70 protein-coding genes, 1 tRNA gene and 1 pseudogene (2 of these 72 running past the window's edge) are annotated in these 55,331 nt (G+C 61.5%); 34 read left to right on the forward strand and 38 right to left on the reverse strand.

Translation table 11 applies throughout. The features are described 5' to 3' along the window. The 4 genes from ACFK0J_RS32985 to ACFK0J_RS33000 form a co-directional block, all read right to left on the reverse strand. Positions 1-507, reverse strand: the 5' portion of a protein-coding gene (locus ACFK0J_RS32985) for a phosphoribosyltransferase (protein WP_378733613.1). The gene continues 117 nt to the left of window position 1, outside the view; only the first 507 of its 624 coding nucleotides appear in the window; it begins with the start codon at positions 505-507; the stop codon falls past the left edge of the window. A gap of 264 nt (positions 508-771) precedes the next feature. Beyond that, the gene (locus tag ACFK0J_RS32990; RefSeq protein ID WP_378733614.1) at positions 772-1,620 is read right to left on the reverse strand and encodes a carbon-nitrogen hydrolase family protein; all 849 of its coding nucleotides are present in this window, start codon (positions 1,618-1,620) and stop codon (positions 772-774) included. Between the two features lie 134 nt (positions 1,621-1,754). Next, complete coding sequence (locus tag ACFK0J_RS32995) at positions 1,755-3,011, reverse strand: tyrosine-type recombinase/integrase (protein WP_378733615.1); 1,257 nt, start codon at positions 3,009-3,011, stop codon at positions 1,755-1,757. A gap of 26 nt (positions 3,012-3,037) precedes the next feature. Continuing rightward, positions 3,038-3,223 (reverse strand): helix-turn-helix domain-containing protein, encoded by a 186-nt coding sequence (locus tag ACFK0J_RS33000; protein WP_378743214.1) that lies wholly within the window; start codon positions 3,221-3,223, stop codon positions 3,038-3,040. Between the two features lie 215 nt (positions 3,224-3,438). Here ACFK0J_RS33000 and ACFK0J_RS33005 point away from each other — a divergent pair, with 215 nt between their 5' ends. Further along, complete coding sequence (locus ACFK0J_RS33005; RefSeq protein WP_378733616.1) at positions 3,439-3,906, forward strand: DUF2637 domain-containing protein; 468 nt, start codon at positions 3,439-3,441, stop codon at positions 3,904-3,906. A gap of 220 nt (positions 3,907-4,126) precedes the next feature. On the opposite strand, the gene ACFK0J_RS33010 is transcribed toward ACFK0J_RS33005, so the two are convergent. From ACFK0J_RS33010 to ACFK0J_RS33145, 28 genes and pseudogenes are all read right to left on the reverse strand, one after another. Continuing rightward, positions 4,127-5,392, reverse strand: coding sequence for an RNA ligase family protein (locus ACFK0J_RS33010; RefSeq protein WP_378733617.1), 1,266 nt, complete (start codon positions 5,390-5,392; stop codon positions 4,127-4,129). A gap of 1 nt (position 5,393) precedes the next feature. Then, positions 5,394-6,308: an AAA family ATPase gene (locus ACFK0J_RS33015; protein ID WP_378733618.1), complete on the reverse strand. Its 915-nt coding sequence runs from the start codon at positions 6,306-6,308 to the stop codon at positions 5,394-5,396. Continuing rightward, positions 6,305-7,030, reverse strand: coding sequence for a cutinase family protein (locus ACFK0J_RS33020; protein WP_378733619.1), 726 nt, complete (start codon positions 7,028-7,030; stop codon positions 6,305-6,307). Before ACFK0J_RS33020 ends, ACFK0J_RS33015 begins: the two co-directional genes overlap by 4 nt. 154 nt (positions 7,031-7,184) lie before the next feature. Continuing rightward, positions 7,185-7,520 (reverse strand): hypothetical protein, encoded by a 336-nt coding sequence (locus ACFK0J_RS33025; protein ID WP_378733620.1) that lies wholly within the window; start codon positions 7,518-7,520, stop codon positions 7,185-7,187. Between the two features lie 195 nt (positions 7,521-7,715). Further along, positions 7,716-9,530 carry a DNA polymerase gene (locus tag ACFK0J_RS33030; protein ID WP_378733621.1) on the reverse strand — a complete coding sequence of 605 codons (1,815 nt, stop codon included), beginning with the start codon at positions 9,528-9,530 and terminating at the stop codon, positions 7,716-7,718. Next, on the reverse strand, positions 9,527-9,766 hold the full coding sequence (locus tag ACFK0J_RS33035; protein ID WP_218474007.1) for a hypothetical protein: 240 nt from the start codon (positions 9,764-9,766) through the stop codon (positions 9,527-9,529). The genes ACFK0J_RS33030 and ACFK0J_RS33035 overlap by 4 nt, the downstream gene beginning before the upstream one ends. 91 nt (positions 9,767-9,857) lie before the next feature. Continuing rightward, a complete protein-coding gene (locus tag ACFK0J_RS33040) occupies positions 9,858-10,337 on the reverse strand; it encodes a hypothetical protein (RefSeq protein ID WP_378733623.1) in 480 nt (159 codons plus the stop codon). After that, positions 10,334-10,495, reverse strand: coding sequence for a hypothetical protein (locus ACFK0J_RS33045; RefSeq protein ID WP_378733624.1), 162 nt, complete (start codon positions 10,493-10,495; stop codon positions 10,334-10,336). The genes ACFK0J_RS33040 and ACFK0J_RS33045 overlap by 4 nt, the downstream gene beginning before the upstream one ends. Next, positions 10,492-11,061 (reverse strand): hypothetical protein, encoded by a 570-nt coding sequence (locus tag ACFK0J_RS33050; protein WP_378733625.1) that lies wholly within the window; start codon positions 11,059-11,061, stop codon positions 10,492-10,494. Before ACFK0J_RS33050 ends, ACFK0J_RS33045 begins: the two co-directional genes overlap by 4 nt. Then, a complete protein-coding gene (locus ACFK0J_RS33055) occupies positions 11,058-11,822 on the reverse strand; it encodes a metallophosphoesterase (RefSeq protein WP_378733626.1) in 765 nt (254 codons plus the stop codon). The genes ACFK0J_RS33050 and ACFK0J_RS33055 overlap by 4 nt, the downstream gene beginning before the upstream one ends. Continuing rightward, positions 11,819-12,208 carry a hypothetical protein gene (locus ACFK0J_RS33060; protein WP_378733627.1) on the reverse strand — a complete coding sequence of 130 codons (390 nt, stop codon included), beginning with the start codon at positions 12,206-12,208 and terminating at the stop codon, positions 11,819-11,821. The genes ACFK0J_RS33055 and ACFK0J_RS33060 overlap by 4 nt, the downstream gene beginning before the upstream one ends. A 148-nt stretch (positions 12,209-12,356) precedes the next feature. Next, complete coding sequence (locus ACFK0J_RS33065; protein ID WP_378733628.1) at positions 12,357-12,599, reverse strand: glutaredoxin family protein; 243 nt, start codon at positions 12,597-12,599, stop codon at positions 12,357-12,359. Between the two features lie 7 nt (positions 12,600-12,606). Further along, positions 12,607-13,278: a toprim domain-containing protein gene (locus tag ACFK0J_RS33070; RefSeq protein ID WP_218473998.1), complete on the reverse strand. Its 672-nt coding sequence runs from the start codon at positions 13,276-13,278 to the stop codon at positions 12,607-12,609. Between the two features lie 34 nt (positions 13,279-13,312). Next, positions 13,313-13,492: pseudogene (locus ACFK0J_RS33075) on the reverse strand (CHC2 zinc finger domain-containing protein); the annotation flags it as partial. After that, entirely contained in the window at positions 13,492-13,851 is a 360-nt protein-coding gene (locus tag ACFK0J_RS33080) for a hypothetical protein (protein ID WP_218473996.1), read from the reverse strand. The pseudogene ACFK0J_RS33075 and the gene ACFK0J_RS33080, both read right to left, overlap by 1 nt. Before the next feature lie 4 nt (positions 13,852-13,855). Further along, a complete protein-coding gene (locus ACFK0J_RS33085; RefSeq protein WP_378733629.1) occupies positions 13,856-14,293 on the reverse strand; it encodes an endonuclease VII domain-containing protein in 438 nt (145 codons plus the stop codon). Further along, complete coding sequence (locus ACFK0J_RS33090; RefSeq protein ID WP_378743216.1) at positions 14,283-15,077, reverse strand: AAA family ATPase; 795 nt, start codon at positions 15,075-15,077, stop codon at positions 14,283-14,285. The genes ACFK0J_RS33085 and ACFK0J_RS33090 overlap by 11 nt, the downstream gene beginning before the upstream one ends. 79 nt (positions 15,078-15,156) lie before the next feature. After that, positions 15,157-15,978, reverse strand: a complete 822-nt coding sequence (locus ACFK0J_RS33095) for a RecB family exonuclease (protein WP_378733630.1) — start codon at positions 15,976-15,978, stop codon at positions 15,157-15,159. Positions 15,979-16,008: 30 nt separating this feature from the next. Beyond that, the gene (locus ACFK0J_RS33100) at positions 16,009-16,287 is read right to left on the reverse strand and encodes a hypothetical protein (protein ID WP_378733631.1); all 279 of its coding nucleotides are present in this window, start codon (positions 16,285-16,287) and stop codon (positions 16,009-16,011) included. 19 nt (positions 16,288-16,306) lie between these two features. Beyond that, entirely contained in the window at positions 16,307-16,816 is a 510-nt protein-coding gene (locus ACFK0J_RS33105; protein WP_378733632.1) for an XRE family transcriptional regulator, read from the reverse strand. A gap of 1,171 nt (positions 16,817-17,987) precedes the next feature. Next, positions 17,988-19,118 carry a DUF932 domain-containing protein gene (locus ACFK0J_RS33110; protein WP_378733633.1) on the reverse strand — a complete coding sequence of 377 codons (1,131 nt, stop codon included), beginning with the start codon at positions 19,116-19,118 and terminating at the stop codon, positions 17,988-17,990. 21 nt (positions 19,119-19,139) lie between these two features. Further along, positions 19,140-19,646 (reverse strand): hypothetical protein, encoded by a 507-nt coding sequence (locus ACFK0J_RS33115; RefSeq protein WP_378733634.1) that lies wholly within the window; start codon positions 19,644-19,646, stop codon positions 19,140-19,142. Positions 19,647-20,253: 607 nt separating this feature from the next. Then, a complete protein-coding gene (locus tag ACFK0J_RS33120) occupies positions 20,254-20,487 on the reverse strand; it encodes a hypothetical protein (protein ID WP_378733635.1) in 234 nt (77 codons plus the stop codon). Next, positions 20,472-20,768, reverse strand: coding sequence for a hypothetical protein (locus ACFK0J_RS33125; protein WP_378733636.1), 297 nt, complete (start codon positions 20,766-20,768; stop codon positions 20,472-20,474). The genes ACFK0J_RS33120 and ACFK0J_RS33125 overlap by 16 nt, the downstream gene beginning before the upstream one ends. 97 nt (positions 20,769-20,865) lie before the next feature. Beyond that, entirely contained in the window at positions 20,866-21,216 is a 351-nt protein-coding gene (locus ACFK0J_RS33130) for a hypothetical protein (RefSeq protein ID WP_378733637.1), read from the reverse strand. A gap of 849 nt (positions 21,217-22,065) precedes the next feature. Then, the gene (locus tag ACFK0J_RS33135) at positions 22,066-22,296 is read right to left on the reverse strand and encodes a hypothetical protein (RefSeq protein WP_378733638.1); all 231 of its coding nucleotides are present in this window, start codon (positions 22,294-22,296) and stop codon (positions 22,066-22,068) included. A 209-nt stretch (positions 22,297-22,505) separates the two neighbouring features. Continuing rightward, the gene (locus tag ACFK0J_RS33140) at positions 22,506-22,943 is read right to left on the reverse strand and encodes a hypothetical protein (RefSeq protein ID WP_378733639.1); all 438 of its coding nucleotides are present in this window, start codon (positions 22,941-22,943) and stop codon (positions 22,506-22,508) included. Between the two features lie 58 nt (positions 22,944-23,001). Continuing rightward, entirely contained in the window at positions 23,002-23,190 is a 189-nt protein-coding gene (locus ACFK0J_RS33145; protein WP_218473973.1) for a hypothetical protein, read from the reverse strand. A gap of 763 nt (positions 23,191-23,953) precedes the next feature. On the opposite strand from ACFK0J_RS33145, the gene ACFK0J_RS33150 reads away from it, so the two are divergent. From ACFK0J_RS33150 to ACFK0J_RS33285, 28 genes are all read left to right on the forward strand, one after another. Then, positions 23,954-24,196: an HNH endonuclease gene (locus ACFK0J_RS33150; protein ID WP_378733640.1), complete on the forward strand. Its 243-nt coding sequence runs from the start codon at positions 23,954-23,956 to the stop codon at positions 24,194-24,196. 121 nt (positions 24,197-24,317) lie between these two features. After that, on the forward strand, positions 24,318-24,653 hold the full coding sequence (locus tag ACFK0J_RS33155) for a hypothetical protein (protein ID WP_246634358.1): 336 nt from the start codon (positions 24,318-24,320) through the stop codon (positions 24,651-24,653). An 86-nt stretch (positions 24,654-24,739) separates the two neighbouring features. Beyond that, positions 24,740-24,812 (forward strand) — tRNA-Asn (locus ACFK0J_RS33160). Between the two features lie 221 nt (positions 24,813-25,033). Then, a complete protein-coding gene (locus ACFK0J_RS33165) occupies positions 25,034-25,801 on the forward strand; it encodes an N-acetylmuramoyl-L-alanine amidase (RefSeq protein WP_378733641.1) in 768 nt (255 codons plus the stop codon). Continuing rightward, on the forward strand, positions 25,798-26,208 hold the full coding sequence (locus ACFK0J_RS33170) for a hypothetical protein (RefSeq protein ID WP_218473970.1): 411 nt from the start codon (positions 25,798-25,800) through the stop codon (positions 26,206-26,208). The genes ACFK0J_RS33165 and ACFK0J_RS33170 overlap by 4 nt, the downstream gene beginning before the upstream one ends. Positions 26,209-26,216: 8 nt before the next feature. Continuing rightward, the gene (locus ACFK0J_RS33175) at positions 26,217-26,651 is read left to right on the forward strand and encodes a hypothetical protein (RefSeq protein WP_378733642.1); all 435 of its coding nucleotides are present in this window, start codon (positions 26,217-26,219) and stop codon (positions 26,649-26,651) included. 423 nt (positions 26,652-27,074) lie between these two features. Then, on the forward strand, positions 27,075-27,299 hold the full coding sequence (locus ACFK0J_RS33180; RefSeq protein WP_378733643.1) for a hypothetical protein: 225 nt from the start codon (positions 27,075-27,077) through the stop codon (positions 27,297-27,299). 9 nt (positions 27,300-27,308) lie between these two features. Beyond that, positions 27,309-28,562, forward strand: coding sequence for an SGNH/GDSL hydrolase family protein (locus ACFK0J_RS33185; protein ID WP_378743218.1), 1,254 nt, complete (start codon positions 27,309-27,311; stop codon positions 28,560-28,562). A gap of 17 nt (positions 28,563-28,579) precedes the next feature. Beyond that, a complete protein-coding gene (locus tag ACFK0J_RS33190; RefSeq protein ID WP_378733644.1) occupies positions 28,580-30,256 on the forward strand; it encodes a hypothetical protein in 1,677 nt (558 codons plus the stop codon). 113 nt (positions 30,257-30,369) lie between these two features. Then, on the forward strand, positions 30,370-31,671 hold the full coding sequence (locus tag ACFK0J_RS33195; RefSeq protein ID WP_378733645.1) for a phage portal protein: 1,302 nt from the start codon (positions 30,370-30,372) through the stop codon (positions 31,669-31,671). Further along, positions 31,668-32,600: a hypothetical protein gene (locus ACFK0J_RS33200; RefSeq protein WP_378733646.1), complete on the forward strand. Its 933-nt coding sequence runs from the start codon at positions 31,668-31,670 to the stop codon at positions 32,598-32,600. Before ACFK0J_RS33195 ends, ACFK0J_RS33200 begins: the two co-directional genes overlap by 4 nt. Before the next feature lie 55 nt (positions 32,601-32,655). Further along, entirely contained in the window at positions 32,656-33,159 is a 504-nt protein-coding gene (locus ACFK0J_RS33205; RefSeq protein WP_218473962.1) for a hypothetical protein, read from the forward strand. Positions 33,160-33,174: 15 nt separating this feature from the next. After that, entirely contained in the window at positions 33,175-34,173 is a 999-nt protein-coding gene (locus ACFK0J_RS33210) for a phage major capsid protein (RefSeq protein ID WP_218473961.1), read from the forward strand. Positions 34,174-34,320: 147 nt separating this feature from the next. Further along, entirely contained in the window at positions 34,321-34,731 is a 411-nt protein-coding gene (locus tag ACFK0J_RS33215) for a Gp19/Gp15/Gp42 family protein (RefSeq protein WP_218473959.1), read from the forward strand. Further along, a complete protein-coding gene (locus ACFK0J_RS33220) occupies positions 34,728-35,087 on the forward strand; it encodes a hypothetical protein (RefSeq protein ID WP_218473958.1) in 360 nt (119 codons plus the stop codon). Before ACFK0J_RS33215 ends, ACFK0J_RS33220 begins: the two co-directional genes overlap by 4 nt. Further along, the gene (locus ACFK0J_RS33225) at positions 35,087-35,413 is read left to right on the forward strand and encodes a DUF5403 family protein (RefSeq protein ID WP_218473956.1); all 327 of its coding nucleotides are present in this window, start codon (positions 35,087-35,089) and stop codon (positions 35,411-35,413) included. Before ACFK0J_RS33220 ends, ACFK0J_RS33225 begins: the two co-directional genes overlap by 1 nt. Further along, positions 35,410-35,829 carry a hypothetical protein gene (locus ACFK0J_RS33230; protein ID WP_378733648.1) on the forward strand — a complete coding sequence of 140 codons (420 nt, stop codon included), beginning with the start codon at positions 35,410-35,412 and terminating at the stop codon, positions 35,827-35,829. The genes ACFK0J_RS33225 and ACFK0J_RS33230 overlap by 4 nt, the downstream gene beginning before the upstream one ends. A 12-nt stretch (positions 35,830-35,841) precedes the next feature. After that, entirely contained in the window at positions 35,842-36,732 is an 891-nt protein-coding gene (locus ACFK0J_RS33235; RefSeq protein ID WP_378733650.1) for a phage tail protein, read from the forward strand. Positions 36,733-36,826: 94 nt separating this feature from the next. After that, positions 36,827-37,186, forward strand: a complete 360-nt coding sequence (locus ACFK0J_RS33240; RefSeq protein WP_378733651.1) for a phage tail assembly protein — start codon at positions 36,827-36,829, stop codon at positions 37,184-37,186. Then, positions 37,138-37,566, forward strand: a complete 429-nt coding sequence (locus ACFK0J_RS33245) for a hypothetical protein (RefSeq protein ID WP_378733653.1) — start codon at positions 37,138-37,140, stop codon at positions 37,564-37,566. Before ACFK0J_RS33240 ends, ACFK0J_RS33245 begins: the two co-directional genes overlap by 49 nt. Before the next feature lie 8 nt (positions 37,567-37,574). Next, the gene (locus ACFK0J_RS33250; protein ID WP_378733654.1) at positions 37,575-40,940 is read left to right on the forward strand and encodes a hypothetical protein; all 3,366 of its coding nucleotides are present in this window, start codon (positions 37,575-37,577) and stop codon (positions 40,938-40,940) included. Positions 40,941-41,062: 122 nt separating this feature from the next. Further along, positions 41,063-41,854 (forward strand): phage tail protein, encoded by a 792-nt coding sequence (locus tag ACFK0J_RS33255; RefSeq protein ID WP_378733655.1) that lies wholly within the window; start codon positions 41,063-41,065, stop codon positions 41,852-41,854. Then, positions 41,839-43,494, forward strand: a complete 1,656-nt coding sequence (locus tag ACFK0J_RS33260) for a phage tail protein (protein WP_378733657.1) — start codon at positions 41,839-41,841, stop codon at positions 43,492-43,494. The genes ACFK0J_RS33255 and ACFK0J_RS33260 overlap by 16 nt, the downstream gene beginning before the upstream one ends. Next, positions 43,491-43,892, forward strand: coding sequence for a DUF2744 domain-containing protein (locus ACFK0J_RS33265; protein WP_378733658.1), 402 nt, complete (start codon positions 43,491-43,493; stop codon positions 43,890-43,892). Before ACFK0J_RS33260 ends, ACFK0J_RS33265 begins: the two co-directional genes overlap by 4 nt. A gap of 7 nt (positions 43,893-43,899) precedes the next feature. Then, positions 43,900-44,103, forward strand: coding sequence for a hypothetical protein (locus ACFK0J_RS33270; protein ID WP_218473947.1), 204 nt, complete (start codon positions 43,900-43,902; stop codon positions 44,101-44,103). After that, positions 44,100-44,468 (forward strand): hypothetical protein, encoded by a 369-nt coding sequence (locus ACFK0J_RS33275; protein WP_378733659.1) that lies wholly within the window; start codon positions 44,100-44,102, stop codon positions 44,466-44,468. The genes ACFK0J_RS33270 and ACFK0J_RS33275 overlap by 4 nt, the downstream gene beginning before the upstream one ends. Positions 44,469-44,479: 11 nt before the next feature. Continuing rightward, the gene (locus tag ACFK0J_RS33280) at positions 44,480-45,214 is read left to right on the forward strand and encodes a hypothetical protein (RefSeq protein WP_378733661.1); all 735 of its coding nucleotides are present in this window, start codon (positions 44,480-44,482) and stop codon (positions 45,212-45,214) included. Next, positions 45,211-46,077: a hypothetical protein gene (locus tag ACFK0J_RS33285; RefSeq protein WP_378733663.1), complete on the forward strand. Its 867-nt coding sequence runs from the start codon at positions 45,211-45,213 to the stop codon at positions 46,075-46,077. Before ACFK0J_RS33280 ends, ACFK0J_RS33285 begins: the two co-directional genes overlap by 4 nt. Here the strand turns inward: ACFK0J_RS33285 and ACFK0J_RS33290 are convergent. Beyond that, positions 46,055-46,306: a DUF6374 family protein gene (locus ACFK0J_RS33290; RefSeq protein ID WP_378733665.1), complete on the reverse strand. Its 252-nt coding sequence runs from the start codon at positions 46,304-46,306 to the stop codon at positions 46,055-46,057. The genes ACFK0J_RS33285 and ACFK0J_RS33290 overlap by 23 nt on opposite strands. Before the next feature lie 2,025 nt (positions 46,307-48,331). Here ACFK0J_RS33290 and ACFK0J_RS33295 point away from each other — a divergent pair. Then, a complete protein-coding gene (locus ACFK0J_RS33295) occupies positions 48,332-48,613 on the forward strand; it encodes a hypothetical protein (RefSeq protein WP_378733666.1) in 282 nt (93 codons plus the stop codon). Positions 48,614-48,691: 78 nt separating this feature from the next. Here the strand turns inward: ACFK0J_RS33295 and ACFK0J_RS33300 are convergent, their stop codons facing one another. The 5 genes from ACFK0J_RS33300 to ACFK0J_RS33320 form a co-directional block, all read right to left on the reverse strand. Continuing rightward, positions 48,692-49,954: a hypothetical protein gene (locus ACFK0J_RS33300; protein ID WP_378733667.1), complete on the reverse strand. Its 1,263-nt coding sequence runs from the start codon at positions 49,952-49,954 to the stop codon at positions 48,692-48,694. Between the two features lie 70 nt (positions 49,955-50,024). Further along, entirely contained in the window at positions 50,025-50,546 is a 522-nt protein-coding gene (locus tag ACFK0J_RS33305) for a hypothetical protein (protein WP_378733668.1), read from the reverse strand. Positions 50,547-50,624: 78 nt separating this feature from the next. Then, positions 50,625-50,978, reverse strand: a complete 354-nt coding sequence (locus ACFK0J_RS33310) for a hypothetical protein (RefSeq protein WP_378733670.1) — start codon at positions 50,976-50,978, stop codon at positions 50,625-50,627. A gap of 481 nt (positions 50,979-51,459) precedes the next feature. Continuing rightward, entirely contained in the window at positions 51,460-51,852 is a 393-nt protein-coding gene (locus ACFK0J_RS33315; RefSeq protein WP_378733671.1) for a hypothetical protein, read from the reverse strand. Between the two features lie 14 nt (positions 51,853-51,866). After that, a complete protein-coding gene (locus tag ACFK0J_RS33320; protein WP_378733672.1) occupies positions 51,867-52,097 on the reverse strand; it encodes a hypothetical protein in 231 nt (76 codons plus the stop codon). A gap of 153 nt (positions 52,098-52,250) precedes the next feature. Between ACFK0J_RS33320 and ACFK0J_RS33325 the strand changes: the two genes are divergently transcribed. The 4 genes from ACFK0J_RS33325 to ACFK0J_RS33340 form a co-directional block, all read left to right on the forward strand. Beyond that, on the forward strand, positions 52,251-53,090 hold the full coding sequence (locus tag ACFK0J_RS33325) for a sigma-70 family RNA polymerase sigma factor (RefSeq protein WP_378733673.1): 840 nt from the start codon (positions 52,251-52,253) through the stop codon (positions 53,088-53,090). After that, a complete protein-coding gene (locus ACFK0J_RS33330; protein WP_378733675.1) occupies positions 53,087-53,881 on the forward strand; it encodes a hypothetical protein in 795 nt (264 codons plus the stop codon). The genes ACFK0J_RS33325 and ACFK0J_RS33330 overlap by 4 nt, the downstream gene beginning before the upstream one ends. Continuing rightward, a complete protein-coding gene (locus ACFK0J_RS33335; protein WP_378733677.1) occupies positions 53,878-54,156 on the forward strand; it encodes a recombinase family protein in 279 nt (92 codons plus the stop codon). Before ACFK0J_RS33330 ends, ACFK0J_RS33335 begins: the two co-directional genes overlap by 4 nt. Before the next feature lie 451 nt (positions 54,157-54,607). Then, positions 54,608-55,331 carry the 5' portion of a DEAD/DEAH box helicase gene (locus tag ACFK0J_RS33340; protein ID WP_378733679.1) on the forward strand. The gene runs 1,070 nt beyond the window's last position, so 724 of the gene's 1,794 nt are visible here — the first part of the coding sequence; the start codon lies at positions 54,608-54,610; the stop codon falls past the right edge of the window.

Consider the following 55,331-nt stretch of genomic DNA (forward strand, 5'->3'; position numbering starts at 1 on the left):
GGCAACCCTGCGCAATGCCTCGGCCGAGGAAACGGGCACCGCGACCACGATCCGCGCCGGCTGGTGCAGCCGCGCGACGCGGCAGGCGACCACGACGGTCGCGCCGGTCGCCATGCCGTCATCGATGATCACCACGGTGCGCCCGTCCAACGGGATCGGTTTCGCGTCACCGCGCCACACCGCCCGGCGCCGATCCAGCTCCACCCGCTCGGCGGACTCGATCTCGGCGAACTCCTGCGGGGTTATCCCGATGTGCGCCAACACATCCTGGTTGAGCACTCGCACCCCGTCCTCGCCGATGGCGCCCATCGCCAGCTCCGGCTGCCACGGCACGCCGAGCTTGCGGACGAGCAGGATGTCGAGGTCGCCGCCGATGATCTCGCGCACCGCCGCGGCCACCGGCACCCCGCCGCGCGGCAGCCCGAGCAGCAGGGGTTGCGCCGCGCGTAGGTCCGCCAACTGCTTGCCGAGCGCGCGACCGGCCACTGTCCGATCGGAGTAGATCATCGACCAAAACGCTACGCCCACCCGTCACCCGACCACCACCCCTCATTGGATCGCTCCGCGATACTGCGCCCACCCGTCACCCGACCACCACCCCTCATCGGATCGCTCCGCGATACTGCGCCCACCCGTCACCCGACCACCACCCCTCATCGGATCGCTCCGCGATACTGCGCCCACCCGTCACCCGACCACCACCCCTCATCGCATCGCTCCGCGATACTGCGCTGAACCGTCACCCGACCACCACGCCTTCGCGCTACTCCGTCAGCTGCGTTCGGTGATCGCGAATCGACGCAAGGCGAGGCTCGGGTTGGTGGTGCGGACCTCGGCCAGGCGGGCGAGATCGATTCCGGCGGTGCGCACGCCGGGTTCGTCGCCGAGTTCGGCCAGCACGGCACCGGTCGGATCGATGAGCATCGATGCGCCCGCGCCGCGCGGTGCGGCCTGGTCGGCAGCGGCCACGTAGACAGTGTTCTCGATGGCGCGAGCCCGCAGTAGCGTCGTCCACTGATCGACCTTCGCCGGGCCGGGAATCCACTGGGCGGGCAGCACCAGCACGTGCGCGCCCGCGGCGGCAACTCGGCGGCTGCCCTCCGGGAAGCGCAGATCGAAACAGGTCTGCAAGCCAAATGTCACGTCCGCCACAGTGAAAGTGGTCGGCGGCTCGATCGGGCCCGCCTCGACCACCTCCGATTCCAGGAATCCGAAGGCGTCGTAGAGGTGCACCTTCCGATACACGGTGACAAGGGTCGCGTCCGGTCCGAGGACGACGAGCGTGTTGTGGATCCGGCTGCCGCCCGGCGCGATCTGCTCCGCCATTCCGGCGATCAGATACACGCCGAATTCCCGGGCGATCGCGCCGAGCCCGGTGACGAACGGCCCGGTCAGCGGTTCGGCGACGGCGACGACGCGCTCATCGAGCCGACTGACGGCAAACATCGAGTATTCCGGCGCGACGACGACTCGCGCGCCCCGATCGTGCGCGGCGCGCACGTGCTCGCGCAGCGCCGAAAGGTTGGCCGACGGATCGGTGCCGGGGGCGAACTGGACGACCGCCACGTCCAGCTGGTTCGGTGCCTGGCCTTGATTCGTATCGGAGCTATCCAGTTGCATACGTCTCACCGTATTGGGGCGGTGGCCGGGCGGACCACCGCAAGGCAGTAAACTCCTGGATTAGATCCAGCGAGCCCCTGACCAGCATTGAGCTGCCAAAATCCCGCTCGCCCTACGATTCCTCTACGAATTCCCTAGACAACCCGCAGGTTGAGGCGCTGTTTGCGCTGTTCGCGCCGGCCGCGCTGAAGCTCCTCCCCCAGGGTGAACTGCCCCCGTGGCTGATTCAGCAGATGGGCGTACACGCCGTAGGTCACATCCGGCTTGGAGTGCCGCACCCTTTTGCACAGCTCCACCACGTCCAACCCGCCTGCGATCATCGTGGACACATACCAGTGCCGTAGCGAGTGGAAATGGAAGCCCTCGCGCCCGGTCGGCAAGCCCGCCCGCTCGGCTGCCGCCGTGATACGGCGATGGAAGGTCGAGTAAGTCATGGGCTTGCCGTTCTCTTGGAGCATCAGGCCCTTGGTACGGCCTTTAAGAGCCTCAATGAGGCTCTGGGCTGCATACGGGTCGACGGGGAACCTTCGCCGAGAGCCCCGGCTCTTTGGGAGCTCATACGGCTTCTCAGGGTCCTTCCGGTCTCGCTTCTGCATCCACTGTTGGGTCAGTTTGTAATCCGGGTTCGGCTTGTCCCATCGACCGGTTTCGATGAGTGCCCCGCACGCTTCCTTGGCCCGCAAGCCCATCCCCGCGCCCTGCCAGAAGGCAACGCGCAGATCTTCGCTCAGCTCGTCGTAGAAGGCCCAGATCTGCTCTGTGTCGGGCACCCACACGTCGGACTCGTCGTCTTCGTCGTCCAGGTCCTCGATGTCTGCTTCGTCGTCTTTCAACAGCACGGGTCGAGCCTTCTTCGTGCACGGTTGCCGCACTCGTAGTTCTGCCTCGATGGCTGCATCCATGATCCGTTTGAGCTGTTTGAAGATGTCCAAGCGAGTGCTGTGCTTCATGCCCTCCGCTTTCAGCTGGAGCATGAACCGCTGCACATGATGTTCGAGGATGAGCGAGACGCACTGGTCGGCGATATCGAATCGGGCAATGATGTTGTTGATCGACCGGTAGGTATTCTGGCTGGATTTCGCCACGTCTTGCAGGCTCAACCATTCCGGCATGTATTCGCGAAGAGTAACTTTCGCCTTGTCACGGGTGACATGCAGACCTGTGGAGCGGATCGCCGAGACCTGGATCTGTGCCCAACCGTCGGCATCGGCCTTGAGGGTAAAACTCTTGGTGTGCGGCTGATGACGCAAACCGTCCTGGTACGCGCCGCGCCACTGCTTACCCTTGCCGTAGCTCTTGGATCTTACGAGCCTTCCTTGGGCGTCCTTCTTGGCGAGATGCCATGTGTCATAGGGACGTAGCGCTCTCAGCGGGGGAATCAGCTTGGTCATGCGTCGGGGTATCTCCTGCGCTGTGGTCAGTCTCCGAACTGCTCGTCCTCCCACGCGATTACGTCCGCGAGCCGGTAACGGCAATGTCCACCTTCGGGTTTGGCGAATCGTGGACCGCGGCCTTCCCACGCCCAGTTGGCAAGCGTCTGAGGGGCGACTTTTAGTCGTGCGGCGACTTCGGCTCGGGTGAGCCATTCAGTGTTGTCGGACAGTTTGGAACCTTCCGTGAGGGTTTCAGTGGTTGTCCATGGCCGGGCCGTTTGCTATTCGTTAGCTGGCTCGGGATGCCTTCTCGCGGCTGAATATTCGTGCGTTGACGCCGGAGCCTGAGCTCCATACGTTCGAGTCCGACAGACAAACAAGAGCCCCCCACCGGACTGGTACTCCGATGAGGGGCGATACACCAAGTTGAGGTTGGTGCAACACGATGCTATCTCGTGCATTCTCACGCGTCTCCGAGGTGACCCCGGTCCAGGCAGCGACGGCCGGAACCGTCGCGGTCGGCGGGTTCTCGTTCCTGGTCTCCTACACCGAGTTGTCTTGGCTCGCAGCGCATTACCACACCCCGCACCCGTGGTCGCTTCCGTTGATCGTTGATGGTCTGGTGATCGTGTCCACGATCGCGGCTACCGCGATGCGGCGACATGCCTGGTACGCGTGGGTGCTGCTCGGTGTCGGTGCACTCCTGTCGGTCGTAGGCAACGGGCTGGCCGCCTACCTGTCGGCCGGCTCGTGGGTCGCGGTCGGTATTTCTGCTGTGCCTCCGCTCGTGCTGCTCGCGGTAACCCACCTGACGATGGTGATGCGCGACCAGGCCGACGCGCCCGGGGTCGAAGCGGTTGACCAGTCGGCCGCGGAGTTCGATATCTCCGAGCTGGAGCTTGTTCCGGCTTAGCTGCGCCCGGCCGGTACCCCCTGGACGACCTCCCGAGAGCTGAGCTCTCCGGGGGTTACCGGTCGTGCGGTGATATCTTCGATTTCGTCGCTGTCTCATTCACACGTCGCAGCGGCCGACGTCGGGAGCTTCGGCTCCCGGCACTTTTTCGAGACTGAGAGTCGTCTCGGATACGTGGTTGCGGGGGTCCGGCACGACGGCCCCCCGCATTCCGCTTCTTCTACGCCGCTGCGGCTTGCGTCGATTCCATATCCGCGATTCCCTGGTTGTTCATATCGGTCTCATGTTCGTAGAACCGGGGTGCCTTGGCCTTGTAGAGGTCTGGTGTCAGCCCTTCGACGCGGACCACCACGCCCTCATCGACCGTCGTACCGGGGTCGAGCGGGACCGCGTTTGGATGCCCCTCGTCGTAGTATCGGCGGTCCATCCAATCATCGACCTGGAAATTCTCGGCATATCCAGCCCATAGCAGCGGTGCGGGGTTGAGTCCGAGGCTGTGGCAGAACTCTTCGAGTTGCGGCCACGCGAGATCGGTCATCCGCCCTTCTGGGTTCACCATCGCGACGCGATAGACGTAAAGCCTGGCGTGTCCCTTCGGGATGTCGTAGGTGTATCCCTTCTGGATGGGAGAGAGGTCAGAAGTCCAGCCGATTAGTTCGCCATAGATCACGTACCCGGCTGGGATCAGGCCGTCGAGCTTCTTGCCCTCGGTGGTCCAGATGTCCATGCCGTAGTGGTGGATCTGGTCGGGGTCATTGATATCTTTGATGACCCGCCGCGATCCGTAGATGTTGTCGTAGGCGGTCTGCTGAACCGTGACGCCGAGGCGCTTAGCGAGCCGTTCTCTCCAGGGGAGCTTGCGCTCAACGAGGGTCCGCCCAACTCTGATTGACGTGCCGTGAAGCTTCTGCGTGACGTAGACGAAGTCATCGGGTTCGATCGCGTGTTGGTGTCGCCAGTACTGGTTGGTGTCGAGATGTTGCGGAAAGTACTTGTCGGCAACGCGTCGTGGCTTCGGCGCCAGGTTGCCTTTGGTGCTCGCGGTCCGTGGTGGCCTCACCTCGTACTTGCGGCAGATTTCGACGTTGTTCAGCGTGTCGAAGGTGTCGCCCTCGCGAAGCTCGTCCGGGTCGATGCCGGTGAATGCCAGGCTTGTCAATGGCATGAACATGGCGTCGCTTCGGTGCCCGCCGAACTTCAACGCCTTGACCCTGCGGTTGTCTTCGAGGTATCCGGTGGGTGTCGGATCCTCGTTGAGATCGGCGTTGCGATACAGGTTGTTCGCTGAGGCGTAGGCGTGGCTCAGCTGTGTTTCGGCGGGAAAGAACACGCCGAGATCGCCTACCTGCCAGCCTTTTTGGGCGATGGCCTGGTGCCCATAGAGGGGCAGGCCGACGATCCGGTCCTTGCCCTTCAACGAAAGGACCGCCTTCACCGAAGTGACCACGGCCGAGTAGTTCTCGTTCTTGGGGGTGTCGAAACGCAAACTAGAAGTTCCCTTCCTGGACCTGAAATGTCTTGAGCCCCAGCCGTCGCCACATAGCGACAACGGAGTTGCGGTCGTCAAAGACACCGAGCACGTTGTAGTTGTGCCGGATGTGGTTGTTGAAGATTTCGAGCTTCACGATGTGGTCGGGCCGGTTGTCGTCGTCGGCTCTCATGAGGGTCAGATCGGAGTAGATCCGCTGACGATGCAGCCACGCCAGCGAGGCGTCCATGCAGACGGCCTTGCGGCCTGACACGATGATCATGACAGGAGAACCTGACGGCGTTTCGTCTGTGGAAAGCATCGCGTAGACGTGACGGACGGTGTGGTCGACCGCGTCTTCTCCAACCCGGCTGAAATCGTAGGGATCGCGTCCGTGCATGTGGGCGAGCGTGCCGTCCAAATCGAAAATCCACGCTTCGGGCTTCGTGATGTCCGGTACGTACAGTTCGAGATCGGCCACCGTCCGCGGTGTGACCGGCTGCCACTGGGCGACTGGAAACCGTTTGGCTATATCGAGGATTCGCCCGTGCGGAACGCAGCGTTGCCCGGCTCGTTGCCGCGCCCGGTTTCGCTCGATACAGGTCCCGGCATCGATCCGGAAATCGACACATCGGAAGTCGGCTCCGTACTCGCGCGCCAGATCCGCCCAGTTTCGGGCGACTCGCAGGCGCAGGTTGGTGTCGTCAACGATGACCGAGGTTCCCCGGTCGAGCAGGCTTGCCGCCATGGCCTTTTGCGCCACGGTAACGGCGCACTCTTGTGCGTCGGTGAGGATGCCTTCGCCGTTGAACAGCATCTTGCGGAGGTCGTCACGATTGACCCGCGCTCGGTTCGATTGTTCTGCAATCCAGTTGAGCGCATAGGTGGTCTTCCCGCTGCCTGGATAGCCGCGAGTGATTACTAGTTCGGTCAATAGCCGAACTCCTCGTTCAGGGCTTCGGCCAGTCGCCGGGCGTGGCCCTCGAACACGTATGCGTCGGTGTGGCGGCCGTCGAACAGGTACGCCCGTGCTTGGCGAGCTGCGCCGAACCAGGTCCGATGGTTTTCGATTGACCACCACCGCTGGAGCTGCCTACTGCTCGCGGTCTCGATGAGAGATTGGCCCCATCGGATGAATCCGTCCAGACTCGCCATGTTCCAGTACGCGGACAGGTCCGCGATCGAACGCAGCGCCGACCCTTCCGGTAGCGCGGTGATCGGGTCACCTTCGGCGGCGACGTGCCAGGCTGGAATGCCGGTGATGTGCCGTTGTCCGGTGATGCCGTAACCGCCCGGGTCCAGGCCGACCAGGTCCATCCCCGCCGGCCGGGCCGGGTCCGCGATCAACGCGACACCGAGCACTTCCAGGTCGGTGTGCATTCCGCGGCCGATCTCGTCGGCCACGTCTCCGGCGATGCCCGCGCCTTGGCTGTAGCCAGCGAGAACGACGAGATTCGGTGTAGCCCTGATGGCGTTGATGAGCGCTTCACGTCCGGCGCGGACGGAGTCAGCGTAGGTGACCCGGCTGCCGTAGTCAGCGGGATAGTCGATCCAGCGCGCCCGGAACTTGGCCGGGTCCAGGTGGGACGCGAATGCGTTAGTGACGCCCTCCCCGTTCGGGTTCCAGGTGCCGCCCATGATCAGGACATCGATCATTCGCCGCTCCCGCAGTGGCTAGCGGTGGCGGAGGAGTCACACGGGGAGGGCGATGCACCCGACTCGTAGGCTGTCGTCGCGGTTGCGACCTCGTTGTTGGATGAACCCGCGGTGCTGGTTCCGTAGGAGGTCCGCTTCTTCTTATTGCGGTAGGTCAATGCAGTCCCTTCGAGTTCTCAAGTGCCAGTTCGGTATCGGCGAGCTGACCGGTAAGAGCGTCCTTCTCGATGTCGAGTCGTTCGGCTTCGTCTAGGGCTTCACGGAACCGGCGAATCAACGCTGGGAGTCCGGAGTGGACGACGGCTATGAATTCGGCGTCGGCTTGGTTGGCGAATGACACGATGGGTGACTTCTGGTCCTGGCCTTCGACAGACCAGACCTCCCAGACACCGAGTCCTTCGTCTTCGGAGGCCGCCCATGCGGCCTGGCCAGCATCGGTGGTCTTGGCCCACGCTTGATAGAGCCGGTCCAGGAACTCGTCATCGTCCACTGTGCTGCCAATCGCAATCGAGCGCCGCTGACTTCGCGCTGGTGTTGGCGGCGACTACACAGAAGACCGTCCTGCCGTCCTGGAGCCGGACGGTTCGTACCTCTGTTCCGACCGTGCCCGCCCTGGAGGGATCGCACGCGGACAAAACCAGAACGCCGAAGGCCAGAAGGCCAACAGCCACGATCTTTTTCATAGTCAAGCTGCTTTCGTCATGTATCCGTGTCCCCACGAGGGGCCGTAAACGTCGGCGTCGGTGTCGATCAGGACGCCTTCGAGTTCCATCCGTAGATGGCGTGCGATCTCCCGTGCCCCGTACTCAGCGTGCTCGGCCGGCACCGAGGCGATTACCTCGTCATGCACGGGTAACCGCAGGTAGGGCGTGAATCCGGCGTTGTCCAACGCGAGAAGACCGCGGCAGGTCACATCTCGGCTGGTGCTCTGGATCATGTAGTTGAGCGCCGAGTATGGGCGTGAGCGGTCGACCGGCAGGCGCCGACCTGTTCGGGTGGTGATGTATCCCTGTTGGACAGCGATTTTCGATAGTCGCTTCGCGAAGACAGCCACCTGTGGATAGGTTCGGGCGAAGGCCGCGAACACCTGCTTGGCAGTCGCCATATCGATATCGGCTTTTTCGGCGAGGGTTGAAGCACCGCCGCCGTAGACCTGCAAGAAATTGGTTGTCTTGCCGACCTGGCGGACGACACCTGCCGCCTCGGCGGTGAGTTGGTGAAGGTCCGCGCCTTCAGCGAATGCCTGCCGCATAGTCGGATCACCAGACAGGGCGGCGAGTACCCGAAGTTCCTGTGCCGCGTAGTCAACGCTGACGATCGAGCGGCCCGGCTCGGCGATAAAGCACCGCCGGATCGTCGGGTCTCCGGAGGGCAACGTTTGAGCCGGGATGGTTGAGATCGACATTCGAGCGGTGCGGGCGCGTAGCGGATGGATCGAGGGATGTACCCGGTCTCCGGGATCGCGGCCTTCCAGGAACGATTGCAGCCAGGTCTTTCGCCACTTCCGCGCCTTCTTGGCCTCAGTAACTGCGGCGACCAGATGCCCGACGCTGCCCAACTCGGGGACATCCTCGGCAAGCTTGCCCAACAGAACCTTGTCGACTTTCCGCTTGCCTGTCGGTGTCCGTTCGGGGATCTGGACCCCGAGTTCCCAGAGCACTTCGGCTACCTCCTCGGTGGCGTTCACCGAGTGGATTCCGAAGAACGCCAACGCGTGAAGCGTCGCCTCTTCCTCTTGTGCCCTCAGCTCGTCGGCGAGCTGTTCTGTGTAGGTGACATCGAGCAAGAACCCGGTTCGCTCCATCGCGGAGCACACCCGGGCTACCTCGTGTTCGTAGGCGATCAGGTGTCGAGATTCGCCGGGCACCAAGGGCTCTACCGCGCTGTGGAGCCGCATCGTGAATACGGGGTCCATCCCGGCGTAGAGCAGATATTCGGGGTCGTCTACGACCTCGGGGACGGCCCATATCTTGTCTTTGCTGGTCTTGTACCGCGTCGCTAGTTTGGCGGGTAGACCCTTGACCTCCTCGCCTGCGTTGGGGTCGACGTAGCGCTTCACCAACGCCTCGAGCGAGTGGCCGGTGCCGCCTTCCTCTTCGCCGCGCGGGTCCACCAGGTGGGCGAGGATCCGCGTATCGGTCACCCTGGGCCACAGTTGCACCGATGGCACCGCGAGGTGGTGTTCGAGCACCTGGATATCGAAACTGGCGTTCTGAATGATCGGGTTGAGGAGGCTGAGGACGGCTTTTCGTGCGACCTCGAGGAACCGGGGGCCGTTCTCCACGAGCAGCACCCAGCCTTCGCGTTCGGTGCCGAATTGCACTGTGCGGAGCCGGTATCCGGCGCTGTAGATGTCTAGGCCGGTGGTTTCGGTGTCGAGCCCGATCCGGCGTCGATTGTTGGCGTCGATCCAGTCAGAGAACTGAGTGAGGTCGGCGTCTGTCTCAGGGATTCGGATAGAGACGGCTTCGCCGCAGAGCCGGTAGTGAAGTTCTCTCATGCCACCTCGGGGTAATAGATGCGCCGGACGATGCGGCTGATGTTGGGTTCGCCGACGCCGTACATCTCCGCCAGCTCCGCGTGACTGAGCTTGGCGTTGTCTGCCAGACGACGGATCCATCGGACATCGTTGTGCGACAACTTTTTCCGGTTGTCGTACTTGGCCTTCAGTGCTTCGTTCTCGGTCTCCAGCTCCTCGATCCGGCGATACAAGAAGGCGGTATCAGCAGTGGCCATAGTGGGGTGCTCCCGTTCTCGGTTTCGGTTCCAGGACGAAAAGGGGCGGCTCCCAATACGAGAGCCGCGCCCGGTTTGTTGTTAGGTCAGATCAGCGAAGCCACTGCTTTTCGCACTGGTCGGGTGTGCCGGCCGGAGCGGGGCACATGAATGCCGACCACGGCTTACCGTCCTTCTTGGCTACGCCGGACTTGAAGACCATCTCGCCGTGCTTGCACTGGCGGCCTTCGCCGCCGGGGGCCTGCTGATGAGCGGGTTTGGCCGCCGGAGCGGGATGTGCAGCTGGCTGTGTGCCCTGTGGCGCGGGCTTGCCGGGTGCGAGGCCAGCGAAATGTGCTGCCGCTTCCTGTGACAGCTTCATCAGGGCTCGGGAATCCCTCACCAGCTGTTCGGCTTCGGCGACACTGTCGGCGTGGTGCACGATCCACGGAGCATCGAAGTCTCGGCCGCCCTTGAGCGTGACGACCACCTTGCCGTCACGGCGAGTCGGGCCGGGCTTGGCCGCGGCCGTACTCTCAGGTTCGGCCGGGGCGTCAGCGGTCGTTGCATTGTCAAACGGGTCGTTGGTCAAGCTTCACTCCTCTTTCCGCAGTACATTTCGATGTCGTCGTCGGACCAGTTGTCCAGCAGCGCCGGTTTCTGGTCGAAATGGATGTCCGGATGCGCCCAGCCCCGGTACATCTCGATGGATCCGTTGCCGTTCAGCGCGGGGTCCAGGATGTCTTTCACTCGTTGCCCTTCGATGCGGTCTGCGCCGCTGCGTTGGAGACCACGCGCCGAGCGCCTGGTCCGTCGCCGTACTCGGCTCGTTTCACTCGTGCCTGGCGGTTCATTTCTTCGGTGACTGCGATGACGCCGCGCTTGACGGCGTTGTAGTCGACGCCTTTTTGCTTCTCGCCGAACCGCTTTCGGATCGCGTCGGCGTACTGGGGGTTCCTCGCGCGGATCACTTCCATTGCGGCAGTGAGGTCATCGAGTAGTTCGGCCCACCGCAATTGGCCGTCGAGCGCTTTCCGCACGTCGTCGGTTGAGTACTGCACGTTGGTCGCGAATCGGACGTTCTTCTCGGCCTCAGCTGAGGCGATCTTGTGCCCGTGCTGCACGAACAGCCGATAGGACAGGTAGTCGTCGGATCCGACGATTTTGGTTTGAACTGATTTGCTGGTCAGGATCCACAGCCACAGTTCTTGTCCGAGGTCTTCGGCGTCGATGACGCCGGGCCATTCACGTACTACCGCGCTCGCGGCGCGACCGATGAGGTTTTGAACCTTCTTCGTATCGAGCAATTCCCTCATACCTGCCACACCCGGCCGTCGACCGTGAACTTGTTAGCGGTGATCGGGATGGCTTCGGGCCTGACGTGGTTGCCGTCGACCGTGAGGATCCCGAAACCCATCTGCCAGTTGGCGGTTGCGCCTTTCAGGTACTGGGCCTGCTTCATGTCCATGAGGTGTCCGACCTCGAACCCGGTGATGATTCGTTCCTGTGCGCCGTATCCGGTCGTGTGCGGCACCGCTGCCAGCCGATGTGTGTGTCCCATGGCGACGGAGGTTCCGAAGCGGCGCACCGCGTTTAGCGCGGTCTTGCCGGATTCCTGGCTGAGCCGGATTCCGCCGCGGTGCCCGTGGGTAGTTACCCAGCCCGGCGCTACGGGATAGAACTCTGGGAGCATCGAAACGCCAAACCGGTTGAAGTCCAACAGTTCCGGCAAATCGAAAGCCCCGGACTCTGCGAGTGCCGGGGCGTATTTGCTCAGATATTCTCTTGGTCTCAGATCGTGGTTTCCCTCGTGTACGCCGATCGGTCCTTCGTAGACCTCCCGGAGGGGGGCGAGGAATCGGCGTTTCGCCTGCTCGCAGTCCTCCAGGACGCTGCCCTCGAACTCCGCGGCCGTCCCCTTCGACCAGCGCGACGGCTGAGGGAAGTCCATCAAATCGCCGATGTGGACTACTTCATCCGGTTGCGTATCCGCGATGTACCGGATGACGGCCTTCACCGCTCTCCGGTGGTCGTAGGGGATCTGGGTATCGGAGATGATGACGATTCGGCGCGTCAAGCAATCACCTCAGTGAAGGGCGCGTAGTCGTTATCAGCACCATCGGTCTCGAAGCGCTCACGTAGTGAACCGGTGCGCCCGTACGAGGTTCGGAATGTGATGCCATCGACCTTGACAACGCCGTCGCCGTCGATGTCGGTGACTTCTACGTCATCCGGTACGTCTTCGATTCGGTCCCACACCCGTGCGACCCGACGCGAACCGTCCCCGAGCGGCGCTGGGCTGTCCGATCCGATCCGACGTAGTTCACGGGTGATGAACCACAGTGCCTTGTTCAGATCCTGACCGATGTCGCCCTTGTTGTTTCCGTCCATGCGGCACGACCGGCCGATGTACTGAACTGCTTGTGCGGCATTGGGAGTCAGGTTCTCCGTGATGTCGATCATCTCGGCCCCGTTGCTGAAACCCTGGTAGTAAGACGGGTCAACCTTGCTATTCAAACTGTTTATACACCTTCCCAGTCTTCGAAACACTCATCAGCACAGTCACATTCATCTGAACCGCAACCCCAGCCGTCGAAGCCACACTGTTCGTCTAGTCCGTCTTCGATTTCATTCGATCCGTCCACTCTCGGATCTTCTCCTCTCGCGCACCGGTCCAATAGTCGGCGCGCTCCATCACCACGACAACGGGCACTTCCTGTGCCCCGAGGTGGAATTTCAAGTACTCGAACGCTTGTGGGTCTTCGGTGATATCGACTTCGGTGTAGTCAACTCCCTGTTTGATCAGCGCTCGTTTGGTGTACGCACACGGTTGGCAGCTCGGCCTCGTGTACACCGTGACCTCAATCGGCCTCAATTCCCAGTCTTTCTTTGAATGCTTCTGGCCCTTCCGCGAGGATCAGCGAGTTGACGTCTTCACCCTCTGGGAGGTAGATGACCTTGGCGTTCGGAAGGTGTTTCGCGGTAGCTGCTGCGAACTTCCGGCCTGCCTTGTCCCCATCTGCGGGGATAAGCGCGGTCTCGTAGCCGAGCAGTGCGTCCCGGAACCAAGGTTGCCAAGCGTTCGAACCCGGAAATCCGGTGGTCGGCAGCCCGATCCGGTGCGCCGCAATGGCGTCGAGTTCGCCTTCGGCCAACACCACGAACCGGGAAGGAACCAGTAGATCGGCCGTGTTGTACAGCCGGGGCCGGTCTCCAGCCAGTGTCATGTACTTGCCATGACCGCTGTGTTCACAATCCTCTGCGATGCAACGGAATCGGATCGACACCACTGACAGACGACCGTCCGCCGCGGTCCTCAGATAAGGGATTGCGAGAAACCCTGCGTAGTCCTCATGTCCAGGGAGCGGATCGGCCACGTATCCGAGCAGGAACGGGTCCAGTCCCTGTCTGTCCAGATCCGTCAGTCCGCGATTGGCCGAATACTCTTCGGCTGGGCTTCCTCGGAACGCTCTCGCGTACAGCGTCGTCGCGTCCTGGAGATAGGTCCGCTGCGAGGCGCTTAGCCTCTGCAAAACTGATGCCCTCCTCTTGGTTTCTGATGATGTCGATCGCGTCGCCGGAGGTGCCGCACGCGAAGCAGTTGAATCGGTTGTGCTCGAAGGAGATCGACGCGGAAGGTCGCGATTCTCCGTGGAACGGGCACAAACACTTGTTGTAGGTTTGCCGGTCCTCCGGCGGGATCCAGTCCGGGTAGTACCGCTGGATAGCCGGGATGATCGCGGTCATTACGCCAGGTTCTCGATAGCCTGCTCGAACGCCTCGATGACTACGTCGGGGTTGGGTGCCGAGTCGTTGACCCGATAGACATCGGAGAAGTCACCATCGGCATCAGGGAGCAGACCCAGTCGCAGCATGGACAACCGCACAGCGTCAGCCTCCGGAGAATTCTGATAGGCGCGCTTCGTCCCAAACTTTCGGTCTTCATCGATGGCGACAGCGAAGCCGCGCAGCCCGGTACGAGCAGCATGTATCGCTCCCAGCGAGCAGTAGCAGCCGCTTTCGTGGTTGTAGAGCACTCCCCGCCCGAGGCCGGCTTTGTTGATCAGGCCGAGGGCGATAGTCAGGTTTTCAGCGACAGGGCGCAATTGATCATCCTTCGTGGTTTGGCACCACCCGACGCCCGATCACTCGAAGCGCGGGCGGATCAGTGAGGTAGGCGACGACACGCTGTGCTGCTGCCACGTCGTCTCGTAGATGTCCGAGGACATCGCGGTTACAGCTCTTACACAGCAGCCCGCGGACCTCGCCGGAGGAATGCGAGTGGTCAACCGCCAGACGTTTCCGAACGCCGGTCGCTCGTCGGCAGATGAAGCATGTCCCCGCTTGGTGGGCGAGCAACTGCTCGTACTCGGCAGCCGTGATGCCGTAGGTGGCTTCGATGTGCCTGCTGTGACTGGTCTTTCGGAGTTTCGACCGCCGTGCGCGGTGATGCGTCGCGCATCTCGGCCCGGGGTGTGGAGTCGGGCGGCGGGTCGTGATCAGTTCTGCCGTGCAGTCCACGCACGGCTTCACCGGTTTACGCGGCACGGAGGTCGCGGACGGTCATGGTGTCGCCGATCCACTCAAGTTCGGCGAAGTCCGCGCCCGATGGGTCCGCGCGGCCTGCGCGGTTCTTGACCGTCGACACCCCGAGCACGTCCCCGCCGAACTCTCGGATCGGTCTGAACAGGGTCAGCACGAGTTCGGGAACTCTTGTGATCTGTCCTTTGACCCCGCTGAGGGGAATCGGTTTTTCGGCGTCCACATATGGCCCGGTGACGTGATGTAGACACACGACGCACGCGCCGGTTTGGCGTGCCATTCCGTGTAGGTAGTCGGTGAGGGCTTCCAGCCCGGCGAACGGATCCTCGCCGCTTGCTTCGGTCGATACGTTCGTGATGTTGTCGATGACCACCAACTGCGGGTAGTGACCGTAGACCTCGTCGTACGCTAGCGTCGCGCGTTCGATGTCATCCAGGGTCGGGGACGCTTCGTAGACCAAACGGATCGGAACCTTGGTCAGTAGGTCGGAGACCATGCCGAGGTCTCCGGCGAGTACTCGTTTGGCTGCATCCTCGTGGCGCCATCCGGTGAGAACGCTTACCGAGCGCGTGAGCTGGGTGAACGCGTCGCTGTCCGCGCTGAAATAGAGGGTCGGCACCTTGGACCGCAGAGCGAGCGTGAGAGTAAACAGGCTTTTGCCGGTGCCAGGGCCGGCGGCGACGAGGACGAGCTGTCCGAGCAGGAATTCCGCGCCTCGCTCGGCTAGGGCTTTGAAGACCGTCGGCAGCGGCTTGCCTGCCGCACCTCGGATGGTCTGGGATTGGAGCAGGGTGTAAACGTCGGTACCTCCTGTTCAGGGCACAAAAAAGCCCCGGGACGCTTGTCCAGGGGCGTACTGGTTGTTCAGGTCACATGGAGAATTCGCACGAGGATGCGACCGAGCAGAACCGGCACTTCGACGGTTCCGGATCCGGGGTGAAGCGTTCGGCTTCGATGTTCTCGGCTAGCTGGTGGAACTCTTCGGTGACTCGCTCCACCGACCAGTCGGTGAGGTCGTAGTCGAAGGTCGGCTTGCCTGTTCTCGCCATCCAATAGTCCCCTACCGAGGGAGGCTCGATCTCGTACTTGACCGCTAGCGCTGCGCTGTAGGTGCCGAGCTGGAAGTCATCGCCGGGTTGGTTGCCGCTCTTGTTGTCTCGCACCCGGACGCGGCCGGTGACCTGATCCACGATCACAGCGTCAATGAAGCCGCGGACTGTGATCCCGCCCAGATCGACAACGAAACCCAACTCGATCCCCGGCTCACCATCTGGATCTATCCAGATGACTTCGTTCGGATGCCGCTCGTACCAGGCCGGGTATCGCTCGACTTGTTCGAGCCCGAGCCCGTACCGGCGCTCGATATCCTGCGGCCCCGCGTACGGCCCCGACCGGAACCAGTAGGTGAGATTCGGTGTCTCGCTGCACATCTCGTTGGTTTCGCGGACGTAGGACTCTCGGAAGACTTCTTGCATCTCGGCAACGGTCATCGTTCGGCCGGATCGTTCGTAAGCCTCCGCGGCTTCGTGGAACGCAGTGCCTTGAGATAACCACGCGGCGGGCCGCTGCCAGACCCTCTCGATCCTTTCTAGGTAGTACCCGTAAGGGCATCGGTTGTATGTCTTGTGCTGAGAAACAGAAAGAGGCCGCCCGGTACCGGGCGGCCTCTCGTCTGTGGTCGAACCGTTCATCCGGTTCCCACCATGTCTACTCCTATTTGGTTATGCTGCGCTTTCCTTGACCCCGTCGATCCGATAGCAGGACATGAGCGCTTGCCCGAACATGAACTGCGGCAACCTTTCCGTTTGCTCGGACAACAACTTTGTTCTGCGTACCTTGATGAAATCCGCAACCGGATCATAATCTTCGTCGTCCAAGGGCAACGCCAAACTCCGATGGACGAACAGCAAGACGGTACCAGCGGTTACCTCGAGAAAAGCCTGCACCCACGGCAGGTTATTCACTACGACAAGTGAATCGTGGCGCAGCAGATCAAGCAAGTTCGTCCATCCCCTTCGCTTACGGGTCCTTCGGCGGAAACACCCAAATCTTCTTCCCGTTGGATGTCAGCCGAGTGTGCTCGTTTAGCCTGATGAGGAGTTTCGCACCGTCACGCTGTTCGCGCGGACGGTAGGCGAAGCCGCCGGCCGGGGAAACACCATGAGTAGGAGGGAGTTCGGGATCGAATTCGAGTACGTAGTTGTACTGTCGAAGCATGGCGTACCAGGATCGAAGCCTTGACTTCTTCTCTTCCGACATGCCCTCGCCGCCGGTCGCCATGAATTCCCCGTGATCCCGCATCCGCCGGTACGGCGGCGTCCGCTGCATCGCGGAGGGAACCTTCCAGGGAAACTCTTCCCCCACCATCCTTCGCGGCGTCTTCGGTAGTGCTATTCCGTGACGGGCCGCGAACTGCTGAACGTACTGCCGAGACTTTCCACAGCGTCTAGCGATTTCGGCGAACCCTACGCCCTCATCTACCAGCGCCTTGACCACCTCGGCCGACAATCCGTCAATGACTGTATTCATTTGTTGGTCCTTCTCGGCCCCCGACTTGTCCGCTGTCACAACAGACTAGTTGACAGTGTCTCCGGGCATATGTCAACTACGTCATCCCCGTCCCCCTCCCCCCTCGACCCAACTCGTCTTTACCATATCGAACACACGTTCGACCGTCTAACGATGTGATCCGAGTCTCCGTTAAAAGCCGTTTAAAAGTCAACCTGACGGGGTACTGAGTCCAGTTCGCTTAGAGGCGGCGGAATGCCTTCTCGCACACTCTGATCTGCGGAAACCTTCGCCCGCGAACCGTTTGGAACTGCCTCAAACCTCTACCGCCCCTACATCATTCCGCCACATCCCCGTTCGGCAATCCGGCCCTGATGCTGCGCCGAGTTGTTTCCCCTCGGCCCAAACCTTCACAGACGCACTATCGTTGAACGATCGCGAGGAACAACCAGACCGGAGCCCACAGCCCGCACGAGACCAAGGTAAGTGCGAAGTGCAGCGGGTGGTTGCATCTCCGGCGCGGCGTCGCGGTGACGTGCTGCACCACCACCGGTTGCCGCGGACTGCCATAGACCGGATTCGGCTGTTGCGGCCCCCGGCCCGGCCACACCCCGGATCCAGCCGGATACCGTTGCTGATACTGGGAATTCTGGTTGACGTGCGGATATGAAGATCCGTATGGCGCCGACTGTGGGTTCTCCGGCAGGTATGGAGCGCTCCACTGGACCGAGGTCGGCGTGGGGCCGGTGCCCGGGTATGGACCTGGTCCGGCCGGAAACGGCTTGGTCTGCGGATACTGGGGCGAATCACCCGGTGAGGGCGGGTAAGCGGTCACAGGAACCGACACTACGGTCGAATTCCTGTGCCCGCCATACAGTTCTAGCGCAACCACTCGTCAGGCGGATGCCCACCATGAGAGAGATAGCCGTCTAGAGCGTCCATCGCTTCGATCGCCCGTTGGTACAGAGCAGTCATTTGGTCGTCGTATCGTTGGTACTCGGTCGCGGAGTGCTCTTTGTCGTCATCTGAGTTGAACTCTTCCGCGAGGTGTTCGGATTCTGCGACGGCCGCACGGAACTCGGCTAGCAGTTGGTTCGGGTTTGTCCCCATCGTGTTCCCCTCCTCGGTAACTCGGATACAAAGCGGCTCCCGGTCGCTAAGGACGACCGGGAGCCACAAGCGCGCTGAGCCTTTAAGCGCACACCAACACTCGGTTCAGCATGTCGAGCGCTTCCGCGTCCGCTTCCCCGGTCTTGCCGGTTATCGCGTTGGTCATATTGCGTTCGGCCCGCGAGGTTTCCCCGCGCACGGTAGAACCATGGTGGTTGTAGGTGTTGACCGACTGGAGAACCCCGAACGCCGTGCCGCGCCAGGGCGCGGCCCTCATGTCGGTGCTGTACATGGTGGTCAATGCGTCGCGCTTGTTCTCCGCAAGTGTTCGCCCGCGCCCCTTCTCCTCCGGCACCGGTGCCCACAACTTCAGAAACTCACAGAACTGGCGATCAGTGACCGTCATCGCGCACAGCTCGGCCACGTCGGCGGCGAAGCGGTCGGCCGACTCCACAACGATCCCCAGCGCTTGCCGGGCATCGCTGATCTTGTCCAACGAGTTCTTAGTCCTCTTGAACTTGAACCGCTTCCCGTTGCCCCGAGCCTCGTTCAGCGCCCACGCCATCGTGTTGTCGCAAACGACGATCGTCTGCACCGCCGCGTACTGAGTCGCGATGGAACCATCGTGTGAGGACGTGGCGAGTAGGGACGATCTGAACTCGACGCCTTCCGGCGTACGTACGTTCTCGGGTCGTTCGATCTGTACCCAAGCCTGCGCCCCGTTCTTCAGCAGACCGGCGGAGCCGATACCGAGCGAGTCCGTGGACACCGCGAGGCCGTCCGGAGTGATCAGGCTGGCAAGGTTGTCGAGTAGCCATTCCTGGAACTGGTGGATCCGGTACCCCTCTTTGAAGACGCCGAGCAAAGCGCCAGTATCGCTGCGGTAGATGACCTTTCGCGATTCATCGGTAATCGTCCGAATCATCGCGCCGTCGTCACCAATAGCGGTGAACGTGTCGACAGTGCCGGGCACGTCGTAGCGGATCGGGGCCGCCTTTGCTTCCCAATTGAAAAGACGTGCCACAACATCCGCGACGGGCACGAATCCCGGGTAGTGGTTGGACTTGTCGTCCTGGTCTGCCTTGCGGTAGTGCCATGCCTTCCCGCGCTTGTCGGTTTGGCCGATCAACGTAAAGTTGTTTAACCACTCGATTGTTTCTTGTGACATGTTCTGTCCCTTCTGTTTTGAACGAGCGAACGACCACCGATACAAGCTCGGTGACCGCTCTCGGGCTCAAACCCAGATCGAATTGATTTGCCGCACCGCGTGTGCTATCTCCAGGGCGGTAGCCGCCCCAACGCGCAGCGAGATCAGGACGTTGTCGGGTCCGCTGACATCTACAACGCCTTGATGTTTGATGCCGAACCGGCCGGTTGTGACATACACATCCGACATCGTCGGCTCAAGAATCGCCTTCAGTTGATCCATTAGCTTGTGCTGGCGCGCAGCGTGATCCCACTCTTTCTCCAGCGCGGCGTTCAACGCTGCCCGATACCGAGGGATGAGATCGCGCTCCAACTCGGCAGCAATAGCCGCGCCTTCAGTGCCACGAAAGACGACAGTGAACTGTTCGACTTCGGAGCCGTCCGGCAGAAACCGGTACTCGCTACCGAACCGGCCACCGATCCGGACTCGTGTGTACTCCCTGCCCGTGTGTGGCCCTTCAACCCGCAACGACAGCTGCATATTCGCCGGGCCGGACAGAGTGGCCGAGTTGTCGATATCGTCGGGTTGCCCCACCGCCCACTCGTCAGTAAGGCTCGCCGCCAGGATCCTGGCGAATCTGACATGGTTGTTTCCGCAGGTGCATTCACACACTGATTATCTCCTATTCTTTGAACTTCAAGAAAGGCCACGGGATTCCCGTGGCCCAATTTGAGGCTCAACCCCGGACCGCTCGAACCTTGGTCTTTCCAGTCGGGTCATTCCTTTCCTGCGATCCGTGCGCGTCGCAATATGCTGTCGACACGAACCGGCGACACCCGTTGTGCTCCCAATCAGCCCACCACGTGGCAGGCTGCAAGCACCCCGACCCGGAACACCCGACAACACCGCCGGGCAGCGTTCGGAAGTGCTTGCGAGTTGACGCGGTGACGCCCCTACCCATGGTTCTCGCCTCTACCGGATACCGAGTTGTATCCGTAGAGTGTTTCCGTATCAACCGATACGTACTGCGCCGGTTCGAATTCGAATAGATCGCGTACGCAACCTTCATAACCGCTGTCTTGCAAAGTTGCCACGTCATCCGCTATTTCGTCCGCGTATTCAGCGTCTAGTTCGAAATCGTCCGGAACGTACACCGTTACCGCGTGGTCGCAGATTTCCCGCCACCGCAACGTGATAGCTTTCATTCTGGAGCCAATTCGAACAGCGGCAATCCTGGCATGGCAAGTACTTCCGTCAGGACAAAGTCGCTCTCGGCCGCCGAGTCCTCGGTGTACTGGTTCAAGTCGAGAACGCCTTGCATGATTTGGAATTCGTTGTAGTCGTCAATGTCGAAATCTTCGGCTACGTTGACGATTATGCTGTGTTCGCTCCGCTGCTTCCAGGAGATACGCACGGTCTTCACATCGAACCCCATTCGCTTTGCTCTTCGGCGCATTCCGCTTGGAAATGGAAGAGTCCGCGTTCGATGATTCCGTGGACATTGTGGCCGCGTCGCCGGGCCAGGTGCGCGAGATTACCCACGAAATCACTCGCGACCTCTTCGAAAACTTCGTCCTCCGACAAGCTGTTCTGGGAAAGTTGGCCCGTCCCAATCCCGAACCTTTCGAGAGCCGCCGATACCGACTGGGTGTAGGTTTCGATCCCGATTTCGGCCCACCTTGCCCGTCTCTCGTTCATTACTTCTTCGCTGTACAATTTGTCTCACCTTTCTTTGATTGGACATCAACAATGCCCCGGCCGGTGAGCGGCCGGGGCAAGGTTCAGGCTCAATCCTTTGATTCGACTCAAACCTTCACGGTCGGGCTGTCTCAGCCCGCCAGATTTCAGAGGTCAGTTGATTGGCGAGCTTCCCTGCTGTCTCGGAGAATTCGGGATCTTTCCCGTGCTTCTCTTTGTACAAGAGGGCTTCTCGAATGGCTCTCGCCATGTGGACGGTCATCCGGGTCATGCTGCTGGCCTTGATGAACGCAGCAGTTCCCTTAACGTCGCTCCAGTTCAGAAAGACATCGGAGCCTTCGGGGTACGGCGAGTACCGTTCCGGGTTTACGCCCCGCCCTGCGAGGATGTGAAAGTACAGGTTGACCGAGTTTCCGATCACCTGCGATTCGAGTTCTGATTCGCATGTCAGTGTGACGAGTTTCATGAACATTCCTTTCTCTAGTTCGTCCCCGCGCTGGTTTGAACCGGCCGTTCCGGGCGTGAGCCCGACATTGAAGTCCTAGACCCATCCGCGCCGCGCGAACGGCACGACATTCGGGTTTGACTTGCGGGGTGGCACGCTGCATTAGCCGTACCGTATTTACGCCCGTCCGTTGATACCCGGGGACAAGTCCACCCAGGTATCCGTTTCGGGCATAGGCCCCACACTATGAATTTCTCAAAGGACGTTTGATTGCCGCGTACGTAGCGCGGATGAACCGCGTAGCGCGCCGTGCAATCCAGAGAGTTTGAATGTCTGGCAGCTGGCCTGACATGAATGACATTACGTACACCCCGGGTGCATGTCAACATCTGGATGCATTCTTCTTGAAATTGCCCTGAAAGCCGTTCTAAGCGTCGAAAATGATCGAAGGGAGGTGGTTGCCGCTGCGAGCGGTTTCGAGCGCTCAGCGTTGCGTCTGGGCCGTATTATCGGCGTTTGCCGTGCGAGAACCAAAGGGGCACAACCTGTTTCGATTATTCTCCGTTCGGCCGGTTGCCCGCCGGTTAGCCACACCAGCTCGCCGACCGGTCCGCAGGAACGCAAAACACCCGGTCAGAGGACTGACCGGGTGTTTGCTAGGAATTATTCAGTTGTGAGGGGTGTATTGGGTGTGGCGGGCATTCGCTCGCAGGCGTGCACGATCCCACGCACGCCGCACCGTGCCGTTATCTGCTTGCTGCACAGCCGATTCGATCTCGCGGCGCACCGCAGCGCTGGGGAATCTGCCGCGTCGCTGAGCCGAAATGAACTGCTCTAGCAGCTCGGCTAGCCTACGTTCGGCCGGAGGCACTACGCGCGGTCCGCCGTAATGAGCACTAGCAGCGCTTCGCACGTCGACTCCTCCGCGACCGCGACGGCAGCGACGTATGCGGACCGGTGCGCGTCCAGCACTTCGACGGGGTCGCCGTGCTGGCGGGCGCGGCTGTAGGCGCGATACAGCCCGTACAGGGCGTACGTCGGTCCCTTGTCCAGCGTGACAGTTGGGTGTTCGGCGTGCAGGGGCAGGATGATTGCAGACATTCGGGTCCGTCCTATTCTGATAGGTGGTCCCGGCGCGCTAAGGACGCGCCGGGGCCGTTTAGAAGCTGATTAGGCGCTGATCAGGCACTCATCCGACACACAACCCGCGTCGGTCGACGGGTCGCATACACATTCGCCCGCCTCACACGCGAAGCACATGTACAGCTGCCCCGGGCAGTGCGGATAGTCGACGTGCCGCAGAGCCGTAATCACTGGCACTCGATTTCGACCATGCCGAGCGCTGCCCGCGCGCCGGGGTTTCCAATCTCGCCCAGGCAGTGAAATCCCCAGTAGCCCGGGGCAACCCGCATAGGCTCCCCGTACGGTCCGACGACGTAGGCGTCTACGCCGCAGATCTGATTGCCGTCCACCCGGCAGTCGAACACCGCCGCGTCCTCCGGCACCGTAGGCACCGTTCCGGACGCGGGAAGTTCGGCGAACAGGTCAGGCACCGTATCGCCATTCGGCAGGTACAGCGTTGATTTGGTCAGCCACCCGAGCGGGAAGGGTGGCGCGGTGGCCGCCGGGTAAGTGTCGGAATCGTCGCTGACCTGCCGACCGGCCCAGACGATAGCGACCATGGACAGAACGGCGAACAGGACGGTTGCGCCGATTACGACGCGGATGATGCGAGATGCGTTGTGCATCTTGGGATCTCCCTAGGTAGGGGTACACCGGAATGCGGCGCACCCTGTAGCAGTCGGGTTAGAGCTTGTGGCTCTCGCCGGTCAGGAGACCGAGTACGTACCCGGTCTCGTACGCGGCATAGTCGCGCTGCTCCTGGAAAGTCGGGCGCATGGTTCGGTACTTGCCTACCGCGTGCCACTCGCCGAGCAGGTGGAACTGCTCGGATCGGGTCAGCGTGGCTAGCGGGCTGGTCTGTGTCTCATTCACAGCACTGAACTTACGTGCACCCCCGGTGCATGTCAACACGAATCTGGCTGTGACGCATGGCATATCGGCAACCCTGGACCTCCCGATGATCGAACCGCTACGGTCGCGCGTCGCGTCGCCCGCGCGTTCCCCTCCGGGGGGTACCTCCCCCCCCGGCCCCGATGGCACCGGCTCGTCACTGCGGCTGCCCGTTCCTGTACGGGTTTCGAAGTTCGCTACCGGCTAGCTACGTCGAATAACCCCAGCTCGAAATGAAACTTTTCGTGAGCTGCGCCACTAGACACCGTACGAATGGCGGTTTTCGGAAAATTGGTCACCTACTTACTAGTGAGGGGTAGGAGAGAGGGACGTAGTCCCGAACGACGACCCCGAACGTCGGCCGATCGACCGACCCGAGCCGGTATGAAGCCGGTTCGGCCGGACCGGTCGACCGCCCCTCCAAGGGCGGTCCCGAACCGATCGAAACGGCCTTCTAGGGCCGTTCCCCGACCGAGCCGATCGGCTCGGAAGCTTTCGGCTTCCTCACGCCGCCAAGGGAATGCCGAGCCGAAGGCTCGGCCCGGCCGGTCAGCGGCCGGAGGTAGGCCGCTGCCGGTAGAGAGGGTTACTCAGTGTTTGGTTTGTCTGTACAACAGTGGCTCGACATCGCGAAGGTGGTTATCTCCATCGCCGTACTGGTCTTGCCGCTGCTGGTGTGAGTTGGTCTACGTCCGACAGGCGTAACGAACTGCCGGCCGACTGGCCCGCACGGCGGGCCGCGGTCATGCGGCGCGACGGCCAGCTGTGTCAGCTGGGATTGCGCGGGTGTTTGCACAAGGCTTCCGAGGTCGATCACATACGCCCGGGAGGCGATCACTCCCTGAACAATCTTCGCGCCGTGTGCACACCGTGTCATGGCCGGAAATCCGCCGCCGAGGGCGCAGCGGCGAGCGTTGCGCGTCGGCGCGAGTTGAGAGCCCGGAGGTTTCGCCCTACCGAACGTCACCCTGGGTCGCTATGTCATTGACGGGACAGGAGCCCGTCAGACCCAGGAGGTCAATGTGGGCGCTCGTGGCCCTGTCCCTAAAAGGTCCGATCAGAGAGTCCGGCGCAATAAGCCGGACGGACCGGTCGACACCGTAGCCGCGGTGGGTGTGGTGTCGATTCCGGATCTGGATCTTGCTGGCCCTCACGGGCTCGTGATGGATCTGTACGAGTCGCTTCGGCACTCGGCGCAGGCCGAGTACTACGAAGCCTCGGACTGGGAGATGGCCCGTCTCACCATGCATTTCCTCGACGGCCTACTCAAGTCGCCGAGAGTGAACGGCCAGGTCCTCTCGGTGGTCCAGTCGATGCTCAATGACTTGCTGGTGACCGAGGGCGCCAGGCGCAGAGTGCGCCTGGAGGTCGAGCGCAACGGCAACGAGGCCGAAGTGGTCGATATCGCAGAGATGTTCCGTCAGCGGATGCGGGCGGGAAGTTAGGGCTGTTGATTGTCTGGTCACTGCCCAGAGCGCGGTTCCGCGCTCCGGCTCCGGAGGTAGGTGTCCCTCCGGAGCTGTTCTGTCTTTGATGTCTAGCTCAACTGGCAGAGCAGCGGGACGTTACTCCGCACGATCCTGGTTCGAATCCAGGGATATCAGCAATGGGGAAAACGGCCGTGCCGCAAGGAAGCCCAGCACCCGACCCCGCGATAGCCACGCGGCATACAAGGTGAGGCGCTGGGGACGTTAGGTGCCCCCAGCAACAGACGTACCCGCTCCGAGGGGGACAAATTTCGGGGTGTCGTCGGCCCGGACAGATACGGGCATTAACCATCTTTCGGCCCTCGGCCACTTAACGATCTATTTCGATTGGATTCTGCATGTCTTGGACCGGTGATCCGGTGTGGCTCGCTGATGTCCTCCGCGCGGAGGGCTTGCGGGTCATCGAGCACGAAGGTTGGCGGGGTCGAGGACACGACGACTTCCGCGACATCCGCGGCGTCATCTGTCATCACACCGCCGGAGGCGGCAGTCAGGACTGGCGCATCGTCCAGTTCGGCCGCCCGGACCTGGAAGGTCCACTGGCACAGTTGGTTTTGGAGCGCGACGGCACATTCCGAGTGATCGCGGTGGGAGTCTGCTGGCACGCGGGGCGGGGCAGCTGGGACGGCTGGCCGACCAACAACGCGAACTATCACACGATCGGCATCGAGGCCGTATCGCGCGGTGATGGTAGCGACTGGACCCCCGAACAGCTGGACGCCTACAAGCGCGGCTGCGCGGCGATTCTTCGCCGAATCGGCAGGGACGCAGGCGATTGCGCCGCTCATCGCGAGTACAGCTCCGAAGGCAAGATCGACCCGGCCGGCATCGACATGGGCGCATTCCGCCGTGATGTCCAGGCATTCATTGACAGGGAGGACGCGCCGTTGAGCGCAGCAGAGGTCAAACACATCGAAGACTTCATCGTCGGCTACGTCGGCCCGATCGGCAGTGATGTCAAGGACATCCGCGAACAGCTGGCCGGTGAAGGTGCCCGCGACGCAGGCGAGTACCCCGGTTGGAAGCAGCTCGGAGACAAGACCATGGTCGATGCACTCGCTGAGGTACTGCGACGACTCGACGCGCTGGAGAAGCCCGCCGCGTGACGATCATCGCTGACCGCATTATCGACATCGGGCACGCCCGAGCGGTCCGGCAGATCGCGTTTACGGCCCGCGATATCCGAAGGGATCACACCGGGTCGGGCATCGTCGTTCGATACAACCACCTGGTCGAGATTCTGCCTGACGGAAGTTTCACGTCGCCGGATCTCGACCCCGGCCCTGCTCTGGTGACTATCGGCAACCAGAGCTATCCGATCCTCGTGCCGGACACCGGCGGCACCGTGCCGTTGTGGGACCTCATTGATGCTCACCTGCCACTGCCGCCTGCCACGGGTCTTAACGACTACGTCCGCAATGCAGGTGGTGTCGATCGCATCGTGTGGATGACCGAAACCGAATTCACGGCCCTGCCAGCACGCGACCCGAACACCACTTACCTCACTTACTAGGAGTCTCGTTGGCTGGCGAAGTCACCAAGATCTATGGACGGCTGACGCGGTCCCTGTTTGCAGGCGAAGTCAATCTGAACAGCCACGCGGTAAAGATCGCTCTGTGCAGCTCGGCCTACGTGCCCGATCAGGACGTACACCAGTACTTCGCGCATGTTGCGAGCGAGGCAACCGGCCCGGGTTACACCGCTGGTGGACAGACGGTTACGAATCTGACGTGGTCCTATGACCCGGCGTCGAACACGATCACCGTCGACTTCGATGACCCGTCGTGGCCGAACTCGACCATCACGGCCAAATGGGCTGTGATCTATGTCGACAACGGCACACCGAACAAGCCACTGATGGCATACGGCGATCTGGGCGGCAACATCTCGTCCACGAACTCGACGTTCACGACGAAAGTGAATGCCGCTGGGCTGCTTACCTTCACGGTCGCCTAACCGATGCCGATCCGTCGTCGCGGTGTAGAGCCGTACCGGATCGTGCGCGGTCGCGACAACCAACACGCGACCCGCGTGTGGCTCGGAGACCGGCTGCTGTGGAACGGAACCCGTTCTGTGCTGGTGGAACTCGGACTTGCTCAGGCGGCCGGCTCAGCGCTCCCGATCATCGCGACAGCTGGGCCGAGCGTGCAGCTAAAGGTAGCGACAGGATCAGCCAGCGCTCACCCGATGGCGCCCAGCGTCGCACCGGTCGTACAGCTGAACACAGCCACCGCGGCGGGCGCGAGCAGCCCGCTCGTATCGGCGGCAGGTGCTTCCGTACCGATCACCGCAGGTAGAGCTAGCGCCGGGGCATTCCCGTTCGTCGTACATATCTCAGCCGACGTGGTGGTGAACCTCGAACTCTCCCGGGGTATCGCGATGACTTCGCCCCTTGTGCCTGTGGCCGGTGCCGCCGTGGAAGTCACCACGGCTGTTGGCGCGGCGCGGGCCTACGCGCTCGAAGGTGCAGTGTCCGTCGTCGGCGACATAGCGGTCGCGCCCGGTACCGCACAGGCGTTCCCCATCACTGCTGTGGTCGGTCCGACTGTCCCCTACCCATCCGAATCGTTGTATCCGTCCGAAACCCTCTATCCCGGAGCGTAATTGCCCTATGTGAAGCAGGCGTGGGAGAACGATCCCCCGTCGAAGACTACGCCGCTTTCCGCGGCTCGAATGAATCACATCGAAGACGGCATCGCGGGCGCTTACGCGGCTGAGAAGACCCGAATCATTCCCTACTGCAACGGCGGAATGGACCAGACCGTCGCGACTACGCCGATTACGGTCAACACCCAGGCCGGGTTTCGTACCTCAGTGCGATTGCCGGTCACCTCCACTCGATGGCGAGTACGAGCACGCAACTACGGGATGACCGGTGCTGCGAGAGCAGCATTGACCGGCAAAGGCATCCGGCTCGGCGAAGCCGCGCGAACCACGTCTGGCAACGGAACGACTTCCCGCACGGGCGGTTTCGTCGGCAACACTGCATTCAACATCGTGTCCGCCGACTTCCCGATTCCCGGTGACGGCAGTTTCTACACCTCCAGCTGGGTTACAGATCCCCTCCAGCAGCTCCAGGCCGATCGGGAATACCTACTCGCTATCGCCTACACGGTGGCCTCGTCTACGAACGTCGGCTTGACCATCGGCGAGTGCTTCTACTGGTCGTCCGCCGCCTCAGCGTTGGACCCCTCGACTAGTGCCGGTTCTACTATCCCGGCGGGTATCCCCTTGGACCTGATCATCGAGTACGAGACCGTCACCACCCGATCGGCATGGCTCTATATCGGCGACAGCATCGCAGAAGGCGTCATGGGTTCGCGCGGCACTGGTAGCTCTGCCGTTGTGCCGCAGCCGATTTGGCGGAACTACCCGAATCAGTGGGCGGCTCGCAACGGTGCGTTGGTCGTGAACATGTCCATGGCGGGGATGATGACCTCCCAGTACCTTCCGGCGAACTTTCCGCAGTTCTTTTCGCGGATGGATCTTGCCGCCGCGCAGCTCGACGGCGCGATCATCGCCACTGGTAGCAACGACTTCACGACCGGTGGCCGGTCGCTGGCTCAATACCAGACAGATATTGCGGCGCTGATGGCGCAGGTGAGAGCAACGATCGGCGAGAAGCCGATTTACCTCGGTGCCACGATTCCACGATCGACCACGGGCAACGCGAATCGTATCGCTGCCAACGATTGGCTTGCGAGCTTGCCTTACGGAGCAGCGGGTTTCGTGGACTTCGATGCAGCGATGCGTACTCAAGTCGATGCGACGGCGCTACCAGCCGATCTTACGTGCGACACCATTCATCCTTCGTTCAAGGGGGTTGAGCTGATGGCCGCGACCCTTGGTCGTTCTCTGCCAACCTAATTCAAGAAAGGAGGCGGGTGGAGTACCCCACGGAACTCCTTCCCGCCCCACCCCACATCTACGGCCCGACGTGGCGTAAGTATCCGACCGGGCAATGGTTCCTCCCCGAGAAAACCTTGGGTTGGCAGGTCCTCGCGTGGTTGTTTGAGTACGTTCTGACTCCTGGCGGCCCGAACGCCGGTACACCGTTCATGCCGACCGATGAGCAGATCCGTTTCATCGTGTGGTGGTACGCGGTCGACGCGGACGGCCGATTCATATATCGGTCGGGCGTTCTGCGAAGACTCAAGGGGTGGGGCAAAGACCCCGTAAGCGCCGCATTGGCGTTGGTTGAACTGTGCGGACCGGTCGCCTTTTCGCATTGGGACGTCAACGACGAGCCGGTCGGTAAGAAGCGGCACGCAGCATGGATTCAGTGCGCGGCAGTTAGTTTGGATCAGACCCGCAACACGTTCAGCTTGTTTCCGGCGATGGCGTCGAAGCGGCTCAAGGATGAATTCAAACTCGATATTAACAAGACCGTCATCTATTCAGCAGATGGCGGAATCATCGAAGGCGTCACGTCCTCGCCGCTGAGCCTCGAAGGCAAGCGCCCGACGTTCGTGATCCTCAACGAAGTTCAATGGTGGGTCGAAGCGAACAACGGCCATCGTATGGCCGAGGTCATCGCGGGAAACGTCGACAAGGCAAGCTATGGCAGTTGCCGGGCGCTGAGTATCTGCAACGCGCACGTTCCCGGCGAAGATTCGGTAGGCGAGCGTGATCACGACGCCTACATGGATGTGTTGTCGGGTCGGGCAATTGACACCGGACTGCTCTACGACGCGGTTGAAGCGCCGGCCGAGACTCCCCTGTCCGAGATCCCGTCCCCGGTAGAAGATCCCGAAGGCTACGCGGCAGGTGTCGCCCAGCTGCGCGCCGGGCTTGAGGTGGCCCGCGGTGACGCGGTCTGGCTCGATTTGGATGTCATTATCGCGTCGATGCTGGACCGGCGACGCCCGGTCAGCGAGAGCCGCCGCAAGTTCCTGAATCAGGTCAACGCGTCGGAAGACTCGTGGATCGCTCCGCATGAGTGGGACCGGCTTCACGGTGTCGTGCAACTCCGGGCGAATGACCGCATCACGCTGGGCTTCGACGGCTCCAAGAGCAACGACCACACGGCCTTGGTCGCGTGTCGGATCGAGGATGGCGCGGTGTTTCTGCTCAACGTCTGGGATCCGACCGACCACCCCCACGGGGAAGTGCCCCGAGACGATGTCGACGCGGCCGTGCGGAGTGCGTTCGAACGATACGACGTAGTTGGAATGCGCGCTGACGTACGGGAATTCGAGGCGTATGTTGACATCTGGTCTCGTGACTATCGACGCAAGATCAAGGTCAACGCGACACCCGGTCATCCGATCGCGTTCGACATGCGCGGACAACAGAAGCGTTTCGCGCTCGACTGCGAGCGATTCCTAGACGCGGTGCTGGAGAAGGAAGTCATCCACGACGGCAACCGCGTTCTGCGCCAACACATTTTGAACGCTCGTCGGCACCCGACGACGTACGACGCAATCAGCATCCGCAAGGCCAGCAAAGACAGCAGCCGCAAAATCGACGCCGCCGTCTGCGCCGTGCTCGCGTTCGGTGCACGACAGGACTTTTTGATGAGCAAGAAGAACCGAGGTCGGGGGGCGGTGATCCTGGCCTGACAACGACAGACGAACACGTCAACCACCTCACTAACGCGCTCTCGGCCGCCACACCGGATCTCAAGGAGTCCGCCGAGTACGCCGAAAGCAAGTACCGGCTCAAGACCCTCGGTATGGCGACACCGCCAGAGATGGCCCGGCTCCGCATGGACATCGGTTGGCCCGCCTTGTATCTACGGGCACTCGAACAACGCCTTGACCTGGAGGACTTCCGTCTTTCTGGCAAAGACGAGGGTCTGGACGACATCCGGCAGTGGTGGCAGGACAACGACCTCGATGAGGAATCGTGTCTCGGCCACATGGATGCTCTGACCTACGGGCGTTCCTACATCACCGTTGCTGCCCCAGGTGAACACGACGATCAGGACTCTCCAATCATTCGGTTGGAGTCCCCCTTGAGCATGTACGCGGAGATGGACCCGCGCACTCGCAAGGTGACCCGCGCATTACGGATCTACCAGGCGAGGGAAGCCACTGGAGAACCAGAGCGGGCAACCCTGCTCCTCCCGAACGAGACACTGTTGCTGGTTCGCGCCCAGGGCGCTGCGTCGCAATGGGCGACAGAACAACGGATCCCTCACAACCTCGGCGAAGTGCCAGTGGTGCCGATCGTGCATGGCGCCAAGCTATCCAACCGCTACGGCACGTCGGTGTTGACGCCGGAGATCCGCGCAGTGACTGACGCTGCCGCGAGGCTGATGATGAATCTTCAGGCCGCTGAGGAACTGATGGCGGTTCCGCTTCGGCTTGTGTTCGGTGTCGAGAAGTCGGAGATCGCTCCGAACGGCTCGAAGGCCGAGCTGGAAGAGATGTACTACGGCCGGTTGGCGGCATTCGCCAACGAGGCCGGCTCGGCGTTCCAGTTCAGCGCGGCCGATCTGAGGAACTTCACCGATGTCATGGGCGAACTCAGCCGACAGTTCGCCAGCTACACCGGTCTCCCCCCGCAGTACCTTGCGTACAACTCCGATAACCCCGCGAGCGCGGAAGCGATCCAGGCATCGGAGATCCGGTTGGTAAAGACGGTCGAACGGATCGCCCGCCAATTCGGCGGATCGTGGGAAGCCGCGATGCGCCTGGCCATGCGGGTGATGAAAAAGGATGTGCCCGAGGACTTCCGCCGACTCGAAGCCGTCTGGCGTGACCCGAGCACTCCGACGCTGGCCTCCAAGGCAGACGCGTACACGAAGTTGGCGACGGCTAAGTCCGCGGACGGTCGTCCGATCGTGCCGGTGGAGATGGTTCGAATCGAACTCGGATACACCGACGAACAGCGCGCCCAGATGGATGAGTGGGATGAGAAGTCCTCAACGAGCCAGCTGGCGAAAATGCTTGCGGCTCCGCCGATGCCCGCTGGTCAACCTGCACGTCCCGGCGCGGCCGGCACCGGAGCGCCGAAACAGGCTGCCGCGTGAACCTGGACGAGTACGCCGAGCAGCAACGCCAGATCGACGTCCAAACCGCGGCGACCGTCTATTTGATGACCAGGCAGTACCAGAGCACTGACATGTCAGTGCTGGATTGGGAGCTGTTGCTCCGGTTGCTGTATCCCACGATCGAACGGGCGCGGCGACAGTCGGCGGAGCTGGCGCGGCGGTTCTACGATTCCCAGCGCGCCGAGCATCTGCCGGGCGCGTCGCGTCACGACGTGCAGCTGCCCGGTTACAGCCTCGATTGGTTCCGCGAAGACTTGGAGCCCGAGCGACGGAAGATGTCCCAGGAGGACGCTCCCGGCTCGGCCGTCGACGCGGTGACGCTCCGAACGCTGAAGGTAGTCGAAGGCGCAGGGCGCCGAACGATCATCGACGCGGTCGAAACCGACCCGGGCGCAGACGAAATCGAACCTCAGCCGGAAAAGCCGGAAGCTCCACCCCGCGAGACCGAACCCGAGGGCTCATCTGCTCCCGAGTCGGGCGTCACACCCCGACCAACCGAGCGAAGCCCGAAACGGGTGCCCGGGTGGGCGCGAGTCACCACGAGCGCGGAGCCGTGCGGATTCTGCCAAATGATGGTCAGCCGAGGTCCGACGTACGGATCCGCCGCGAACGCCGGGTTCCACGGAACCGATGAGCTGGCAATCCAACTGTTCGGCGAAGGTCGAGACAAAGAGATGCGTCTGATGATGCGGAAATGGCACACCGGTTGCCGGTGCAAGGTCGTTCCCGTTTTCGATCGCAAGAACTGGCCGGGCCGCGATGAGTATCTTGCGGCGAAGAAGCTTTGGGGCGATACGACGGACGGTAAGTCCGGTCGAGATGCGGTGAACGCATTTCGACGCGCAGTAGAAGCCGGATATCAGCGGCTCAAGAAAGACGGCTCGGAACAACTTCCTGACGCTGCCTGATTCTTTCTGACTACCGCACTCCAGGCGAGTGTGTCTTGTGTGCCCAGGAGGCATTTTGTCAACCGAAAACCCTGCCCAGGACAACTCTGTCCAAGATCAGGGTGCAAGCCCTCAGAACACCAATCAGGCCGATATTCCGGACTGGGTGAAGAAGGAGCTTGCCGACGTTCGCGCCGAAGCTGCGCGGTACCGCATCGAAAAGAACGATGCGTTGAACACCGCGTTGACTGCCGCTCAGGCGGCTGTTGCCGAGCAGCTGAACACCGCGAATGCCGAAAAGCAGGCTGCGGCCGATCAGGCTGCTGCGGCATCTGCCGATCTTCTCAAGCTTCGTACCGCACTGGCGGCTGGCGTTCCTGGCGAACGCGCCGAGCAGTTCGCGAGCTTGCTTCAGGGTTCTAACGCTGAGGAATTGCAGGCCCACGCCGAGACCGTCAAGACGCTACTCGGCTCCCCCGTCTCCGCTTCTGCGACCGACCCGACCCAGGGAATGGGCGGCGCGTCAGTCGAATCCGCTGCCGATGTCTTCGGCGCGATTCTGCGGAACAACATTCGATAAGGATTTTCCGCCTCCATGGCACAGATCAACGAACTTGCTCCGAATACTGCTACCAATCACCAGGGCCGTCTGGCTTATGTCCCAGATAACCTGTTGCCGAAGACGATCACGGGTCCGATTTTTCAGAAGGCTCAGGAATCTTCGCTCGCTCTGCGGCTGGGTTCGCCTATTCCGGTGACTTTCGGTGAGACCGTTATCCCGGTCACCACCAAGCGACCGGAGGTCGGTCAGGTCGGCACCGGTACCAGCAACGCTCAGCGAGAGGGTGGCGTTAAGCCGATCTCGGGTACCGCCTGGTCGAGCAAGAGCTTCCAGCCGATCAAGATTGCCACGATCGTGACGTTCAGCGAGGAGTTCGCGAAGACGAATCCGCAGGGCTTCTACGATCAGATCCGCACTGATCTCGCGTTTGCGATCGGCCGCGGCATCGACCTGGCGGTGTTCCACGGCAAGCAGCCTCTTACCGGTACAGCGCTCCAGGGCATCGACACCACCAACGTCATCGCGAACACCACAAACGTGGTCAAGTTCCTGGTGTCGCCGGGCACGGTGTACGAAGACCTGCTCGCGGGCTATGACCTGGTCGCGAACAACCCAGACTTCGAGTTCAACGGCTGGGCCGTTGACCCACGATTCCGCTCGACGTTGGTCAAAGAGGCCGCGGCGCGAGACATGTCGGGTAAGACGCTCAACCCGGGCGCTATCGACTTGTCCGCGCAGGTCTCCGACGTGTTGGGCTTCCCGGCGTACTACGGCCGCGCGGTCTCCGGTCAGCTGGGTGCGGCGACTGATACCGGCCTCCGTGTGATCGGCGGCGACTTCTCCCAGCTGCGAATCGGTTTCGCCGATTCGATCCGCTACAAGTTCACCGACACCGCCTCCATCTCGGACGGCACGAACACCGTGAACCTGTGGCAGACCAACCAGGCCGCGTTGCTGGTTGAGGTGACCTTCGGGTGGGTGCTGGGCGACAAGCAGGCGTTCGTCAAGTTCGACAACGTCACGGCCACCTAATTCGAATTCGGCAGTCCAGGAGCACATTTCAGTGCTCCGGCTGGGAGGACATTCACATGCTTTTGAAGCATCCACTCGGTTCGTACGTCGAAGTCGATGACGAGTACGGCGAACAGTTGAAGTTTTCGGGTTTCCAGGAGGTGACCAGTGGCACGAGCCGTACCGGCGGACGTAGCAAGTCGCCTCGGAAGGCCCCTGACGCCGGACGAGTCGACGCAGGCGGCGACACTCCTTAACGACGCCGAGCTACTGATCAGGTCCAGGATCAAGAACCTGGACGAACTGATCACCGCCGGCCAGATCGACCCTGGCATCGTCGTGATGGTCGAAGCGAACGCAGTAATGCGGGTTGTCCGCAACCCAGAGGCGATGACCGGCGAAGTCGACGGCTCGTACTCCTACCAACTCAACTGGAAAGAAGCGACCGGCCGACTGGAGATCATGGACTACGAATGGTCGCTGCTCGGTGTGACCGAACGGGTCTTCCTGATCCACCCTCGGCTGCCGTGGCCACCGCTGGGCGCAAGGCCCGAGCCGCAGTTCTGGCGGGACGTATGAGCCTGCTCAACAAGGCAAATGAGTCCGTGATCGTCTACCCCGAAGAGGTCGTGACCGACGCAGACGGCAACACCCGAACACGCCCGGCGAAGGCCGGATTCCCGGCGCTGGCGATGATTCGCAGCGCCGCGCAATCCGGCACCAGTGCACGCAGAACCGAGCAAGACAACGAGGGCTATGAGTCCGAACAGTTGTTCAAGCTGAGGTTCCCCCGGGGATTCAACAACAACCGCCCGCTCGGCGCTCAAACGCAGATCGAATGGAACGGCGTTCGGTGGGCTCTATTCGGAGACGCGGTGCCCTTCAACGGATCTCGGCGAACGGCTCACCTTGCCTACATGATCAGGAGGTTCTGATGGGCATCGAGATGTCTCAGCGGCAGATGAACCGACTCATCTCGCACCTGCCCGGCGTGATCAAGGCCGTCTCCGACCAAGCGCACACCGTGGCCGACATAGCTAGGGCGAAACTCGCCGAGCATCGCCACGACGGGCACTCCACGGTGACAGTCACTCACGGGGAGGTCGACGCGTTCGTCAACCTCGATGACTCGCGCGGCGTGAAGGCCGCTGCGGCAATCGAATACGGCCATGTCACCAAAGAAGGCAAGCACGTGCCGGGCCTCTACGTCCTCACCGACGCGGCTGGGCTGGAACGACGACTTCCACATAAGGCGCGATGACAGCACGGCGAATGCCGCGCGTCCAAGCTGTAGTGCTCCCGATCCTGCGGGCCGCGTTGCCCACGACCGTCAAAGTCGGTACGTGGGTTGAGGATCTGGATTACCGAACGTTTCCGATGATCAACATCCGGAGCCTGGGCGGATTCCGGAACCTGGATCGGCCCGAGGATCTATCGCTACCGGTGGTCGAGATGACCGCGTACACAGTGGACGGTCTCATCGAAACCGAAGACCTCTACCAGGACGCTCTTTCGGCACTGTACGACGCGGCGAAGAGTCAAACCGTCACTGAGCACGGATATCTGAACTCCGTGTTCGAAACCATGGGCGCCACGCAATTTTCGTCCCTGTACATGGACAGCTGGCGCGTTCAGGGACTTATCCGGCTCGGCCTTCGGCCGCCGCGCAAATCTTAGGAGCTTATCTCTATGGCGTTGAACGACGCTGCCGTCATCACACCCGGTGCGGGCTACATCTATGTCGCGAACCCGGGCACTCTGCCCCCGACTCCGGCGGCGCTCAAGACGCTGGATCCGTTGCTGTTCGGCGCACAGCACATCACGCTGACCATGACCGGCACTCCGACCGCCGGTAAGTGGACGGTCAAGTCCACAGCTGCCGAGACTCCTGTTGATGTGCCCTTCGACGCTTCCGGCCCGAAGATCGCCGAGTTGGTTGCTTCGCTGCCATCTATCGGCGCGGGCAACGTCACTTACGTCTCCGGTGGCCCGCTGCTCAGTACGCCGGTCGTGCTGGCCTTCGCTGGCAAGCTCCAGGGCAAGACAGTCCCGCTGACCATCGTCTCGACCGGCCTGTCAGGTGGCACCACTCCGGCAGTCAGTTCGGTGACCTCGACTGCGCCTAACGGCTGGTCGATCGTGGGCCACACCAGCTTGGAGAACCTGCCCGAGTTGGCCTATGAGGGCGGCGACACCGAAACAAAGGGCACCTGGCAGCGCAAGGCGCTGCGTGAGGTCGAGAAGGAAGCGATCTCCGACCACATGACGGTGCAAATTCAGCAGTTCGACAGTTCGAGCCTGAAGCTGTACTACGGCAAGAACAACTCGACCACGGCGGGCGTGTTCGGCGTTAAAGGCGGATCCGCACCGGTCAACGAAAAGGCCATTCTCACAATCATTGTCGACGGTGACGTGCGGCTCGGGCACTACGTGCCACGATCGAATGTCCGCCGCGACGAAGCTATCAAGCTCTCCGGCGAGGACTTCGCCACGCTGCCTATCCGCGCGACCTTCTTGCAGCTCGGCTCCCAGGATCTCTACTCGTGGATCAACGAGGACTTGTTCCCCGTCGAACCCTGACGCTCGGGGGTGCGGCCTCCTTGGCGGGCCGCCGCACCCTTCGTTTCTTCTCTCTTGCCCGCCTCATTCTTGCTGAATCCCCGAAAGGCCCGCCATGGCTAACATCTTCACCCTCGCATCGCTCCGCGAGGAGATCGAGAACGAATTCGCCCCCGTCGCAATCCCTTTGGCTGACGGCACCTCCGTTGTTCTGCGGAACTTGCTGCGCCTGGACAAGAAGGACCGGGACAAGGTTCAGGTCCATCTCAAGTCGATGAAGGTCGAAGCCGAGGACGACGATGCCGACCTTGAGCCCGTCCTGACTTCGATGCGCGAGGTGATCAAGCTCGCCGCCGAGACCGGCGGTGTGAAGCTGCTCCGCGAGATCGGTGATGACGAGCTGCTGTTGCAGCGCGTGTTCCAGCGGTGGATGGAGGCCACCCAGCCGGGGGAAGCCTCGAACTCGCCGGCCTGATCGACAGGCACGGCGAGGAACTTCTCGCAGATTTCCAGCACTTCTACCGTCTGGACCTCATCGACGTTCTTCGTCCCGGGTCCGGGCTCAGTCCGCGGCGCGCCCTGGCGCTGCTGACGCATCTCCCGCCAGAGGCCGCCTTCGTCGCAGCGTGGCGCGGCGGTCCGCAATACCGGGGATGGAACGAGGACCGCTATCTGGCGGTCGCTCAGGTCAACGCGATCCGTGAACTCACTTGGGCGTATATCGCCGCTCACGCGAAGCGCCGTCCCGCACCGCCTGAGCCAATTCCGACGCCTGACTCCGAGAAGCAGCGTCCCAAGAAATCAAACCAGTTTTCCGAGTTGATGAGCCGAGCCAAGGCCGTCCGCTCCGGGTAGGAGGACGCATGGCCGGGCCGGGCGGCAAGGTAGTCGACAAGATCTCGGTCCGGGTGGTTCCGAACACCGAGAACTTCCGCAAGAGCCTCGATAAGTACCTCGAGCGCATGGAACGCACCCTTCGGGTTCGGGTCAAGGTCGTCGCCGATACCAGCGACTTCGAACGCGAGATCCGCAACGCAGCGCGCAGGGCACAGACCGGTGCCGGAGGCTCCAGCGGCGACGGGGCGAGCCGAGTTCCGAGGGCTACCCGCCCTACGCGTCTCCCGGTCGACATCGACCTAGACAACCTCGCGGTCGAGCGGATGCAACGCGAGCTTCGTCGTCTCGCGCGCCAGGCCGAAGCCCGGATCCCGGCTCACGTGGACGCGGAGAGGTTTCGTCGCGAGCTACAACGGATGGTCGCAGAGGCCGAGGGCGCCACGCGTATGCAGTTCGGCGCGGACATGGACCCCGAAGCGCGAGCGCGTCTGCGTCGAGACATCGAAGCCCAGATCGAGCAGGTACGCCGGTACGGGCGCGAGTGGGAACGCGAGACCGAACGCGCCGGGCGCGGGATCGAACGAAACCGCCAGCAGATGAACAGGTTCGGCCGCGAGGTCGACAACTCGATCAACAACTCGTTCAACACGACAATCACCAAGATTCGTCGCGGAATGTTCACCCTCGGCCGGATCCTGGCCTTGGTCGCGGCGCTGGCTTCTCCTGCGCTGGGTTTGGTTGTGGGCCTGATGGGTTCGCTTCCGGCCTTCGCCGGAATGTTCGGTGCGGCTGCTGCGGCCATCATGCTCGGCAAGGACGGCATCAAGGCCGCCGCAAGGGAATTGGCTCCCGAAGTCGATGCCCTGAAAGCGGCGCTGTCGCAGGAGTGGAAAGAGACGCTGACGCCGATCATGCGCCAGCTCAAGCCGCTCTTCGGTCCGTTGACCGAGGGCCTGAAAGGCGTTGTCGGCGGTCTGACCGAGATGGCTCAGGGCTTTGTCGATGTGGTCACTTCGACGCGCGGCATAACTCAGGTGAACACCATCTTGAGTCAAACCAGCAAGTTCTTCGCCGACTTGCGCCCTGCCGTTTCCAACTTCACTCAGGGCTTTATGAACATGGCCGAGTCGGGTTCCCAGAACTTCGGGAAACTGTCTGGCTCGCTCAATAAATTCACGGCCGACTTTCAGCAGATGACGGAACGGCTGACCCAAGGCGAGGGCGGAAGTAATCCGTTCGACCGCATGTTCACGGGATTGTCTGCGACTTTTGATGGCCTCGGCGTGATGTTCAACAAGCTGTTCGAGGCAGGTGTAAATGCGATGGCCAGTCTCGGCAAGCCGCTCGGCCAGTTTTTCGCATCATTCGGCGAATTCTTCTTGAAAACAGAGCCACTTTTCTCGTCATTCTCCGCGAATATACTAAAAGTGCTGACGGCATTGATGGATAATTTGGGGCCAATTCTCCAGAAAATGACTCCATCATTAACCAAATTGATGGACTTGATCGGCAGTGGGCTCGCTAAGGCTTTCGAACTATTAGGCCAATTCCTGACCCCTGTCGCAGCCTCACTGAATTCAGCCTTGCTCGGTGGCTTTGCCGCCCTGGATCCAATTCTCTCCCGGCTCTCGGCTTCCCTTGGTCAGATAGCCGGATCACTGGGAAATGCTGTCGCTCAGGCGATTGACAAATTGGCTCCGATATTGCCCGACATTGTGAAGTCGATCGGCGATCTGGCCGCGGTTTTGGCGAATGGTATAGCCCAGGCGCTTCCGATAATTTTGCCGCTGTTTGTGCAATTGGTCGGCGTGTTCGCTGAATTTCTGACGAACCTCACTCCTCTGCTGCCCGAATTGGTGAAGTTCGCCGAGGTTTGGGTTAAAGAAATGGTTCGCCTGCTTCCCGAGCTGACGCCATTATTTGAGCAATTGATCAGCCAGGTATTACCGAAACTGCTCGATATAGTGGTGGCGATCCTGCCATTCGTGATTCAGTTTCTCGATTGGTTCACTCGCGCGCTGCCGTATCTCAGCGGATTTGCAAGTGTAATTGTTACCGTGGTCGTACCGGCCATTCAATTTCTGCTGACCACCGTTTCGACTGTGTTAGACGCGATCAAGACGATCGTTTCCACGGGCCTCGATGCCGTGGCGACCACTTTCCGAACCTGGAAGGCAATATTCACCGGCGACTGGGAAGCCGCCTGGACCGCGATAACCGATTTTATGGCGCGCACGCTGGAACGGTGGCTTACCTTCCTGATGGATGCGGCCGACAACTTCACGGCGTGGTTCCGTGACCTGCCACAGAAGGCCAAGGATGCACTCGGCGACGTAGGCAGTTATCTGGTCGAATCCGGCAAGGCGCTGCTCCGCGGCTTCATTACCGGCATGTCGGCCGTCGCCCCCGAAATGCTGTCGACAGCGCGCAATGCCCTCGGCGCCCTACGAGATCTGTTCCCGTTCAGCCCGGCCAAGGAAGGCCCGTTCGCGGGTCAAGGCTGGGTGCTGTATTCCGGCCAATCGGTCGGTGAAGCGTTCGCCCAAGGTCTCACCGATCAGCAAAAGAAGATCGTGGACTCTGCGACACAACTGATGCAGGCCGCCAAAGAAGTCTTCGGTGACACCGGACAACTCGGTCTGATCATCATCGTCGGCGCTGTCGACAACGCCAGCAAGCAAATCGCGGAGACCGCGACCCAGGCCGAGAAGAACGCCAAGAATGCTTTGGCTAACACGCCGAAGCTGGACGATGCGACCAAGCGGGAAGTCAAGGAACTCGAACTTCAGGCCGACCGGCTGCGGATTCGAATCAAAGAGCTCCGCCAGCAAGCCGACCAAGAGCCGAACAAGGCACGGGCCAAGGAACTCAAAGACGAGGCGAAGGCGCTTCAACTCCAGGTCGATCAGCTGCGGCTGAAAGCCAAGGAAAAGAAGAACGGCATCACCGACTCCGGTCTGGATGTCCAGGCAGTGGAAAACCGGACGCAAGAAACTCTGGCGGCCGTCGACGCTGCTACCGCGCGCATGAAGCCGAAAGGAAAGGAGCTCGCGCTCGCGTTGAACGACGGCGTTGAAGACGGTCTACAGACCCTTCAGAAGACGCTACGCGCTGCGGCCGACCAAATCGGCGAGGCGTTCGGTGTCGATGACATCGGCGACAAATGGGACAAGGCCGCTGAGAAGGCGAAGTTCAACGACATTCCCAAGAACTTCTTGGAGTCGACACGAGACACGTTTCTGTCTGACCTCGGAATCGGCAACCGCGGCTTTATCAGTCAGCTGTTCGAGCAAGGTCCAAAAATCGTTTACAACGTCAATTCGATTGACGAGGTAAACGCGAATGAGCGCAACCGGCAGACCCGGGAGAAAGCGCAGTATATCGGGAGATAGCAATCGAAACAGTTGTCGAGCTGGAGGGCGTGAACGGAGAATGGTTCACGCTTGCTGGTCCCGACGCCGGGGATAAAGGCGTCTACCTCGGGACTTCTCTAGACGGAATATACGACCCGCCCGTGCGAACGGTGTGGGAGGAACCGGCGAACCTGCCGGGTGCTCGGTACCTGGCGCACAAGATCATGCGCCGAGACATCGTGTTCGGTGTCGAGATCCTGAACGATCCAGAGCCCGGCCGGACATGGCTGGATCGCGACAGTGCGTGGCGTAAAGCCTGGTCGTTCGAGCGGGATTGCAAGCTGTGGGTGACCACCGATTCCGGCCGGCGGTACCTCTCGATCCGACTGGGGGAATCCCCGCTGGTCGACATGTCGACCGACCCGACGCTGAACCCGGTCAACCTCACGTTGATGACGGTCATCGCCGGAGACCCATTCTGGTACGGCGAAGAGAGCGTCCATGAATGGGTTCTCGACCGCGACCTGACGACCACGCCCCTCATCAAGGACGGAGACATCAATCCGGCCGCGGTGACCCACGGGTTCGACATCGCTGAGCTCAATCCGACCGATCAACCCGTCTGGCCGATGTGGCTAGTGTCGGCACCGGCGCGCGTCGTACTGCCGGACTTCTCCTGGCACAACGACGATCTCGCCGCCCGGCGAATCGTCATGCCGAGCCTCGTAGAGGGCGAGGACATCGAGGTCGATGTAGACCCCCGGTCCCCGCAGATCGTGTCTTGGTCGGGCTCTCAGGTGTGGGCACGTATGGCTGGTGTGCGGTTCCGCCATCCGATCCCGCCCTACACACGCAACGCCCAGCTGCCCGTCACCATCGCACAAGCCCCGGTCGGCGCGAAGATCCAGCTCCGTCTCAAAAGGCCGTGGAGCCGCCCGTGGGGGCTCTGGTGAAGTCAACCATTGTCGACCTCAACGAGGTTCACCGGCAGATCCAAGCCCGCAAGGCGCAGTGGGTCCAGGATCGGCTTCGCAAGGCGCTGATCCGGATCTGGGACGGCGACATGCGCCTGTTCGGTGAAGTAGTCGGCGAATTGGCCCACGGGTTCACCTTTATCGAGAACGACACCGGCACCGCCTACCTCAAGCTGTCCCTGTCGCACTACATCGCGAAATGGATCATCAACCATCGCGGGCGCGAGAAGAAGAACGTGATCGTGACGTTCGACAAACAGGGCGCACGTTGGTCCGGCGCCATGGACAACTACAAGGTTGTCAAAGAGAAAGACGGCCGGGCATACCTTGAAGTTTCATTTCTCCACGATTATGAACACCTCAAGCACCTGATCATCTTTTCGAATCCATGGCTCCCCCCGGAACTACAATTCCCGAAGATATGGGCAGTATTCGGGCCTGCACGGTGGAGTTTGTGCATAACCCTCCTTTTCGCCGTCATGAGAAAAGAAGGATCGTGGTGGTCACTTCCTGACGATCCGCTCGACCCGTCGAAATGGTTCAACCTTGACCAGACAAAATGGTCGATGGTTGTTAAGCCGTTCTCGATTCTCAACGATCGATCCGTCTTTGCACTGGTGTTCTCCCGGTTCAAACCGTTCCATGATGTCGCGAAGCAGATTCTTCAGGACGGTCAACTCCACGTCGAAGCACGTCGATATCTGCCTGGCGATCCGCCTCCGTGGCCGGGGGCAAAATTGAAGCCGGGGTGCCTCGTATTCGGTATCGAAGACAAAAGCGCCTGGACGAACGGTACGAGCTTTGATGGCGATCTGATCAACGGCCTGGCCCGCATGGTTACCTCGATCGGATCCGATGGCCTCACCGAAAACCGCGATGTCATCGCGAACCCGAACTTCCCCGATGAGTACTACGATCCGGCTTTCCGCGGCACCATGGCCGAGGCTCCTTGGGTTGTGTTCGAAGAGTCTCCGTATACGGGCATCGAGTCATCTGAGTTTATCTATTACGAGGCTACCGATACGAAAGTCGTAATCGGTGGACATTCCGCTCCTGGCGTGAACGAGGCCCTGGGAGCAACGATTATCGCGGTCGCCGGATTCCTCGGGTCATTGATCACCCAATCACAAATCGGCTCCGCCGTGGAGATGATACTCCGGCCTTTATACACCGATGTCGTAGCCGCATTTCAATCGTGGCAGGACGTACCCCGGGCACAAGAATTGGGTTGGACCCACTATTACGAGCGGTGGGGGTCGGGAACCGGCGATCGCGCCTATACCTTGGCGGCTTTGGTGGCTCTCCGTGCTGGCCTCTGGGCATCGCGCCGGAGAACTGCCCATTCGGTCAAGATCGCTGATTCGGTGCCATACAGATTGGGTGATCAAGGCCAAGGAGATTTTTGGCTCGGGGATCGAGTCGGCACGACGGTTCTGGGGATGCCGGAAAACCTGGTGTACGTCGAACGTGTCACCAAGATTTCGTACGAGTACACCTCAGATGGGCCGTCTGGCTGGCAAATAGATATCGGCCATCGCGAGCCAGAAGACCCGATGATGGCCGCGTTCGATCAGCTACGAGACATTCTGTCAGCACTACAGCAGCTAGGGGTTGTGTGAGCATCGGCATTCCGAGCCAAGACAACTGTGATGCGGATAGCCCGGAAGAACATGCACTCTGGGCTCTGATCCATCTTCCGAACGTCGGCGGTGCGCCGATGGTGACCCATCCGGACATCCTGCGGGGATGGTCGAAACATCTGTACGAACTCGGGTTTCGGCATCATCCGGAACTCCAGGTGAAGAAGTTCCAGAAGCCTGCGGCCGGTCCGCGGTCGCAGTGGAATGCGTCGACGGCCTGGGTGCCGATCGACGCACCCGCACCCGATACCCGGGTTATCCCCGATATCGGGTCACTGACTGCCGCTGAGAATGCGGCGATGATCGCCCAGTACCGGGCGGCTGGAATGATCCCGGACCCAACTCCGGACCGGGATCACGCTATCGAATTGAAGTGAGGTTGGAATGGCTGAGACTTTTGCACGCGTCCCGGAGCCCGCGTTGATCCGCGGCCTGTTGGTCGCGGTGTCGGCGATCGTGGCCGTGGTCGCTGGCAAGGCGGTTGATACCGCGTGGGTGGACTTCGCGACGCAGGGTTATGCCCTGGTGTCACCGCTGTTGGCGGGTCTGTGGATTCGGCCGGCTGTGACGCCCGTAGAGAAGGCGTGACCCCGGGGGGAATCCTCGAAACGGTCGCAACGGTCATCGGCTCCGGCACTGCCGGGGCCGGTGTGACCGCCTGGTTCAACCGCAGGCAGGCAAAAGCCGCCGCAGGGAAGACCGAGGCGGAGGGCGGAATGGTGGACGCGGAGGCGGCCCGGATCATCGCAGACACGGCGGTGGTTCTGGTCGCTCCGCTGCGTTCACAGGTGGAAGCGCTGACCTCACGAGTAGCGGTCCTCGAATCCGAGAACCTGAACACGAAGTCACTGCTGAAGATCGCGCTCAACCACATCGAGGAACTACACGAATGGATCAGGGACAACGTCCCGGGCCGACGCCCACCACGTCGCCCAACCTCTCTACCTAGGTAAGGAAACGTCACATGACGGCTCCAGGCGCTAACCCGCCTGAAGGGGCGTACGTCATCGGGTCGAAGTTCTCCCGGGACATCACACGCGAGTCGGTGTTGCCGACCATCACCGGTGCGGCACGCATCAAATACAACGCCGCCGCAGGCGAATTCGGCGGCATCAAAGACAACCTCGCGGAACTGGCCGACACGGTTCGCGACGGCCAGGCCGACATGGGTAACCGTCTGGATCTGCTCGAATCTGTTTCCGGATACCAGTCACTGTTCATGGGGAACTCTTGGAATGTCCTCGGGGGCAAGTGGGTGACACTCCCGTTCGATGAACAGCTCGGCCCGAGCAAGGGAGCTGAGAAGTTCCTCAATGGAATCCGTTTCAAGTCAAAGGGCCTGTGGCGCAGCGATGCTCACGTAACCTTCGCTCCCGCACCTGCCGATTGGGGCGGCGGGGCTACCCCCGCCGCGGTGCTCGTAGAAGTCAAGCAGGTCGGCGACAACAAGACCTTCACCGCGCATGAGTACGACATCGTGATTACCCAACTGGGTGCCGAGACAGCGGCTTTCAGCCATACGTTCGTGATCCCCGCCGACGACGCCTACTACGTGACGGTCTCGGTCTATCACCCGAAGAACTCGGCCACCGTCTACGGCGGGACGCTCCGCTCGGCGTTGAGCGTCAACCGCTGGGACCTGGGGACCGACAACCCGGTCGTGAAACCGACCGTGCCCAACGGGGGAACACTGGGATGACGACTCCGCACCTCCCCGCCCCGGATGGCGCGTACGTCATCGGCGAGAAGTTCGCCCGCGAGCACACACCCGGGAACGTCAAAGACACCATCGCCACCCCGACCCGTGCCAGCCTCGGCCAAGCGGTCGACGGGTGGGGGCTGTTCCGCCAGAAACAATCCGTGACATGGGCTGACCACTACGACGGTCAGAACTCACTGCGTAACCGTGCGGACCTGATCAAGGCAGCTTCCGGTCACTGCTCAGCGTTCATGGGCTACAACTGGGATGTTCCGCCATCGAAATGGGTTGTGGCGCCGTTCGATACCGCCCTCGGCCCCTCGAAGCGCGCCATGGTCGATCCGGCCACGAACGGGATCGTGTTGAGGGCGGGCGGGTTGTGGCGCGTGGACATCCACGCGACCATGTCGGGCTACACGTTGAACCAAACGATTATCCCGATCATCTCCCCGCCGTACTTCACGGTGGTGACGACCTACAACCCGATTCTGCCGCAGTACACCATCGAGGTCATCAACTCTAACGGCACGCTGTACACGGCCCGCCGGTTCCACGCGATGGCGAACATGTCGTTCGAGCAGTCGGGACTACTCGGGGTGAACTTCCCTCAGAGCAGCGCGTTTTCGCACACTTTCGTACTCGACCACATGCCAGCTGAAGACGACCCGGCCGCCCCAAGCCACTGGAAGACAGTTCGACTGGGCATCGCGTACTCGCCGGTCAACAACGGCACGTTCAGCTCCGCGTACTGCTCGATCCGCGGCGGTACCCGGCTGTCATCCATGATCGTGTCCCGTTGGTCACGCGACGTACAGAACATCAACTACAAGCCCGAGGTCCCTAACGGTGGAACCCTCGGATAGACGATTGCCCCTGGCAGCCTTTCGCGCCGCCAGGGGCTTCGCCGTCTTCGAACCCACCCGGGTCGGGCGTCAACTCCATGAAGACCCGAAGCCCTTCGCCGATCTTCCCCGCCGCGTTCTCCAGCTGCTCGGGCGGCAGGTACTTCCCGAACGCTGCCGCGTCAAGCAGCTGGTCACGGACGTTTTCCAGGTTCATTTTCGCCCAGTCGCGACGAGAGAGTTGAGGCATGTGCCGACGATACCTCGAGTCGAACCTATGTTCGACAGGGGTTCGGCAACTCAAAATACCTCGGCGAGCGCTTGCAGGACCGCCGGCCGTTCCGCGCCAGGAACGTCCTTCAGTGCCTCACGGAGGATCCTGATCTTGTTCTTGGTAACGACAACCCTGGCAACCGCAGTTGCTACAGCTGCGGTTGCACCGCTCACAGCCGCGATGACCGTGATAGCGAGTGTGTATTGGTCCACTGATGCTTTGCCTCTCTGGGAATTCTGGTCGAGAGGCAAATGGACGGCCTTAGCTCGACCAGTACGAAATGCTTCGTCTGGTGAACCAAGGTCCGACCTACCGGCGCGGCGGGATCTTGAATGGGTTGGTAGCCCTTGAGCCCGTTCCATCTCCTGCTTTGTTCGTGGGGTATCTCTCGGAACATCCTGCCGCCCTATTGGCGTAGGGCGGAGACTGCGGGCCACGAGCTGCGCCGGTAGCAGCGGTGGGGAGCAATCCCCCCTACCCCGTTTGTATTCCGGCGAGGAGGGACACGTCCAGCGCTGAGATTACTCAGCCGATATCAAGATCGCAAAGGCCCTTCGATGCACACGTTTCGGCGTCCAGGATCGCCCTTCTGGCACTACCGGACGTCGATCAGCCCGGAAGGGCAGAGGTGAGTGGGCAGGCTACTCTGTCGCTTCGCAAACTGTGATTAGTTCAAGAGCCGCTTGGCAATTCAGGTTTGTTGTCATCCCGGCGGCGGATCGGAGGCAGTTCAGGACGCGCATCCTTGTGCATCCGTCCGAGTGCCCGGATGATCGCGGGCCGGTCCTTCGGGTCCGTCCCCCGGAGGGCGTAGAAGAAGATGCATCCTCGGACGAGAGCGGCAACCGTGGTCGGTATGCCCACACCGAGAGCGACTGTGGCCCAGTCCATTCAGATCCTGCTCCTCTCGCTGATCGAGAGAGGGCATAGGCCAGCCTCAGCTCGACCAGATCGAAATCTGGTTGAACCAAGGTCCGGCCCCGGCGTGGCGGATCTTGAACGTTCGGGTGCTCGAATCGGTATCAGTACAGGGAGCCACTGCCCACAACGCCGGAGCGGGCAGGGAGGAGTCGCAGATCTAAATGGCGATTCCTTTCGCCCCCCTCCCTTGTCGGGGAACGGGGCGCGGCGTTGAGGCTACCGCCGCCCCCAGATGAGAGGCAAGTTGCGTCTAGCCCCCTATTCACCTGGGAGGGAGCGGAGGAGAGCGAGGGCAGGGTTACCCCGTTACTGCGAGGGCAACGGGTAGCCCGAGCGCATGCCTGGTCGGTCGTGTCGGATCGCTTCGGTTAGGCCACACGCGCCGGGCATTACTCGGCCGCGTCGGGACTGGGATGTTCCGAGCGGTCGGTCTGACTGCCACGTCAGCCCCGTCCGAGTCCGCCTTTACCGGGTCGACCGCTCGTGATCGGAATAGGTTGCTGTGGCCCCTCTGACGGGCGACGGCAACGCGGGCTAGGCGATCCACCCGTAGTGATCTCCCGGGCGCACGGAGTGAAGGAAGGGGTCGGCGCACCGCGAAAGACCTATCCGCCCATGCCGGAACGGCGGGTCGCGATAGGTACTGGCCGGGGCCGCGGTGAACGCGCGAGCCGATGGGCTCAGCGCAGTAGAACGAGCGTCACGCTCGAAGACCGGGCGGCCGGCCGGAAGGGAAAGCGGGGTGGCGTCCGTTAGTGGACGCGAGCCTGAAAAGGCTAGACTTGTGCACGATCCAAGGTCCTGTCTTGGGTCCGAACCCCGGGGTGTTACCAGCACCGCCGGGGTTCACTATTTGGTTGGACCACCGACCTTACGCGCGGCCAACCGCGCCGCGCAACCTAGTGTGGCACAAGCGGATTCGCCGTCGACTAACTATTCAAATGACTACGAAATGAGTCGGATAGACCGTCTACGATCGGCTATCGGTTCGACACTCCCATCCGGAATCGTCGCAGGTCCGAATACGTGGGCATACGGTGAACCGGACAGGCTGGTCCACCTCTACGGATGGGAACCCTTATGCGTCTCGATCGTGCTCGAACAACCGCTCTGCTCGCCGCAGCCGTTCTGACAGCAGCAGGCTGGGTCGCCGCCACTCCTGCCGCCTATGCGGCCGAGCCCCAAGAGCTGATGACCCAATGCCTGAAGGATTCTAAGGATTACGAAAGCTTCAAGAGCTGCTACGAGACCGCTGAAGCCCAGGAAAAAGCAAAAGCTAATGCCCGAGACGAGGAAGCTTGCGAAAAGGTTGGGGGCCGTTGGGGAGACCCCTTCGGTGATCAGCCAAAACGATGCTACTGACGCTCAAGGCCGTTCTTTCTGTGTGGCATCTGAGCCCGGTTCGTTTCCTTCGGATCGGGCTCGGCCCGTACCTCGGCATCATTGTGTGCGTGGGCCGATTTCGGGTGTGCGCGGGTCTCGGCCCTGTCCGGTACCACCACGTTCGACGCCGGGCGCGTAACCGGGCTTCGTCTCTACCGCCGCAGTCGGCGGGTGGGCTTGACCCAACGCAAGGAGATTCTTGACTTCGGGTGAGATGCCTTGCAGCTGGGCTTGCTCCAATGCCTTTGCCCGTTCCTGGGCTGCCTCGCGAGCTTTGTCGGCCGATTCGCGCTCGGCCCTCGCCTTGTCCGCCGCTTCACGTTCCACGCTGGCAGCCTGATTCAACTCGGAGGTAGATCGTTCCCCGATCTCGACTGTTTCTCGCTCCTGGGGCCGATCAGGCACCGGGAACGGGAACTCTCGTGCCGCGAGGCGGGCGGCGTCACGCTCCACTTGTTCGACCAGGGCTGCTTTAGCTGCTTCGGGTGACCCTCGTTCCGGCGTGGTCTTCTCGGGTGTCTTGCCTGCGGACGGTACCGGGCCAATCTTCAAGCGCTCTTGAAATTCTCTTACCGTCTTCTCGGCGGCTTCACGGGAAACGCGCTCGCGTTCAGTCTCGGGTGCTTCGCGGGCCTTAGCCCGGTCGGCTCGTAATTCGGCCTGCCTAGCGCGTTCGGCCTGTATTCGTTGTGGCGCTTCTGCCTTACCACGTGCGGCGGATTCCCGGAATGCTTCCACCGCACGGAACTTTTCTCGTGCTTCACGCGCCCTGGCAAGAGCCGCTATTTTGTCTCGTCTGTTTTCCAGCGCTTGAGCCTTGCCCTCTCGCGCCTTCTCGCGGACCTTATCTAATTCGAGCTGCTGGCCGAGCTCCTTGCTGACCTCTTTCTGTAGCCCCTTGGCCCAGATTTCACGTGCTGTTTCTCGGTCGATGACTAGATGAGTGAACCTATCTGGGAAATCGCGTACCAAGCCGTCAATGAGCTCCTGAGCCGGTACTGATATCTTCTCCCCTTCAACTGACCGCAACATATGCCGATGATTCGGGTCCTTCTCAAGGAGAGCTCGCGCCGCTTTAAGCTGCTTCTCGTCTTTAGGTCCCCTGATCTCTCCGGACTTATCTTCGATGCTCGATACTATGTTCCGCTCGTCCTTGAACTTATCGAACTGAATTTTCCCCTTCTCGGTATTAATCGTCCGAGAACCCTGGACGTAACCGTTTTCACGGTCGCGGAAATGTATATACGTGCCGTTCTCGAATATTCTTCCGCGCGAGTTGTTATCGAAACCATTGCGGTCTTTGTCGTATCCATCCGGCATGGCTGGACACACCCCCAGTGTGCTGGAATTGCTGGTTTAGATGGTCAGCCCGCCGGTCGTCATGTGGCGCTCAGGCTCCGTTGCGGCGCTTTTCCTGGTGATCATTTGCGTACTCACGCAGTGCAGCCGTTATATACGAGAACATTCCGTCGTATCCGTCAGGATGGTAGCCGATCATGTCGTCCATCAACCCCCATGCAGTGTCAACGTCTTCATCGAAAGTATCGGACTGCAATGCCGGATTCACATGATCATAAAACGATTTCTCGCGACCGAACCATTCGAAGTCGATCCATTGAGCGCCAGCAAACCTGATGAAGCACTCGCCAATGAAACATATGAAAGCGTCGGCCATATCGGCCCTGTCGGGGCTCATGGCGGTAGCCATGTCGGGAAACAATTCGGCCACGACAGCGTCCAGCCTTTTCAGTTCAGGATCGCCCTCCGGCCACAGCTCAGCGGGAATATCGCGGATACCCGCGTAGTCCATGAACTTCCGAGCCTGCGCCTTACGGCGTGCAGGGTCGACCCACTTACCCCACGCGGTCCGCTCGACACCCAGATCCATCGTCAGTTGTTCGTCGTCTCCCATGTCATCTACCCCTTCGCGTAATCGTCCGAATCGCTCGTTGCCGGTGTCTCAGGTCAAGGTACAAGCAGGCTGCGCCCGTCATGCCGGATCTTGGGAGTGGTCGCTCCACCGTGTGGGTTTCAACGTCCAACGGGCGTAGGTCTGTTCAGGCGACACGGTGACCACGTCGGCTACCCGTGTGAGTTCATCCGGGACGGCGTTGCCGTCGAAGTGGGTCACGCTGGGTACGACCACCGCGTCAGCTTTCACCTGTCGAGCCACGGATATCAGTTCCGGTATTGGGTGCTCGGTGTTCGCGCCGAAGACTACGGTCTTGGTGAGGTTGTAGCCGAGTCGCTTTGCCAGGCTTCGCATTTGGGTCTCGTTCCAAGCCTGCGCCACTCCGGCGATGTCCTCGCGGAGGTAGCCGACCGCTGTTGGCTTTCCACTCATCGGAGGCGCCCCCGGTCGGTGGTCCGAACCTCGAGCACGGACGCATCGAGATCAGGTGCGGATCTCATCGCGTCCACCAGTCGAGGCGCGGACGCGGGCGCCGCGGTGGGAGGAAATCGGAGCCGCCAGCCCGGTCGACCGTCAAGCCATACGGCTGGGGCAGGGATGGAGTCGGCACGGACGCCTTGCCACACCTTCCACACGCCAACGCCGTATACATCGGCCACTGTTTGGATGGTTACGAATGAAACACACTCGGGTCTAAGAAATGGGCTGCGCTTGACTTGTTTCCAGTGCTGCGCGCAGGGCAGCGACCAGCCTGGGCGGTGGCTGACCATGATATCGGGTGAGGGCACCCAGACGGGGCCACGGTTTCGCCACCGGATCAGTGTCGTGTATTTAATCCCGGTCACCGCGGCCATTTGCCGCGCGCCGAGGTAGGCGCGTACACCAGCGTCGTTGACGTGGGGCCAGGGCCGCATCACGCTGACTCCCGCGTCCTGCACGCAATTTCGCGAATCTCGGAAGCATTCCACTCGCCGGTGGTGTAGTCGTAGGCGACTTGGTCTAGCGAGCCGACACGAGGTTCGTCCAGGGGGTCGCGGACATCCCAGTAGGCAGCTTGTACTGCGTCCCACAGGCCGAAAAGCTCCGTGAACCATTCACGGACGAGCGGCAAATCCGGGCGCTCGTCTCCCTCGCCGAGGAGAACGAGTCCTGGCGCACCGTTCGGGATGTCGACCGTCGTGCCGTCCATCCGCATCCGGTAGGCAGGACCGGGCCTGCGGTAGTCGATGAACGACTCCATGGATATGCGCTGGCTAGCGATCTGCCAGGTAGCTTCGCCGTCCTCAGTTGACGTGATGTGCAACATATTTCACCGCCTCATTAGGAGTTCCGGCCATGGGTCGAGAGCTTGTGCCGACCTCGGTCGGTGATCTGGTATCCGCTACGGCTGAGCAGGCCACTGGGAACGATCAGACCGGCCGACTTCAGCCGCAACACCGCCGCGCGGGTCTGCGACTCCGTAAGCCGGGATGAGCGCGCCACCGAACCGATGGACAGAATTCCGCCAGGTTCGAGCACCGACAGCACTTCGACTTGCGCTCTGCTGATCATCGTGACCCCCTGGTCGCGGCAGTAGCTGGCATCCCTGCTGTTTACTCCCCCTAAACTGCGACTGGTAAGCAAATCAAGGACCTATTTAGAGGGGATAAACCCTGAGGTTACGCTTGCCCGGTAAGAGCGTCAAGGGCCTCTAAACTCGGATCCGTGACTCAGGCGGATGACGACTTCGAGCAGGTCCGGAACGACCCGGACCCTATCCGTCGTGGCCGGCGCGCCGCAGAGTTGATGATCGTGTACCAGCAGCGCGCTACTGAGCTGGCGCGGCTCCGTAAAGCCGCCATCGAGGAGGCGCACCGAGACGGGATGAGCTACACCGAGATCGCCGAACTGTTTGGCATCACGAAGGGGCGCATCAGTCAGATCAAGGCCAGCGCTCCGCGTGCCGAACGCGCCTTCTTCGGAGTCGGTCCGGTCGCCGTCGGAATCCCTCGACGGTTCGGGTTCGAGGAAGGCCGCGAACGGCCGTTCTTCGACGCCAATGATCAGGCTACGCAAGAAGCAATCGAGGCTACGGTTGCGCGACTTGCGTTGGCCAGTAGCCGATTTGCGATCGATCGGGATTCCGCGGACCTGCCCGCCGGAGATCTGGTCGTCATCTGCGGGCCGAAGTCTGCTCCGGTCGGACGCCGCCTGCTCGACGCCGACTCGGTTCTTAATTTCGGGCGGACTGATGAGGAAGGTTGGTCGATCACCGATTCGCGGACAGGCCGCCGTTACGGCTCTCCCTTCCGTCGCGATAGCGCGAGACGAACCGATATCGGATACTTCTCACGGCGACAGGAAGGTGGTCGAGTCGTCGTGCACATCGCTGGCATCACGAGCATCGGGTCACTTGGGGTGGCGCGCTGGCTCGATCAGCATCTTTCCGAGGTGTTCGAGCCGTCTTCGACCTTCCTCAGCGGCGTAGTCGAATGTGACTTCGACGCCGATTTCGCTGTTACCGACAGCAGGCTAATCGTCGGCCCCTACACGGATCTTCCATGAACATCGCCACCGCACAGCTGCCCGCCCGGTCGGGCGATGACCGAGTGCTGGTCTCCGCGAACTGGATTGCCATGCTGGATGGAGCAACAGCGTTCGATCCGACCGTGCCGCCAGCAAGTACTTACGTCGACGTGCTCGCCGGAGAACTCCGCCGCCGACTCGACAGCGACCAGGACCTCCAAACGGTCCTGTCGGACGCCATTACAGCGACAGCGGGACTGCTTCGACTTCAGCGAGGGCACGCGCCGTCCAGTACTGTGTCGCTCCTCCGCACGAACGGCGAGACAGTTGATTTGCTAGTACTCGGCGACTCGCCGATTGCGGTCGGACACGACGGTTCCCACGACCTGATTACTGACAGACGCATCGCTGAGCTGAATCTCCCGGAGTCTGAGCAATACAAGAGACGGCTTGCAGCCGGGGGTGGATACGACGAGCACCACCACAACTTGCTGCGGTCGTTGCAGCGGAAGCAACGAGAGCACCGTAATCAGCCGGGCGGCTACTGGATCGCTGAGGCCGACCCTTCGGCGGCCAACCATGCGGTCGTCGCGAACTACCGGCTCGACGAGATCGACTGGGTTGTGCTCGCAACGGATGGTGCATCGAACCCTCTTCGCCACTTGAACGTTTCGTGGGCTGAAGTCGCTCCGATGGACGCACATAGCTTGGCCCGCCTCCTGACTCGATGCCAGAGATGGGAAGAGGAGGTCGATCCTTGCGGGCGGCTACAGCCACGTTCCAAACGGCACGATGACAAGTCGATCGCCGTCGCTACTCTGGGTCCATGATCTACGGCTACGCCCGCGCCGCTCATCCCTGGGATCTCACCGTCGAGGTGGTCTCCCTCCGCCGCTCCGGTTGCGATGAGGTGTTCCACGATGCCTACACCGAAGACGACCCGCGCGAAGACTGGGCGCAGCTGATCGAGCGAGTGCAGCCGGGAGACAGAATCCGGTTCGTGGAGTTCGATCGGGTAGCCCGCGACCCCGACGAGGCAGTGTTCATTCTGGACGGGCTGACCGAACTCGGCGTGCAGACCGAGTTTCTAGTGCACCGACACTGAACTTCGAAGACAGAAGACCCCCGGAGCAGACTCCGGAGGTCTTCTCTGGGGGCCGTCGCCTGTGATCTCCACAACTTTCGGGGCTTAACGACTCGGTAGCTGGACTCAAAAACTCGTCGGCGTGTCGCGCCTTAGACACGCCGGTACGGGCACTCGAAGCCCCCTCGGCGTTGGAGCAGAACTCAGCCCGTTCTTAGGACGGCAACTGCCTCCAAGCATGTGGAGCAGCTACGGGACAGGGTCCATCGTGGCTGCTCAGGCTAAGAGGTGCCTACGGCGCAGAGGCCACGGATGCGTGCTGCCTCTACGTAATCTCTACGAATTTCGGCGGGAACCCTACAGATACACCCGGATGGCCTGGGAGCCGCTAATCCACTCCAGCCAGGTGATATCGGTCTGACCAGGATGGCGACGTAACCCGCAGGATCAGAACCCAGTAAACTCCTGGTCAATGAGTACCAATCAGGTCGACAGCGTTCCTGGCGACAACGACAGGGACACCGACGGCCCGACCTTCGCCGATCTCGGGATCGATGACCGCATCCTCGCGGCCATCGCCGATGTGGGCTATGAGTCGCCGTCGCCGATCCAGGCCGCGACGATTCCGCCACTGCTCAGCGGCGCCGATGTGGTCGGTCTCGCGCAGACCGGCACCGGCAAGACCGCGGCGTTCGCGATCCCGATCCTGATGGGTCTGGACACCTCCGGCAAACTTCCGCAGGCCCTGGTGCTCGCGCCGACCCGCGAGCTCGCGATCCAGGTGGCCGAGGCATTCGGCCGCTACGCCACCCACATCCCCGGGCTGCACGTGCTGCCGATCTACGGCGGCCAGGCCTACGGTGTCCAGCTGTCCGGCCTGCGCCGCGGCGCGCACGTGGTGGTCGGCACGCCCGGCCGGGTGATCGATCACCTGGAGAAGGGCACGCTCGACCTGTCGCAGCTGAAGTACCTGGTGCTCGACGAGGCCGACGAGATGCTGAAGATGGGCTTCCAGGAGGACGTCGAACGCATCCTCAAGGACACGCCGTCCACCAAACAGGTCGCGCTGTTCTCGGCGACCATGCCGGCGGCGATCCGCAAGATCTCCAAGCAGTACCTGAACAATCCGGTCGAGATCACCGTCAAGTCGAAGACCTCCACCGCCACCAACATCACCCAGCGCTGGGTGCAGGTTT

Source organism: Nocardia brasiliensis, assembly GCF_042691675.1.
GTDB lineage: Bacteria > Actinomycetota > Actinomycetes > Mycobacteriales > Mycobacteriaceae > Nocardia > Nocardia brasiliensis_D.

Coding starts and splice junctions, on each gene's coding strand:
- ACFK0J_RS33330 (WP_378733675.1), top strand. CDS start 53,087: ATGAACATCGCCACCGCACAGCTGCCCGCCCGGTCGGGCGATGACCGA.
- ACFK0J_RS33130 (WP_378733637.1), bottom strand. CDS start 21,216: ATGAAACTCGTCACACTGACATGCGAATCAGAACTCGAATCGCAGGTG.
- ACFK0J_RS33005 (WP_378733616.1), top strand. CDS start 3,439: ATGCTATCTCGTGCATTCTCACGCGTCTCCGAGGTGACCCCGGTCCAG.
- ACFK0J_RS33140 (WP_378733639.1), bottom strand. CDS start 22,943: ATGCACAACGCATCTCGCATCATCCGCGTCGTAATCGGCGCAACCGTC.
- ACFK0J_RS33035 (WP_218474007.1), bottom strand. CDS start 9,766: ATGGCCACTGCTGATACCGCCTTCTTGTATCGCCGGATCGAGGAGCTG.
- ACFK0J_RS33230 (WP_378733648.1), top strand. CDS start 35,410: ATGACAGCACGGCGAATGCCGCGCGTCCAAGCTGTAGTGCTCCCGATC.
- ACFK0J_RS33210 (WP_218473961.1), top strand. CDS start 33,175: ATGGCACAGATCAACGAACTTGCTCCGAATACTGCTACCAATCACCAG.
- ACFK0J_RS33105 (WP_378733632.1), bottom strand. CDS start 16,816: ATGAATACAGTCATTGACGGATTGTCGGCCGAGGTGGTCAAGGCGCTG.
- ACFK0J_RS32995 (WP_378733615.1), bottom strand. CDS start 3,011: ATGACCAAGCTGATTCCCCCGCTGAGAGCGCTACGTCCCTATGACACA.
- ACFK0J_RS33220 (WP_218473958.1), top strand. CDS start 34,728: ATGAGCCTGCTCAACAAGGCAAATGAGTCCGTGATCGTCTACCCCGAA.
- ACFK0J_RS33305 (WP_378733668.1), bottom strand. CDS start 50,546: ATGGGAGACGACGAACAACTGACGATGGATCTGGGTGTCGAGCGGACC.
- ACFK0J_RS33285 (WP_378733663.1), top strand. CDS start 45,211: ATGACGACTCCGCACCTCCCCGCCCCGGATGGCGCGTACGTCATCGGC.
- ACFK0J_RS33050 (WP_378733625.1), bottom strand. CDS start 11,061: ATGAGGGAATTGCTCGATACGAAGAAGGTTCAAAACCTCATCGGTCGC.
- ACFK0J_RS33180 (WP_378733643.1), top strand. CDS start 27,075: ATGACTTCGCCCCTTGTGCCTGTGGCCGGTGCCGCCGTGGAAGTCACC.
- ACFK0J_RS33030 (WP_378733621.1), bottom strand. CDS start 9,530: ATGAGAGAACTTCACTACCGGCTCTGCGGCGAAGCCGTCTCTATCCGA.
- ACFK0J_RS33195 (WP_378733645.1), top strand. CDS start 30,370: ATGGCGACACCGCCAGAGATGGCCCGGCTCCGCATGGACATCGGTTGG.
- ACFK0J_RS33270 (WP_218473947.1), top strand. CDS start 43,900: ATGGCTGAGACTTTTGCACGCGTCCCGGAGCCCGCGTTGATCCGCGGC.
- ACFK0J_RS33295 (WP_378733666.1), top strand. CDS start 48,332: ATGCGTCTCGATCGTGCTCGAACAACCGCTCTGCTCGCCGCAGCCGTT.
- ACFK0J_RS33095 (WP_378733630.1), bottom strand. CDS start 15,978: ATGAACGGTTCGACCACAGACGAGAGGCCGCCCGGTACCGGGCGGCCT.
- ACFK0J_RS33020 (WP_378733619.1), bottom strand. CDS start 7,030: ATGATCGATGTCCTGATCATGGGCGGCACCTGGAACCCGAACGGGGAG.
- ACFK0J_RS33165 (WP_378733641.1), top strand. CDS start 25,034: ATGTCTTGGACCGGTGATCCGGTGTGGCTCGCTGATGTCCTCCGCGCG.
- ACFK0J_RS33300 (WP_378733667.1), bottom strand. CDS start 49,954: ATGCCGGATGGATACGACAAAGACCGCAATGGTTTCGATAACAACTCG.
- ACFK0J_RS33150 (WP_378733640.1), top strand. CDS start 23,954: ATGCGGCGCGACGGCCAGCTGTGTCAGCTGGGATTGCGCGGGTGTTTG.
- ACFK0J_RS33225 (WP_218473956.1), top strand. CDS start 35,087: ATGGGCATCGAGATGTCTCAGCGGCAGATGAACCGACTCATCTCGCAC.
- ACFK0J_RS33250 (WP_378733654.1), top strand. CDS start 37,575: ATGGCCGGGCCGGGCGGCAAGGTAGTCGACAAGATCTCGGTCCGGGTG.
- ACFK0J_RS32990 (WP_378733614.1), bottom strand. CDS start 1,620: ATGCAACTGGATAGCTCCGATACGAATCAAGGCCAGGCACCGAACCAG.
- ACFK0J_RS33310 (WP_378733670.1), bottom strand. CDS start 50,978: ATGAGTGGAAAGCCAACAGCGGTCGGCTACCTCCGCGAGGACATCGCC.
- ACFK0J_RS33335 (WP_378733677.1), top strand. CDS start 53,878: ATGATCTACGGCTACGCCCGCGCCGCTCATCCCTGGGATCTCACCGTC.
- ACFK0J_RS33290 (WP_378733665.1), bottom strand. CDS start 46,306: ATGCCTCAACTCTCTCGTCGCGACTGGGCGAAAATGAACCTGGAAAAC.
- ACFK0J_RS33235 (WP_378733650.1), top strand. CDS start 35,842: ATGGCGTTGAACGACGCTGCCGTCATCACACCCGGTGCGGGCTACATC.
- ACFK0J_RS33280 (WP_378733661.1), top strand. CDS start 44,480: ATGACGGCTCCAGGCGCTAACCCGCCTGAAGGGGCGTACGTCATCGGG.
- ACFK0J_RS33240 (WP_378733651.1), top strand. CDS start 36,827: ATGGCTAACATCTTCACCCTCGCATCGCTCCGCGAGGAGATCGAGAAC.
- ACFK0J_RS33315 (WP_378733671.1), bottom strand. CDS start 51,852: ATGTTGCACATCACGTCAACTGAGGACGGCGAAGCTACCTGGCAGATC.
- ACFK0J_RS33060 (WP_378733627.1), bottom strand. CDS start 12,208: ATGATCGACATCACGGAGAACCTGACTCCCAATGCCGCACAAGCAGTT.
- ACFK0J_RS33120 (WP_378733635.1), bottom strand. CDS start 20,487: ATGGGGTTCGATGTGAAGACCGTGCGTATCTCCTGGAAGCAGCGGAGC.
- ACFK0J_RS33135 (WP_378733638.1), bottom strand. CDS start 22,296: ATGTCTGCAATCATCCTGCCCCTGCACGCCGAACACCCAACTGTCACG.
- ACFK0J_RS33320 (WP_378733672.1), bottom strand. CDS start 52,097: ATGATCAGCAGAGCGCAAGTCGAAGTGCTGTCGGTGCTCGAACCTGGC.